Source organism: Streptomyces sp. NPDC026673 (assembly GCF_040638135.1).
Taxonomy (GTDB): domain Bacteria; phylum Actinomycetota; class Actinomycetes; order Streptomycetales; family Streptomycetaceae; genus Actinacidiphila.
Genome location: NZ_JBEZXR010000063.1, coordinates 1 through 53,796, shown reverse-complemented (window position 1 = coordinate 53,796; position 53,796 = coordinate 1). Strand labels below are relative to the sequence as shown.

Here is a 53,796-nt window from a genome sequence, read left to right as displayed (position 1 = left end):
CCAAACCACGCCGTTTACCACCAACCCGCCCCCGCCGCCGGTGGGGGGGCCCTCACCCGCCCCCCCCGCCCCCGCGGGGGCCGCCCCCCGCCCCGGGGCGGCCGGCCTCCGCCGTTGCGCCCCCGGCGGCACTCTCCGCCGCGGGCCGGACGCACGCACCCGGCACGCCGGGACGCCCGGCGCCTTCCTCCCCCGCCGCCGCCGGGGAGGGCCGCCACACGCCGCCACACGCCGCCATACGCCGCCATACGCCGGCGCACACGGCCGCACGCGAAAGTCCGGCCCCGCCGCAAGGAGAGGTACCGCTCACGGGGCCGGACGACCGGGGAGCCCCGGACGGGGCTCACGGGCCGGAGCCCGGCTCCGCCGGGGGCGGGGAGCCGGGCTCCGGACGTCGGGTTCAGCGGCGGTTGCAGTCCCGTCCTCCGCTGTGCCAGACCCTGACCCAGTGGCCCGGCGTACGGACCCATTTGACGCGCCCGTGGCTGCTCACCCGCACGAGGCGTCCGGGACGGTACTCCAGCTTCCAGGAGCCCAGGCCGATGGAGCAGTGGCCTCGCCGGTCGTCCCGGCGGTCGTCGCCGCGGCGGTCGTCGCCACGACGGTCATCACCACGGTTGTCGTCCCGACGGTCGTCACCACGGCGGTCATCACCACGGCGGTCGTCACCACGGTTGTCGTCCCGGCGGTCGTCCCCGCGCCGGTCGCTGGGCTGATGGTCCGCGGTGACGGCCGAGACCGGGCCGGCCGCGGCGAGCACGCCCCCTCCGGCGAGCAGGACCGATGCGGCCGCGGCGGCCAGGCTCTGTGCTATGCGCGTGCTCATTGACTGCACCCTTCTTTTGATCACGGATCCCCGAGCAGTGATCAAAAGTATGAGCACAGCGCCTCAAATCCCGCATTTCGGGCGCGAGCTGACTACGGGGCAGGCCCATCTGACATCGATGTCAACCGACATCGATGTCAAGAAGGACGGGATCCGCCCCACCGGCCTCCGCCCTCCCGGGCCTGCCGGAACCCGCGCCCGCCGCGCCGGAGTTCACCTTCCCGCCCGGCGTCCCGCGGCGCGTCGGACCGGGGCAACGGCTCCCGGTCCCGGGCGAGTTCGCCCGGCAGGCCGGCGGACGCCCGGTCAGCCCAGGCGGGCGTCGAGGGCGTCGAGGTCGGCGACGAACCACGTCCCGTCGCCCCGGTCGGACTCCCGGACCAGATCCCGAAAGGCCTTACTGGCAGCGACGTACGCCGAGATGTCGCCCACGACGGCCAGCCGGATGCGGTAGTTGACGAACTTCTGCAGGATCTCCCCCGCCAGGCCGGAGCGCAGCTCGAAGAACCGCTCGTCCAGCCGGGCGACCGGGACGGCCACGACCTCCGCACGGGAGAAGGCGGAACCGATCACATCGAGCGCGTCCTGGACGCCGGCGATCCTCACGCCCTCCTCGCCGCAGACGAGGACGGGCACGCCCCGGCGCTCGGTCACCACGTCAGCCACGGCCGGCCTCCCGACCGTGGTTCTCCTCCACCGCGAACATGCCGTTCTCCCCTTCCAGGACGCTGTCGATGGTGCGCAGGACGTCCGCCGTCGCCGCGGCACCGCCGAGCACCACGACCTTGAGCCGCGAGCGTTCGTCGTCGTACGCCGTCCGGACCCGGGCCAACTCGTGGGGGTCCCGCGCCATCTGGGCGCCGGCCACCAGCAGGGTGCCCAGGCGGTCGGCCGCGGCCGCCCCGATGCCGTCGACCTCGACGATGGCCGAGACCTCCACCCGGTGCCGGGCGACGGCCGCGGGAAGGCCGGTGAAGGCGTCCAGGTCGGCTCGGGCGACGCGGTACTGCTTCCCGATGCGCACGGCCTTCAGCCGGCCGTCGCGGATGTAGCCGCGGACCGTGCGCACATGCAGGCCGAGCCGCTCGGCGACCTGCTCCACGGACAGCCAATCCTTCTCCATGACTCCGCATCCTACCCTTTGAACATTCGGATAGGGATGTATACGTAAGGAGAGGAGGACGGTAAAAAGCCGCGCCGGCCCGTCTGCACGGGCCGGCGCGGCGAGTGGGATGCCGGAAGGTCAGGAGCGCGGTGCCACCTTCGACAGGCCGTTGATGACGCGGTCCATCGCGTCGCCGCCCGACGGGTCGGTGAGGTTGGCCAGCAGCTTCAGCGTGAAGCGCATCAGCATCGGGTGGGTGAGGCCGCGCTGCGTCGCCAGCTTCATGATCTTCGGGTTGCCGATCAGCTTCACGAAGGCCCGGCCGAGCGTGTAGTAGCCGCCGTAGGTGTCCTTCAGGATCCGCGGGTACGACTGGAGCGCCAGCTCACGCTGGGCGGCGGTGCCGCGCGCGTGGGCCTGCACGATGACGTCGGCGGCGATCTGACCGGACTCCATCGCGTAGGCGATGCCCTCGCCGTTGAACGGGTTGACCAGGCCGCCCGCGTCGCCGACCAGCAGCAGGCCCTTGGTGTAGTGCGGCTGGCGGTTGAAGGCCATCGGGAGCGCCGCGCCGCGGATGGGGCCGGTCATGTTCTCCTCGGTGTAGCCCCACTCCTCGGGCATCGAGGCGCACCAGGCCTTCAGCACCTCGCGCCAGTCCAGCTCCTTGAAGGAGGCGGAGGTGTTGAGGACGCCGAGGCCGACGTTGGACGTGCCGTCGCCCATGCCGAAGATCCAGCCGTAGCCGGGCAGCAGCCGCGGGTCGCCCGGGACCCGCCGGTCCCACAGCTCCAGCCAGGACTCCAGGTAGTCGTCGTCGTGCCGGGGCGAGGTGAAGTACGTGCGGACGGCCACGCCCATGGGGCGGTCCTCACGGCGGTGCAGTCCCATCTGGAGGGAGAGCCGGGTGGAGTTGCCGTCGGCGGCGACCACCAGCGGCGCGTGGAAGGTGACCGGGGTCTTCTCCTCGCCCAGTTTGGCCTCGACGCCCGTGATCCGGCCGGTGCGCTCGTCCCGGATCGGGGCGCCCACGTTGCAGCGCTCGTACAGCCGGGCCCCGGCCTTCTGCGCCTGGCGGGCGAGGAGTTCGTCGAAGTCCTCGCGCTTGCGCACGAGCCCGTAGTCGGGGAACGAGGCCAGGTCGGGCCAGTCCAGCTGCAGCCGGACACCGCCGCCGATGATGCGGAGGCCCTTGTTGCGCAGCCAGCCGGCCTCCTCGGAGATGTCGATGCCCATCGCGACCAACTGCTTGGTCGCACGGGGCGTCAGACCGTCACCGCACACCTTCTCGCGCGGAAAGGCGGTCTTCTCCAGCAGCAGGACGTCGAGTCCCGCCTTCGCCAGGTAGTAGGCCGTCGTCGAACCGGCGGGCCCGGCACCCACGACGATCACATCGGCGCTGCGCTCCGAAGCGGCGGTCTCGGTCACGGTGCTCCTCGCTGCTCTGGGCCGATGCGGCCTGTCTGCGACCGGCCGGCGGCGGCCGGACCGGACCCGTGCAGTCTATGTGCCGCTTTCACGCGCGGACCGGGCGCCCCGGCTTGGAGGCCGCGCGGATGGGGTGGGGTGGAGGTGGAGCAGGGAGCGGGGCGCAAGCCATCGGCACGCGACGCCGTCCCGCCCGTCCGCGCGGATCCTCAGCGAACCGCGCGGTGCAACGCCACGATGCCGCCCGACAGGTTGCGCCACGCGACCTTCGACCAGCCGGCCTTCTGCAGGCGCGCGGCGAGGGCGGGCTGGTCGGGCCAGGCGCGGATCGACTCGGCGAGGTAGACGTAGGCGTCGGGGTTGCTGCTGACCGTGCGGGCGACCGGCGGCAGCGCCCGCATGAGGTACTCGGTGTAGACCGTGCGGAACGGCGCCCAGGTGGGGTGGCTGAACTCGCAGATGACGACCCGGCCGCCGGGGCGGGTGACCCGCAGCATCTCGCGCAGCGCGGCGTCGGTGTCGTGGACGTTGCGCAGCGCGAAGGAGATCGTCACGGCGTCGAAGACCCCGTCGGCGAACGGCAGCCGTGTCGCGTCGCCCGCGGTGAGCGGCAGGAAGGGGTGGCGGCGCTTGCCCTCGCGCAGCATGCCGAGGGAGAAGTCGCAGGGCACCACGCGGGCACCCGCCTCGGCGAAGGGCAGGGAGGAGGTGCCCGTGCCGGCGCCCAGGTCCAGCACGCGCTCGCCGGGACGGACGGCGAGGGCCTGGGCGACGGTCTTGCGCCAGCGCCGGTCCTGGCCGAGCGACAGCACGTCGTTGGTGAGGTCGTAGTTGGCCGCGACGTCGTCGAACATCGCGGCGACTTCGTGCGGCTGCTTGTCCAGGGAGGCTCGGGTCACGCCCCCATTGTTCACCCGGCCGCCCCGCGGCCCGCGCAGGGGCCCCGGGTGCGTCCGCGGAACGCCGGGCGGCGTCCCGTGGTGCCCGCGGGTGGCGCGGGTCCGGCGCGGCTCACGTCGCGGGCCCTTCGGCGACCGTCCGGTCCCGTCCCCGGATCCGCCCCCGATCACCGGCTTCGGCGTCGCCGCCCGACGCATGACCGGCGGAGGCGCGGTTGTCACCGCGGGCTCGCCCGCGCGCCGCCGGTGGCGGCCGTGGGAGGGCCGCGCCGGCGGGCGCCGCGAGGCACCCGGACCGGGGACCGCCATGCGGCGCGGGAGCACGTACGACATCTGTGGCCGGCGAGGCGGCGGTCGGCCCGGTCAGGCCCGGCGATGCAGGAGCCGGCCGCCGATCACGGTGGCCACACAGGCGCCGTCCTCGTCGAAGACGGCGAAGTCGGCCCGGGCGCCCGGCTCCAGGGAGGGGGCCGGGCGTGCCGGGAGCAGCCCGCTGCGGTCCAGGGCGGAGCGCAGCGCGGGATCGGCCGGGGCGGTCGCGACGGCGGTGACGCCGCGCAGCAGCAGGGCGTGCACACGCTCCCGCGGGGTGGGGGCCTGCGGGAGCTCTCCCTCGTGGGTCAGCCCCGGACGCACCGCGCCGGGCCAGGAGCGGACGCGGGCACCCGGGTGGGCCGCGCGCACCGCGTCGAGCGGGCCGGCGGCCGCGATGCGGCCGCCGTCCACCAGCAGGGCCCTGCCGTCCGTACCGGAGTGGATCGTCAGCATCGGCGGATCCGTACCGGCGCCGTCAGGAGGTGCTGAGCAGCTTCAGCTCCGGGTGCGCCGTGCCGCCCTCGATGGCGGTCGACGACAGGTGGGAGACGACGTGGTCGTCGACCGGGTCGTTCGCCGGGTCGTCGTGGATGACGAGGTGCTCGTAGGTCGTGGCGCGCTGGGCGGGGACCCGTCCGGCGGCGCGGATCAGGTGGATCAGCTCCATGCGGTTGGAGCGGTGCTTGGCGCCGGCGGAGGAGACCACGTTCTCCTCCAGCATCACCGAGCCGAGGTCGTCGGCTCCGTAGTGCAGCGACAGCTGGCCGGCCTCCTTGCCCGTGGTGAGCCAGGAGCCCTGGATGTGGGCGACGTTGTCCAGGAAGATCCGCGCGATGGCGATCATCCGCAGGTACTCGAAGAGCGTCGCCTGGGTGCGGCCCTTCAGGTGGTTGTTCTCGGGCTGGTAGGTGTACGGGATGAAGGCGCGGAAGCCGCCCGTGCGGTCCTGGACGTCGCGGATCATGCGCAGGTGCTCGATGCGTTCGGCGTTGGTCTCGCCGGTGCCCATGAGCATCGTGGAGGTCGACTCCACGCCCAGGTTGTGCGCGGTCTCCATGATCTCCAGCCAGCGCTCGCCGCTCTCCTTCAGCGGGGCGATCGCCTTCCGCGGCCGCTCCGGCAGCAGCTCCGCGCCGGCGCCGGCGAAGGAGTCCAGGCCCGCGGCGTGGATGCGCGTGATGGCCTCCTCCACCGACACCTTGGAGATGCGGGCCATGTGCTCGACCTCGGAGGCGCCGAGGGAGTGGATGACCAGCTGCGGGAACGCCTGCTTGATGGCGCTGAAGTGCTTCTCGTAGTACTCGACGCCGTAGTCGGGGTGGTGGCCGCCCTGGAACATGATCTGGGTGCCGCCGAGTTCGACGGTCTCCGCGCAGCGGCGCAGGATGTCGTCCAGGTCGCGGGTCCAGCCCTTGGCGGTGTCCTTGGGCGCGGCGTAGAAGGCGCAGAACTTGCACGCCGTCACGCAGACGTTGGTGTAGTTGATGTTGCGCTCGATGATGTACGTCGCGATGTGCTCGACACCCGCGTAGCGGCGGCGGCGTACGGCGTCGGCGGCGGAGCCGAGCGCGTGGAGGGGCGCGGAGCGGTAGAGGTCGAGCGCCTCCTCGGGGGTGATGCGACCGCCGTCGGCGGCGCGGTCGAGGACGGACTGGAGGTCGGCGTTCTCGCTCACCGGGCATCCTTCCGAGGGGTGTGACGGACCCGCTCAGCCTACGCCAGGGGGTCAGCCGCCCTGCTTCCTGAGGTCCCCTTCCGGCTGTCCGGCCAGGGAGTCGCCCGACCGGTAGTGCAGCGAGCCGTCGTCCTCGAGCGTGAACCGCTCGTTCGTCGAGCCGTCCGAGCAGACTCCGGGGTGCGGGTTGGTGCCGCCGCTGGTGTCGAGGACGATGCTCTTCGCCGTGGCCTCGGCGAGCTTCCAGTCCCCGCTGCAGTCGTAGGTCTGGCCGAGCAGGTCCAGGACGCTCTTGTCCCGTCCGACGACCGCGCCGACCTTGCCCTCGCGGAGGGTGATCTCCAGCGTGCCCGGCACACCGTGGGCGGTGACGGTGTCGCCCTTCCACGTGCCGACGAAGGCCTTGGGGAGTTCGGGCACCTTCGGTTCCGGGGCCGACGGCGAGGAAGAGGCCGGAGACGCGGACGTGGAGGAGGAAGTCGAGGTCGAGGGCGCGGTGCTCGCGCCGCGCGAGGGGGTGCGCTCACCCCCCTTGGCCTCGTCCGAGCCGTCGCCGAGGCCCGGCAGCACGATCGCCAGCGTCACCGCGGCCGCGACGAGCAGGATCCCCGTCGCGACCGCCGCGGCCACCCGCGAGCGCCCGCGGCGGGGCCCCGGGGCGGGGGTGGGCGTGGCGGCGAACGGCGGCGCGTCCTGCGGCTCGGTGAGGGACGGCGGCGGGCCGAACGTCCCGTACGAGGGGTGCGAACCGTAGGTGCCGTGGCTGCCGTTGGTCGCGCCGGGGGTGCCGGTGGCCGAGCCGGGCGTGCCGGGGGGCGGGGTGGGTTCGAGGTCGAGCAGCTCGACGGCCTGCCGCCCCAGCCGCTCCGTCAGCGGGGCGGGCAGCCAGCCGGCCCGCACCATCGAGGCCGCCTCGCTGCCGGGTGCCAGCAGCTCGGCGACCTGACGCGGCGTCGGGCGTACGGAGGGGTCCTTGGCGAGGCAGGACTCGGCGATCCGGCGCAGCTCGTCCGGCATGCCGTCGAGTTCGGGTTCCTCGTGGGCGACCTTGTAGAGCAGGACGGCCGCGCTGTCCCCGCTGAACGGGCCCCGGCCGGTCGCCGCGAAGGCCAGCACGGCGCCGAGGGCGAAGATGTCGGCGGCGGGGCCGGCGGGTCTGCCCGTGACCTGTTCCGGCGCCATGTAGCCGGGCGAGCCGACGACCGCGCCCTTGCCGGTCAGGGCCGCCGTGGCGTCCATGGCACGGGCGATGCCGAAGTCGATCAGTACGGGGCCGTCGAGCGAGAGCAGCACATTGGACGGCTTGATGTCGCGGTGCACCAGCCCCCGTCCGTGCACGGCCTCGAGCGCCTCGGCCAGCCCCGCGCCCAGCGCCCGTACCCCCTCCGCGGGCAGCGGCCCGAAGGTGGTGACGGCCTCGGAGAGGGCGGGCCCGGCGACGTAGCGGGTGGCCACCCACGGCACCGGCGAGTCCGTGTCGGCGTCCAGCACCGGCGCGCTCCACGCGCCGCCGACCCGGCGGGCCGCGTCGACCTCGCGCTGGAACCGGGTCCGGAACTCCAGGTCGTCCGCGAGTTCCGAGCGCACCACCTTGACGGCGACCGTCCGGCCGCCCGGGCTGCGCCCCAGGTAGACCCGGCCCATCCCGCCCGACCCGAGCCGGCCGAGGAGGCGGTACGGGCCTATCGCCGGGGGGTCGTTCGCTTGCAGGGGCTGCATCTGCGCGCCTCTCGCCGGTGCGGAAGGTCTCAGGAGTTGTACCCGTGGCCGCCGTGGTCACCCCAGCCGTCGTGGCCCCGCCGGGGCGGGTCCGGCGGCCGGTGTCGCCACCGGTGTCCGCGGCCGATCGTAGTGGGCCCGCGGAGGCCGCCGCCGGGGTGGCGCGCCGGGGCCCGCGGGGGCCTGGCCGGCGGCGGCCTCCGCCGCCGGCCGGACGCGATCAGCCCTCGGGGCGCAGCAGTTCGACGCGCGCCTGCTCCGGGAAGCCCACCCTGCGGGCGAACTCCGCGATGCCGGTCAGCTGCTCGGGGCCGAGCGAGAAGTCCAGCGTGGTGAAGTAGCGCTGGAGGGTGCGGGCGTCGAAGGCCTCCCAGCGGGCCGCCTGCTCGGCGACCTTCTCCACCTCCTCCATGCTCAGGTCGCGGGAGGACAGGAAGGCCCGGTGCACCTCGTGCACCACGTCGGGGCGGGCGGCCAGGTAGTCGCGGCGGGCGGCCCACACGGCGAAGACGAAGGGCAGCCCCGTCCACTCCTTCCACATCAGCCCGAGGTCGTGGACCTCCAGGCCGAGCCGCGGCGCGTCGTGCAGCGAGGCGCGCAGCGCCGCGTCGCCGATCAGGACGGCGGCCTGGGCCTCCTGCATCATCAGCGAGAGGTCCGGCGGGCAGGTGTAGTACTCGGGCTCGACCCGGTACTGGTCGGCGAGCAGCAGCTGGGCGAGGCGGACCGAGGTGCGGCTGGTGGAGCCGAGGGCGACCCGGGCCCCGTCCAGGGCGCTCAGCGGCACCTGGCTCACGATCACGCAGGACATCACCGGGCCGTCGCAGCCGACGGCGATGTCCGGGAGCGCGATCAGCTCGTCGGCGTGCCGGAGGTACTCCATCAGGGTGATCGGACCGACGTCCAGATCCCCGGCGACGAGCCGGGCGCTGAGCTTCTCCGGCGTGTCCTTGGTCAGTTCCAGGTCCAGCAGGGCACCCGTTCGGGCGAGTCCCCAGTAAAGAGGCACGCAGTTCAGGAACTGGATGTGCCCGACGCGGGGCCGGGCCCGGCGCACATCACCGGCGAATGGGAGCGGCGCAGATTTGTCCACATCAGGAGGCTAGACCCCCGCCCCGGGGATCTTTCGGCGGGGCCGGGCGGGCGGCGCGCGGCGGCACGGCAACCGCCCTCCCCCGGCACCCTGGGCGGCGCGGGTGAATTCCGATCTTGTCGCTCTTCCCCGGCGCAGATGCTCCGTGCTACTGTCGTCGCAAGTTGCAGTTTGGTTTCCCTTGCAGTACAGAGCCTGCGGAGCATGTGACCGCGGGCTTTTGTAGTTTTCAGACTTCTTGCAGTGAGCAGGGCAGGTTCTGGAGCAGGGCAACCCTTTGGCCCAAGGAGGGCTTATGGCTACCGGAACCGTCAAGTGGTTCAACGCCGAGAAGGGCTTCGGCTTCATCGCCCAGGACGGCGGCGGCCCCGATGTCTTCGTCCACTACTCCGCGATCAACGCCTCCGGCTTCCGTTCGCTGGAGGAGAACCAGGCGGTGACCTTCGACGTCACGCAGGGTCCGAAGGGCCCGCAGGCCGAGAACGTCAGCCCCGCCTGATCGCGGACTGACCCGTAGTACCCAACGAGCAGTACCCAAGGAGCCCCGCACTGCCGTGCGGGGCTCCTGCCTTTCCGGACCCGCGGGTCGGGGCGCCGCCCACAGCGCGCGGCGAAGTCGAGGCGATCGACCGCCCGGCGCGGTTTCACCGACGGGTGGGATGACCCGAAGGCTCCGCGAATTCCGCGGGAAGCACGGCGAAACGGCATACGGACTCCGCCGGGGAAACGGTGGAATTCACCCCGCCCGCGCTCCACCCCTCCCCGGAGTACCGGCGGCCGGCCGCCGCGCAGAGCCCTCCCCCAGAGGCGTTACCGGCGGTAACCTTACTCGGGGTGAATTTGCCGCCGAACCAGGAGAGGCCCCGGGGGCACCGCCCACCCACGATCCCCACCCGACCGTCGACCGACCCCGCGGGAAATCACGATGCCGCTGCTCCTCACCCTCGCCAAAGGCGTTCTGACCGGCGTCGGCAAGCGCCCCGACGCGGATGCGCCCTTGCCCGCCGACCGCCCCGGCGCGCCCGCCGTCCGGGTGGACCCCGACCGGCTCGCGGCCTACGCCGCGGTGTGCGGCTTCCGCCGCTCCGACCGGCTCCCGCTGACCTATCCCCACATCCTCGGCTTTCCGCTCGCCGCCCGGCTGATGGCGGACCGGCGGTTCCCGCTGCCGTTGCTCGGGCTGGTGCACACCTCGATCGAGATCGTCCAGCGGCGCCCGATCCCGCCAGGCGAACGCCCCGGCATCACCGTCCGGGCCGAGGGGTTGCGGCCCCACCGGCGCGGCGTGGAGGCCGTCATCGTCACGGAGGCACTGATCGACGGGGAGGTCGTCTGGGCGGACCGCAGCGGCTATCTCGCACGGACCCGCGGGAACGGCACGCGAGAGGGCGGTACGAGCCGCAGGGCCACGGACCGCGAGGCCACGGGCAGCGGCAGCCCCGCGCTCGGCAGCGAGGCGGTGCTGCCCACCGTGGCCGAATGGCGGCTGCCCGCGGACCTCGGCCGCCGCCACGCCTCCGTGTCCGGCGACTGGAACCCCATCCACGTCCATCCGCTGACCGCGCGCCCGTTCGGCTTCCCCCGGGCCATCGCGCACGGGATGTGGACCGTGGCGCGCTGCGCCGCCGAGGCCGTACCGGAGGACGCCGAAGAGGTCACCCTGCGGGCCGAGTTCAAGGCCCCCGTCCTGCTGCCCGCCACCGTCTCGTACGCCGCCGCGAGCGGTGCCTTCGCCGTCCGCTCCGGGGATCGGCTCCATCTCTCCGGGACGGTGGAGCTCCCGCCGCGTACGGGCTGACAGCCTCGGGCCGGGGCCGGCCCGCGTGGTCATGCGGCCGGCCGTCGAGAACGGTGTGGCGTGGGGGCGGTGGGGATTCGGCTCTCTCGCCGTCCCGCTCCCTTCGGTCGCACAGCGGCGGGCTGCGGATGGGAGGGTGGGAGCCTGAGGCCGGTTGGCAGTGTGCGGGCCGGTGGTCGGCGGGGGTTCAGGCTCCGGAGCGGGGCCGGTTGTTCGCGGGGTGCCGGTCTCGTTGCCGTCCGCGGGTAGAGATGGCTGGTTGCCATGCCCACCCTCCGTGGATGGCGCGCCCGCCGTAACCGGCGTCTGCGGGTGATTCCCCGGCAGGAAGCGGGCTCGGCGGCTGGTCTACCGAGATCGGGCTCTGTTTCGCCGACTATGTCGGCGAAAGCGGGCCCGATCTTCCCTGGCTCAAAGATCGGGCTCTGTTCCGCCGAACATATCGGCGAAAGCGAGCCCGATGTCCCACAGGCCGCTCAACAGCACCCCGAATCAGCCGCAGTCGCCGGTCACGGCAGGCGCGCCCACCACCGGGAGTAGGCGTGGAAGCAGCCATCTGTACCCGCGGACGGCAACGAGAGCCGCGCCACTGGAAAGCCCATCCGCTCCGGCGCCTGAACGCCCGCCACGCACCCACCCGCACACTGCTGAAGAGGGCCGCCCCACCCTCCCATCCGCAGCCCGCATCTCTGCGACCGAAGGGAGCGAGACGGCGGGCCAGCCGGACCATCAGGGCGCCGCGACCGCGTCGCGCCGACGTCGCACCCCGGCCCCAAGCGCGGGCGAGCAGGGTCTCCAGGCCGGGGCAGGCAAAGTTCACCAGGGGCGCGGCAGCTGTCAGCTGCTCTGCGCCGCCGCGCGCGAGGCGTCGTCCACCTCGTCCTCCTGCGCGGCGTTGGCCGCGAGGTTCGCCTTCGTGCGCTCCACGCGCGAGGCGACCTGCACCGAGGCCTGCTCCCGCACCCCGCGCAGCACGACGAAGCTGAGCGGCGCGCTGATCACGAGCGCGAGCAGCATGACCCACAGCAGGTTGGAGTCACCGAGACCGGCGGGCAGCACGCGGACGTACACCAGCCCCCAGATCACCAGGAAGCAAACGGCGAAGAGGCCAAGGCGCATCAGGGAGTAGCGCAGCATGGGGCTCGGCTTCCAGCTCACGGTCGATGCACTTCCTTCGTTTCCCTCGTTCCGGCCCGCGGGACGTACCGGACGTACCCGCACCAGTGAAGCACGGGCCGGGAACCGTCAGGTCAGCGGGAGCCACATCGTGATGTCGTCGCGGTCGTCACCTGCGGCGACGCGTATCGCCGCGGGGACGCGGCCGACCTCCTTGTAGCCGGCGCGGGCGTAGAAGTGCTCCAGCCCCATGCCGCTGCGGCAGCTGAGCTTCAGCCCCTCGAGGCCGAGGTCGCGGCCGGCCCGCTCGGCGGCCTGCAGCAGCTCCGCGCCGTGCCCGCGGCCCTGGAGGGCGGGGTCGACCATGACGGTGTAGAGCCAGGCCCAGTGCTTCATCAGGCGGTGGGTGTTGAAGGTGAGGAAGGTCGAGGCCGCCAGCCGGTCGCCGTCGAAGCCGGCGACCATGTGCGCCCGGCCCTCGGACATCGCCGTGTAGTGGCGTTCCGCCTCGGGGGCGACATCCGCCCGGCCCACGGGCGGGACGAAGCCGACGGCACCGCCCGCGTTGGTGACGTCGGTCCACAAGGAGACGAGCTGTCCGCGCAGTACGGGGGTGAGCTGGGGGTCGAGGGTGAAGCGCAGTGCCATGGCGCAACCCTAGGCATCCGGGCTGACAGCGATTGACGGGGGCACTGCCGCCGGACGACATCCACGTTAAGGGGAGCCCCCGGTGGCTCCCCGCGCCCGGGACCACCCCGGCGCGGGGAGCCGATCGGTGTGTCAGAGCCGCATCGGCTGCGGCGACTCGCGGCGCGCCGCGTCGGGACCCGGGTACTCGCGGATGATCTCGTAGCGGGTGTTGCGCTCGACCGGGCGGAAGCCCGCGTCCTGGATGAGCTCCAGCAGGTCGTCGCGGGTGAGCTTGTTGGGCGTGCCGTAGTTGTCGGCGTCGTGCGTGATCTTGTACTCGACGACCGAGCCGTCCATGTCGTCCGCGCCGTGCTGCAGTGCGAGCTGGGCGGTCTGCACGCCGTGCATGACCCAGAACACCTTCACGTGCGGCACGTTGTCGAACAGCAGCCGCGAGACCGCGAAGGTCTTCAGCGCCTCGGCGCCGGTGGCCATCGTGGTGCGCGCCTGGAGGGTGTTGCGGACCTTGCCGTCCTTCATGTCGACGAAGTCGTGCTGGTAGCGCAGCGGGATGAAGACCTGGAAGCCGCCGGTCTCGTCCTGCAGCTCGCGCAGCCGCAGCACGTGGTCCACCCGGTGCCGGGGCTCCTCGATGTGCCCGTACAGCATGGTGCACGGGGTCTTGAGGCCCTTCTCGTGCGCCAGGCGGTGGATGCGCGACCAGTCCTCCCAGTGGGTGCGGTGGTCGACGATGTGCTGCCGCACCTCCCAGTCGAAGATCTCGGCGCCGCCGCCGGTCAGCGACTCCAGGCCGGCCTCGATCAGCTCGTCCAGGATCTCGCTCGCGCTCATCCCGGAGATCGTCTCGAAGTGGTGGATCTCGGTGGCGGTGAAGGCCTTCAGGGAGACGTTCGGAAGCGCCTCCTTGAGCGCCTTCAGCGACCGCGGGTAGTAGCGCCACGGCAGCGTCGGGTGGAGACCGTTGACGATGTGGAGCTCGGTGAGGTTCTCGCCCTCCATCGCCTTGGCGAGCCGGACGGCCTCCTCGATGCGCATCGTGTAGGCGTCCTTCTCCCCCGGCTTGCGCTGGAAGGAGCAGTAGGCGCAGGAGGCGGTGCAGACGTTCGTCATGTTGAGGTGACGGTTGACGTTGAAGTGGACGACGTCGCCGTTCTTCCGCGTCCGCACGTGGTGGGCGAGGCCGCCCAGCCAGGCCAGGTCGTCCGACTCGTACAGGGCGATACCGTCCTCGCGGGTCAGCCGCTCACCCGCGTAGACCTTCTCCTCCAGCTCGCGCTTGAGCCCCGAGTCCATCGCCCGCCTCGCCTTCACCATCAGAAATCGACCGTTCGACCTTACGCCTAGATGTTCTCGGGCAGTTCTCCGACCCGGTTCTCCCACTTCGTGGAGAGCACGATGGTGGTGCGGGTCCGGGAGACGCCCTTGGTGCCGGACAGCCGGCGGATGGTGTGCTCCAGGCCGTCGACGTCCGGCACGCGCACCTTGAGCATGTACGAGTCGTCGCCGGCGATGAACCAGCAGTCCTCGATCTCGTCCAGGTCGCGCAGCCGGGTGGCCACGTCCTCGTGGTCGGCGGCGTCGCTGAGCTGCAGGCCCACCAGGGCGGTCACCCCGAGGCCGAGGGCCGCGGGGCGGATGGTGGCCCGGTAGCCGGTGATCACTCCGGCCTGTTCCAGACGGTTGATCCGGTCGGTGACGCTCGGTCCGGACAGGCCCACCAGCCGGCCCAGCTCGGCGTACGAGGCCCGGCCGTTCTCACGGAGGGCCTGGATGAGCTGCCTGTCCACCGCGTCCATCAGACTGGACCCCTTCATTCGTGCCGCGACTGCGCTGTCAGGACAAGAATCTAAGGCATGGGCGGGGATGTGCCCTGCGCATCAATCCACGGCTGCCCCGTCGGCTGCGGCTCCGGCTCCGCCCAGCTCGCCCTCCCAGCGGCGGTACAGCTTGTGCGGCACCCCCACGGCGTCCAGCGCCCGCCCGGCGACGAAGTCGACCAGGTCCTGGATGTGGGTGGCCCCCGCGTAGAAGGCCGGCGAGGCCGGCAGCACGACGGCGCCCGCCTCGTCCAGTGCGACCAGGTGCTTCAGGGTCTGGCCGCCGAGCGGGGTCTCGCGGACGGCGACGACCAGCGGCCGGCCCTCCTTCAGGGTGACGCTCGCCGCCCGCTGCAGCAGGTCCTTGGAGAGCCCGAGGGCGACCCCCGCCACGCAGGCCGTGCTCGCCGGCACGATCAGCATGCCCTTGACCGGGTACGAACCCGAGCTCGGACCGGCCGCGAGGTCCCCGGCGGACCAGTACCGCACCCGGCTCCGGTCGGTCTCGAACCGGTCCGGGGTGCCGTCCGCGCCGCGCGCGAGCCAGCGTGCCAGGTCCTCGCGCCAGTGCGCGTCGCGGAAGGGCGCGCCGGTCTCGTCCAGGACGGTGAGCCGAGCGGCACGGCTGACCACCAGGTCCACCGCCTCGCCCGCGTGCAGCAGCGCACGCAGCACCGCCGCGGCGTACGGCGTCCCGGAGGCTCCGGAGACCCCGACCACCCAGGGTGTCCCGCGCTCGCTGTCGTCCATACTGCGAGCCTATCCGGGCGCTCGTACAACCTTCCGCCCACCTCACGGGTCCTTCATGCGTTCCTGTACCGATCGAGGAGAACACCATCAACACCATGCGCAAGGGCATCGCCGCCGTCGGATGCGCCGCCTTCATCGCCTCCACCGCCGCCGCGTGCGGCACCGCCGAGAACCTGAGCGCCGGTGCCAAGGTCCAGCGGGCGCTGGACCGGCTCGGCGAGCAGAAGGCCGTCACGGTGTCCGTGGGCTTCGACGGCAGTGAGCAGCAGATATGGTCCGCGCTGAAGGGCTCGGACGGCTTCACCCGGAAGAACGCCCAGATGCTCGCCGGTTTCGACGTCTCGCTGTCCATGAGCGCGGACAAGCCGCTGAAGGACGTCAAGGAGGGCGGCACCTCCCTGGCGCTGCGGATCTCACTCGGCCAGGGCAAGGACCTGATGGAGGTCCGCGGTGTGGCGGGCGGGAAGGCCTACCTGCGGATGGACCTGCGGCGGTTCATGTCGCTCGCCGGCGAGCTCGACACCGGGAAGAGCAAGGGCGACATGTCGGGGATGGAGCAGTTCCTGGACGCCGCGGACGACCTGCCCTCCTCGTACAAGTCGGTCAAGGACGCGCTCGGCGGCAAGTGGGTCTCCGTCGACCCCAAGGCCTTCACGGAGTTCGCCGAGAGCATGGCCGAGAACGGCCCCGCCGGCTCGCCGCTCCCGAACGCCTCGGCGCTGGACGCCAAGACGCAGAAGCGGATCACCAAGGCGCTGCGCAAGGCCATCGAGCACAACGCGAAGTTCGCCGACGCCGGCAGCAAGGACGGCGTCGACCACGTCAAGGTCACCGTGTCCGCGGGGAAGACGGCCGACGCGCTGGCCGAGGCCCTGGAGCCCTTGGCGGGCCAGCTGCCGGACGGGGCCGCGCTCTCCGACCTGAAGGACGTGCCCGACAAGAACGTCATCCTGGACGTCGCCGTCAAGGACGGCACGCTGTCGGGGATCAGCCTGGACTTCGACCAGTTCGACACGACCGACGAGATCCACGGCGCGCTGCCGCTGACCGTCGGCTTCGCCTCCGACGCGGCACCCGTCGCCGCCCCGGCCGGGGCCACTCCGCTGAACCCCCAGGACATCATGGGCGCCATGATGCAGTTCATGATGGGCGGAATGGACGAGTAGGACGCGGAACCGCCGCGGATGCCCGTGTCGTTGTCTACCGTGAGGGAAGCCTGGTCGGCCAGGCGGACGGTGGACAACCACTTGGGGGCACCTGTGGCGTACGAACCCGTCGCCGGCCATGACGCCGATGACGCCCGGCGAGGCGCCCGCAGCGGCGCCGCGCCGGGCCCGGGGGCCCGGGCGTGGACGGCCGGAGCGCTCATGCTCACCTGGGTGGGGCTGCTGTGGATGATCGAGTCCGTCGACGTGATGACCGGTCACGCGCTCGACACCTTCGGCATCGTGCCGCGGCAGCTCGGCGAGCTGCGCGACATCATCCCCGCCGCCTTCATCCACTTCGGCTTCCACCACGTCGCCGCCAACAGCCTTCCGCTGCTGGTGCTGGGCTTCCTCGCGGCGCTGCGGGGCACCACCCGCTTCCTGAGCGTGGTCTTCGTCATCGTCATGGCCAGCGGCGGTGGGGTCTGGCTGGTGGCCCCGTCCGGCACCAACACCGCGGGTGCCTCGGGGGTCGTCTTCGGTCTCTTCGGCTATCTGCTGGTGCGCGGGTTCGTCGACCGGCGCCTCATCGACATCGCCGTCGGCCTGATCGTCGCCGTGGCCTACGGCTCCATCCTGTGGGGTGTGCTGCCCACCGCCGCGGGGGTCTCCTGGCAGGGCCATCTCTTCGGCCTCGTCGGCGGCGTCTGCGGTGCCTTCCTCTTCCGGGACCGCCCCGCCGACGGGCTGATCAGATGAGGCCGTAGGATCCCGGAAACGAATCGACGGGGGGCGGTTGTTCGATGACCGATTTCGGCAAGCACGACGACGTACCACCACAGGACGCGGCTCCTCCTGTGCCACCGCAGGGCCAGGCCCCGCCGGAGCCCGGCTGCGGCCCGGCGGTGGACGCGCTGCGGCAGCCCCCGCCGGGGCCCCACGACATACCGTCGCCGCCGCCCCCGTACCAGCAGCCCGCCCCGCCGGCGCCTCCGTACGGCTACGGATACGGCTACGGCCAGGGCCCCCTGCCGTACCCGCCGCCGCCCCTCAAGCCGCCCACCACGACGGCGATGTGGGCTCACCTGGGGGCACTGCTCACCCTGGTGGCGGGCAGCAGCGTGTGCTGCCTCGGCTGGGCGCTCGCGTGGATCGCCCCGCTGGTCATCCGCACCAACGAGCGGAACAGGCACGACCCCTTCATCCGGCACCACGCCGCCCAGGGGATCAACTACGGGATCACCTCGGCCATCGTGGGCGTGCTCGGCATCGCGGGCTACGGAGCGGGCATCGCCGGCGTGGCCATGCTGGAGCACGACGGCCCGGCCTGGTTGCCCATCGCGGCCTTCGTCCTGCTGGCCCTGGCCGTACTGCACACCCTCATCGGGCTGATCTTCAGCATCATCGGCTGCACCAAGGCCAGTGGCGGCCACTGGTGGAGCTACCCCAGGATCTTCGCGCTGCCGTTCGTCAAGAGCTGACGGCACCGGGGCCCGGGCGTCAGACGCCCAGGCCCCGCACCGCGAGGTCCAGCAGGGCGCAGACGAACAGCGCCATGCCGATGAAGCCGTTGACGGTGAAGAAGGCCCGGTTGAGCCGGCTGAGGTCGCCGGGCTTCACGATGCTGTGCTCGTAGACGAAGGCGCCGCCCACGATCAGCATGCCGACCCACCAGAAGGCACCGGCGCCGACCGCCAGCCCGTACCAGACGAGCAGCACGGTGGTCACCACGTGGCTGACCCGGGCGCCGTACAGCGCGCCGTCGACGCCGAAGCGGGCCGGGACCGAGCGCACCCCGTGGGCACGGTCGGCGGCGACGTCCTGGCACGCGAAGATCAGGTCGAAGCCGCCGATCCACACGCCCACCGCGAGGCCGAGGACGACGGCGTCCCAGGACCACGTGCCGGAGACCGCGAGCCAGGCGCCGACCGGGCCCATGGCCTGGGCGAGGCCCAGGATGGCGTGCGGATAGTCGGTGAAGCGCTTGCCGTACGGGTAGACCACCATCGGCACCACCGCGATCGGCGCGAGCGCCAGGCACAGCGGGTTGAGCAGGGCGGCGGCGCCCAGGAAGAAGACCACGGCGATGATCGCGCCGGTCCACGCCGAGCGCACCGAGACGGCACCGGTGACCAGTTCACGCCCCGCGGTGCGCGGATTGCGGGCGTCGATCTCGCGGTCGATGATCCGGTTGCAGGCCATCGCGAAGGTGCGCAGTCCGACCATGGCGACGGTGATCAGGAAGAGCTGCCACCAGTGCACGGTCCGGTCCTGCGCGAACATCGCGCTCAGCGCGGCGATGTAGGCGAAGGGCAGGGCGAAGACCGAGTGCTCGATCATCACCAGCCGCAGGAACGCCCGGACCTTGCCGTCCGGGCGGGGCGAGGGTCCGAAGAGATCCGGTGTCGCGGACTCGGCGCTCACAGGCCGTACTCCTTCCAGCGGCGGTCGACCTTCGCGGCGGTCTCCGGGTCGGAGAGCACCATCTCGGGCCAGCCGCCGTCGCGGGTGTAGCCCTCCTCGGGCAGCTTCCGGGTCGCGTCGATACCCGCCTTGCCGCCCCAGAACTGCTGGTAGGAGGCGTGGTCGAGGTGGTCCACGGGACCTTCGACCACCGACAGGTCGCGGGCGTAGTCGGTGTTGCCCAGGGCCCGCCAGGCGACCTCGTGCAGATCGTGCACGTCGCAGTCGGCGTCGACCACGACGATCAGCTTGGTCAGCGACATCATGTGCGCGCCCCAGATGGCGTGCATGACCTTCTGGGCGTGCTTGGGGTACTTCTTGTCGATGGAGACGATGGCGCAGTTGTGGAAGCCGCCCGCCTCCGGCAGGTGGTAGTCCACGATGTCCGGCACGATGATCTTCAGCAGCGGGAGGAAGAACCGCTCGGTGGCCCGGCCCAGCGGGCCGTCCTCGGTGGGCGGCCGGCCCACCACGATGGACTGCAGCAGCGGCCGCTTCCGCATCGTCACGCAGTCGATGGTCAGCGCGGGGAAGGGCTCCTGCGGGGTGTAGAAGCCGGTGTGGTCCCCGAACGGCCCCTCGGGCAGCATCTTCCCGGGCTCCAGCCAGCCCTCCAGCACCACCTCGGCCTGGGCGGGCACCTGGAGCGGGACCGTCTTGCAGTCGACCATCTCGATCCGCCTGCCCCCGACGAAGCCCGCGAAGAGGTACTCGTCGATGTCGCCGGGCAGCGGTGCGGTCGAGGCGTAGGTCACGGCGGGCGGGCAGCCGAACGCGATGGCCACCGGGAGCCGTTCCCCGCGCCGCTGGGCGACCTGGTAGTGGTTGCGGCTGTCCTTGTGGATCTGCCAGTGCATCCCGATGGTGCGGCGGTCGTGCCGCTGCAGCCGGTACAGGCCCAGGTTGCGGATGCCGGTCTCGGGGTCCTTGGTGTGGGTCAGGCCGAGGTTGAAGAAGGAGCCGCCGTCCTCGGGCCAGGTGAAGAGCGCGGGCAGCGCGTCCAGGTCGACGTCGTCGCCGGTGAGGACGACCTCCTGGACGGGCGCGTCCTTCACCTTCTTCGGCGGGACGTGCGTCATCCCGGCGAGCTTCCCGAAGGCCTCGCGCACCCCGACGAAGCCGTGCGGCAGCTCCGGCTTGAGCAGCCCGCCGATGCGGTCGCTGATGTCGGCGTAGGACGCCAGGCCGAGCGCCTTCAGCAGCCGGCGGTCGGTGCCGTACACGTTCATCGCCAGGGGCATCGAGGAGCCCTTGACGTTCTCGAACAGCAGCGCCGGGCCGCCCGCCTTGTTGACGCGGTCGACGATCTCCCCGACCTCCAGATACGGGTCGACCTCGGCCTTGACGCGCTTGAGGTCCCCCTCCTTCTCGAGGGCCCTCAGCAGCGAGCGAAGATCGTCGTAAGCCATGCGGTCCAGTATCCGGCACGCACTACCCTGGACCCGTCACCGGGGCCCTGCCGCGCCCCGCCGCCGCTGCCTGGGGGGCACTCCCGCGATGATCCGGCTCATCCCCGTCCTGCTGGTGCTGGCGTTGTGGATCTACGCCTTCATCGACTGCCTCAACACGCCCGAGGAGCAGGTCCGCGGCCTGCCCAAGGTGGTGTGGGTCATCATCATCCTGCTCTTCGGCGAGGTGCTGGTCGGCCCCATCGCCTGGCTGGTCGCCGGCAAGCACCGCACGGGCCCCGAAGGCGGCAGCACGCCCTCGGAGTGGCACCGCAACCACCGCACGCAGTGGGTCGCCCCGGACGACAACCCGGAGTTCCTCTCCTCGCTGCGCGAGGAGAACAAGAAGGACGAGCGGCTCCTCAAGAGCTGGGAGGACGACCTGCGGCGCCGCGAGGAGGAGCTGCGGCGGCGCGAGGGCGGCTCCGGCGACGCGCAGGAGAACCCGCCCCGCGGCTGATCCCTGCGGCACACTGCCGTCATGGACGACGCGCAGACGATGCTCGCGACGGCCGTCGCCGAGGCCCGGGCCGGGCTCGCGGAGGGCGGCATCCCCATCGGCGCGGCCCTGTACGGCCCCGACGGCCGCACGGTGCTGGGCCGCGGCCGCAACCGCCGGGTGCAGGACGGCGATCCCTCGATGCACGGCGAGACGGCGGCCTTCCGCGCGGCCGGGCGGCAGCGGAGCTACCGCGGCACGACCATGGTGACCACACTGTCGCCGTGCTGGTACTGCAGCGGCCTGGTCCGGCAGTTCGGCATCTCCCGGGTCGTCATCGGCGAGGCCCGGACCTTCCACGGCGGCCACGACTGGCTGGCCGAGCACGGCGTGGAGATCGTCCTGCTGGACGACCCGGAGTGCGTCGCCCTGATGACGGAGTTCATCGCGGCCCGCCCCGACCTGTGGAACGAGGACATCGGCGCATGATCCCCACCATCGACCTCGGCCCCTGGCTCTCCGGCGGCGCCGCCGACCGCGCCCGGCTCTCCGCGACCGTCGACGAGGCCCTGTGCACGGCCGGGTTTCTGCTGGTCACCGGGCACGGCGTCGACCCGGGGCTGCGCGCGGCGATCCGGGAGGCCGCCCGCGGCTTCTTCCTGCTGCCGGCCGCCGTCAAGGAGCCGTACGCGGTGCGGGTGGGCGGGCGCGGCTGGCTGGGCCCCGGCGCGGAGGCCAACGGCTATGCGGAGGGCACGGCGACCCCGCCGGATCTGAAGGAGTCCTGGTCGTTCGCCGCCGAGGAGCCCACCGGCGATCCGGCGGTGGACGTCGAGTGGTTCCTGCCGAACGTCTGGCCCGCGGAGGCACCGGAGCTGCGGCCTCTGGTGACGGAGTACGCGGCGCGCATGCGCGGGCTCTGCGACCGGCTGCTGGAGCTGCTGGCCACGGCCCTCGGCGGGCCCGGGGACCTCTTCACCCGGCACGCCCGCCACCCCACCTGGGGCTTCAACATCAACTGGTACCCGGGCACCGACGTGCTCGGGCCGCCCGAACCGGGCCAGTTCAGGATCGGCCCGCACACCGACTTCGGCACGGTCACCGTGCTCGACCGCCAGCGGGGCAAGGGCGGCCTCCAGGTGCACACCGACGAAGCCGGCTGGCAGGACGCGCCCTGGGAGCCGGACGCCCTCACGGTCAACATCGGCGACCTGATGGCCCGCTGGACCGGCGACCGCTGGCGCTCCGGACGGCACCGGGTGCTGCCCCCGCCGGCCGACGCCCCGGCGGAGGAGCTGATGTCCCTGGTGTGGTTCCACGAGTGCGACCCGGGCACCCGTGTCGCGTCACTGCCCGCGCCCGTCGGCAGGCACGCGTACGAGCCGGTGGACTCGCACGCGTACCTGCGGGCCAAGCTGGACGCGATCGGCCTGGGCTGAGCCCCGGGCCGGGCCGGACGGGGGCTCAGACGCCCGCGTAGGAGTGCTTGCCGGTGATGAAGATGTTCACGCCGTAGTAGTTGAACAGGAAGCACGCGAAGGCGAGCAGCGCCAGGTAGGCGGCCTTGCGGCCCTTCCAGCCGGCGGTGGCGCGGGCGTGCAGGTAGGCCGCGTAGACCACCCAGGTGATGAAGGACCAGGTCTCCTTGGGGTCCCAGCCCCAGTAGCGGCCCCAGGCGGCCTCGGCCCAGATCGCGCCCGCGATGATCGTGAACGTCCACAGCGGGAAGACCATGGCGTTCACGCGGTACGCGAACTTGTCGAGGGTCGCCGCGGCGGGCAGCCGGTACATGATGTGCGCCCAGACGCCCTCGTTCTTGCCCCCGGCCATCACCACGGTCTCGTAGCGGTCCCGGAAGAGGTAGAGCAGCGTCGCGACCGCGCCCAGGTAGAACACCGCGCCGGAGATGATGGCGCAGGAGACGTGGATCCACAGCCAGTAGGAGTGCAGGGCCGGGACCAGCTGGTCGCTGTCGGTGTAGAGGACCGAGACGGCGAGACCGAGGTCGAGCAGGACGGTCGTGGTGAGGAAGAGCCCGATCCAGCGGACCTTCTTGCCGAGCGCGAGGAGCACGACGTACGCGGTGACGGCGGAGGCGCCGAAGGTCGTCGAGAACTCGTACATGTTGCCCCAGGGGGCGCGCTGCACCGAGATCGCGCGGGCCACGACGGCGCCCACGTGCAGCGCCCAGGCCAGCACGGTGAGGGAGATCGCGATGCGGCCGTAGAGGTCGCCCTGCTCGGTGCCGCCGGCCGCGCCGGGTCCGTCGGCGAAGCCGCGCTCGCTGCTGGTGGCGCGCGTGACGACCTTGGGACGGGCCAGGGTGGCGGTGCCGCCGCCCTGCTTCACGGTGACCGCGACCGCGGACGCGGCAGGGGCGGAGTCCGGGGCGGCGAGCGCGGCGGAGGTCCTGGCGACCTTGCTGCGGCTGCCGAAGACCCACTCCGCGATGTGCGCGAGGAAGGCGAGCGTGTAGACCGCCATCGCCGAGTAGATCAGGTAGTTGCTGATGTTGGCGACGTTCTCGTTGACCGCGGCAGCGATGGTCACGCGCGCGCTCCTTCGTCATCGGGCAGGGGTTCTGCTGAAACTTCCGGGTCCGCTTCCGGCAGCGGGGGTGCCGTGGCCGTGAGGTCGGCCGCGAGGTCGCCGAGTTCGTCGGCGATCCGCGCCGACTCGCTGCGGCCGAGGCCCGCCAGCTCGACGACGGTGGCACCGTCGCCACCGCGCACCGCGCGCACCCAGATCCGGCGGCGCTGGATGAACAACGACCCGGCCAGGCCCGCGATCGCGGCCACGGCGCTGATCAACGCCCAGCCGTTGCCGACCTGGTGGGAGACCTGGAAGGTCGCCCAGGTCTTGACGCCGTCGAAGGTCAGCGAGCCATCGCCGTCGGGCAGCGTGAGGGTGTCGCCCGGCCGCAGCATGTCGTTGAGGATCTCGCCGTCGGCGTCCTTGTACTGCTTCATCTTCTTGGTGTTGAGCTGGTACACGTTCTGCGGCAGGCCCGCGTCCACGCCCAGGTCGCCGTGGTAGGCGGTCAGGGCCAGCACCGGGTAGTCCAGGGCCGGGAAGGTCGAGTGCGGCCCCTGCTGCGCGTCCAGCGCGAAGGTCGGGGTGAAGATCCCCTGGAAGGCGTACTGGGTCTTCCTGTCGGCGTGGTCGCGGACGTCCATCGCCTTGATCACGCCGGGCGAGGTCTGGTTGCCGTCACGCGGCAGGAAGGGGACCGGGCCCTGGAAGACGACGTTGCCCTGGCCGTCCTTGACGGTGACGACGGGCGCATAGCCGTGGCCGATCAGGTAGACCTTGGAGCTTCCGACCTCCAGCGGCTCGTTGACCTCGATCGCGGACTTCGTCTGCTTGCCGCCCGGGCTCGTCCAGTAGTGGATGTTGGCGCGGAAGGTGCGCGGGGTGCCCTTCTGCGGGCCGCTGCGCGCGTACGAGGCGTCGAAGCCGTCCAGCGTGAAACCGAAGGTCTCCAGGTCGTCCGCGTTGTAGAAGGTTCCCGGCTTGAAGTCGTCGTACTGGGTGAGCGTGTTGTTGAAGCCGTCGCCCTCGACGATCAGCTTGCCGCCCTCGGCCTTGAACAGCCCGCCGAGCGCGAAGGAGATCAGCATGCCGAACAGGGCGACGTGGAAGACCAGGTTGCCGGCCTCGCGCAGGAAGCCCTTCTCGGAGGCGACCGCCGCTCCGGAGGTCTGGGTGCGGAACCGGCGGCCGCGCAGCGCGCGCTGCGCGGCGGCGAGCACGGCGTCCGGTTCGGCCTCGGTGCGCCAGGTCGCGTACGCCGGGAGCCGGGTGAGGTTGCGCGGGGCGGCCGGGGGCTTCGCGCGGAGCTGGCCGACGAACTGCCAGCTGCGCGGGACGATGCAGCCCGCCAGCGAGACGAACAGCAGGATGTAGATCGCCGAGAACCACACCGAGCTGTAGACGCTGAAGAGCCCGAGCTTCTCGTAGATCGGCGTCACCGTGGTGTGGGCGTCCTTGAACGCCTGCGCCTTGAGCTCGTCGACCGCCGTCTGCGGCACCAGGGAACCGGGGACGGCGGCCAGCGACAGCAGGAAGAGCAGGATCAGCGCCACCCGCATCGAGGTGAGCTGGCGCCAGGTCCAGCGCGCCCAGCCCCAGACCTCACGGCCGGTCCAGGCCAGCCCGCCGGCCAGGCCCGGCCTGCGGACGCCGCCGAAGGAGCCGGGTACGGCCTGGCCGAGGTCCTCGACGGGCGCGGTGGACAGCTGTGCGCCGGCCGCGCCGAGGTCGGCACCGGGCTCCGCGGTGGGCTCGGCAGCGGGCTCTGCGGTGGGGCCGGGGGCCTCCGCCGCGGTCTCTTTGGAGCTCATGGATCAGATCCCTGGGGTGAAGCCGGACGACCAGATCTGCATCTGGTAGACGATGTGGTCCCACACGCCGGTGACGAGCAGGACGCCGACGGCGACGAGCATGCCACCGCCGAGGCGCATCACCCACACATAGTGGCGCTTGACCCAGCCGAAGGCGCCGAGCGCGCGGCGGAAGGCGAGGGCGGCCAGTATGAACGGCAGGCCGAGTCCGAGGCAGTAGACGGCGGTCAGCAGCGCGCCCCGGCCGGCGCTGGCCTCGTTGAAGGCGAGTGCCTGGACGGCGGCGAGCGTCGGGCCGATGCACGGGGTCCAGCCGATGCCGAAGAGCAGGCCGAGCAGCGGCGCCCCCACCAGGCCCATCGTGGGCCTGCGGTGGAAGCGGAACTCGCGCTGGGTGATGCCCCCGACCAGGCCCATGAAGGCGAGCCCCATGACGATGGTGAGGGCGCCGAGCACCCTGGTGATGACCGCCTTGTGCTCCTGCAGCGTCCAGCCGAAGTTGCCGAACAGCGCGCCGCCGGAGACGAAGACGGCGGTGAAGCCGAGGACGAACAGCGACGCGCCCGCGAGCATCCGGCCGCGGCGGGCCTCGGCCAGGTCGGTGCCGGTGACGCCGGTCACGTACGACAGGTAGCCCGGGACGAGCGGCAGCACGCAGGGGGAGAAGAAGGAGACGAGGCCGCCCAGCAGTGCGATCGGCACGGCGGCGAGCAGCGCGCCGCTGAACACGGTCTGGTTGACGTCGCCGGCCGCGGCGAGTGCGCTCACGTCACTTCTCCGCGATCACCGGGTCGAGCACCTCGTGCAGCTCCCCGGCGCTCAGCTCCTTCAGGGCGCGCACCGCGATCTTCCCCTCGCGGTCGATGATCAACGTGGAGGGGATGGCCTGCGGGTTGACGCTGCCCTTGGGGAAGCGCAGCACCAGGTTGCCCGACGGGTCGTAGAAGCTCGGGAAGGGGATGCCGAATTCCTTCTCGAAGGCCTTGGCCTGCGCGGTCTGCAGATCACGGGTGTTGATGCCGACGAACTGCACGCCCTTCGACTCGGTCTCCTTCGCCACCTTGGCCAGGTGTGGCGCCTCGGCCCGGCAGGGCGGGCACCACGAGCCCCAGATGTTGAGGACGACGACCTTGCCCTTGTAGTCGGCGAGGCTGAGCGGGGCGCCTTCGACGGACTTCCCGCTCAGCTCCGGCGCGGCCACCCGGTGGCCGCGTTCGACCGTGGAGATCTGACCGGTGCCGCCGACGTAGTTCGTCCCGGAACCGGTGCCGTTGCCGGAGGTCGTCGAGGTCGAGCAGGCCGTGACGGCCAGCGCGAACGCGGCCGCCCCCGCGAGTGCCGCGGCACCACGGAGCGGACGGCGTCGGAGGGCGCGCGTAGGACTCATGTGAAAAGTTTCGCATGGGGTCCGCGGCGATCTTGCGCACCCCCGACACCTTTGCCGAAAGCGGCGAATGCCCCAAGTAAGCGGCGGTTAATCCCCGCTCTCGGCCTGGTGCGCGAACGCGTCCGCCGGGGCGTCCCGGTCGATGTGCGTGCCGCAGGCCGTCCGGGATCCGGCCTGCCCGCCACTACCGGGATGAAAGGGACGGATCGGGGGAAGTGCTGCCGGAAGGCGAGGTGGAGGAACGTTCCTGCGCGAGGAATCGGCGCCAGCCGCCCGCCGGACTCCGTCCCGGCCCGAGCGTGCGCAGCTTCGCCAGCACCGCCGGATCCTGGGCGTCCATCCAGTCGACGAACTGGCGGAACGACACCAGCCGGACGTCGTCGTGATCGGCGATCCGGCGGAGCGCCTCCTCGACGGCGTCCATGTAGATCCCGCCGTTCCACTGTTCGAAGTGGTTGCCGATGAACAGCGGCGCGCGGTTCGTCTCGTACGCCCGCCGGAAACCGGACAGATAGGCGTCGCGCGCCTGCCGCTGCCAGGCCGGGTAACGGGCGGGGTTGCCGCGCGTGGAGTTCACGGACTGATTGGCCAGCATGTTGTAGTCCATCGACAGCACCTCGAAGGAGCGGCCGGGGAAGGGCACCGCCTGCAGCGGCAGATCCCACAGCCCGTGGCTCTTGCCCGGCCACACCTGCAGGCCGCCCGGCCCGCTGGCGTCGTAGCGCCAGCCCAGGCGCGCGGCGGTCGGCAGCAGCGAACGCTGGCCCTGCAGACAGGGCGTACGGCCGCCGATCAGCTCCTTGCGGTAGTCGAAGGGCAGAGCGGGCAGATCGGTGAAACCGGTGTGGGTACGCCAGTTCTCGACGAAGGAGACGGCCTGTTCGATCTCGCTGCGCCAGTCGGCCGGGCTCCAGCGGCCGACCGCGCCCGAGCCGGCGCAGAAGTGGCCGTTGAAGTGCGTGCCGATCTCATGGCCCTCGAGCCAGGCCAGCCGCAACTGCCGCAGGGTGGCCCGGACGTGGGCGTCGGTGAGGTAGCCGATGTCGGAGGCGCCGACGGGATTCCGCGGCGGCTTGTAGAGCTCCTTCTTCGACTCGGGGAGCACGTAGATCCCGGAGAGGAAGAAGGTCATCTTCGCCCCGTGATCGTCCGCCACTTTCCGGAACCGCTCGAAGAGCCCGTTGTCCAGCTCGCCCGCCCCGTCCCAGGAGAAGATCACGAACTGCGGCGGCGTCTGCCCCGGTTCCAGCCGCTCCGCGGCGGGCTGGTGGGGCTGGGGGCCGGTGTCCGTCGTGGAGCCGTCACCGATCACCCGTACCGAGGGGGAGGGCGACGCCTGGGGCCGGTCCGACGCACGCGGTGTCCGCGACACCGGTGGCCCTCCGCTCCCGTGCCGCACGCCGGGTCCGTCCCCGGCGCAGCCCGCCAGTCCGGCGGCGGCCGCTCCGGCCGCCAGACCCAGTACTCCTCGTCGGCTGATGTCCCGCATTCCGCGCCCCAATCCCCGTGCGTCGCCTCGGCCTCACGGCGCTAGATGCCATGTGCGGCCGGGGGGTTCCAGCCCGGGGTCCCCCAATTCACCGGGAAGGGGCACCGAAACGGGCCACGCGGCGGCGGCCGTCACGGCACGTGCCGAAGGGGGTCGTCCTGCGTGACCGGCGCCCCTTCTCGAGAGGCCTCACAGACCCGGGCGGGGAGGCGGGCCGCGGGGAGGCGGGCGCCGTCGTCGGCGTGAGGAGGAGGGCCCCGAGCGGGTCCACATGATCGATCATCGACCGTAGCAGGTGGCCCCGGAGGGGAGGCGCCGGGGACCGCCGGCCGCGGGTTCGGCAACCGGGCGTCCAGGGAGGGGTCCTGCCGGATACGAAGGTCACCGGCGCGCCGCGAGTGCGCACCGCCGTCCGGGGCGCCGGGCGCCGGCCCGCGAAGGGTGGGCGCGGCCACGCGAACGGGGCCGCCCTCTTCGAGAGGACGACCCTCGCGTACCCGGCGTGCGCACCGCCTCGGAGGTCCGGACGACGGGCTCTCGGCGTGCTCTAGGCGTGCTCTAGGCGCCGAAGCCCTTGCTGCCGCCCTTGACCGGCTTCGCGCCGGCGAGCAGATGCGCCGGGACCAGGTCGCGGGCGGGCTCGGTGTAGCCGACGGAGACGATCCGGTCGCCCTCGAAGGTGAAGGACGTGAGGCTCGCCAGGGTGCACTGCCGCTTGCGCGGGTCGTGCCACAGGCGCCGGTGCTCGACGGCGCTGCGCACGATCCAGATCGGCAGCTGGTGGCTGACGCACACCGCCTCGTGGCCGCGGGCCGCGTCCCGGGCGGCCTCCAGCGCGGCCGTCATGCGGACGACCTGGTCCGCGTACGGCTCGCCCCAGCTCGGCCGGAGCGGGTTGACCAGGTGCTTCCAGTTGGCGGGGTGCTTGAGCGCGCCGTCGCCGACGCCGAAGGTCTTGCCCTGGAAGACGTTGTCGGCCTCGATCAGCCGTTCGTCACGCGCGACGTCCAGGCCGAGGGCCGCGCCGATCGGCGCGGCGGTCTCCTGCGCGCGCTCCAGCGGCGAGGCGACGACGTACGTGATGTCGCGGCCCGTGAGGTGCTCGGCGACGCGGTCCGCCATCTTCCGGCCGAGATCGGACAGGTGGTAGCCGGGGAGGCGCCCGTAGAGCACCCCGGTGGGGTTCTCCACCTCGCCGTGCCGCATCAGGTGGACGACCGTGATCTCGCTCATGCGGTGGCCTCCGCTGCGGCGCGGGCGGCGGCCGGCAGGGCGGCGGCGATCCGCTCGATGGCGGCGCCGTCGTGCGCCGACGACACGAACCAGGACTCGAAGGCGGAGGGCGGCAGGTAGACGCCCTGGGCCAGCATCGCGTGGAAGAAGGCCGTGAAGCGGAACGCCTCCTGCTGCCTGGCCTCGTCGTAGTCGGTCACCCGGTCCCCGGTGAAGAACACCGAGAACATGTTCCCCGCGGTCTGCAGGCTGTGCGCCACGCCCTCCTTGGAGAGCGCGGCCGAGACCAGGCCCGACACCTCGGCGGCGACGGAGTCCACCGTCCGGTACACCGCGTCGTCCAGCAGCCGCAGCTGGGCCAGGCCCGCGGCGGTGGCCACCGGGTTACCGGAGAGCGTGCCCGCCTGGTAGACCGGGCCGGCGGGGGCCAGGTGCGCCATCACGTCGGCACGGCCGCCGAAGGCCGCGGCGGGGAAGCCGCCGCCCATCACCTTGCCGAAGGTCATCAGGTCGGGGCGGACGCCGTCGATGCCGTACCAGCCGGCCTTCGAGACGCGGAAGCCGGTCATGACCTCGTCGGAGATGTACAGCGCGCCGTTCTCGCGGCAGACGTCCGCCAGGCCCTGGTTGAAGCCCTCGGCCGGAGGCACGACGCCCATGTTGCCGGGCGACGCCTCGGTGATCACGCAGGCGATCTCACCGGGGTGGGCGGCGAACGCGGTCCGTACGGCCTCGAGGTCGTTGTAGGGCAGCACGATCGTGTCGCCGGCCTGCGCGCCCGTCACCCCGGGGGTGTCCGGCAACCCGAAAGTGGCAACCCCGGAACCCGCGGCGGCCAGCAGCGCGTCCACATGACCGTGGTAACACCCCGCGAACTTGATCACCTTGGCCCGGCCGGTGAATCCGCGCGCCAGCCGGATCGCCGACATGGTGGCCTCGGTCCCGGAGGACACCAGTCGCACCTGCTCGACGGGCGTGACGCGCGCCACGATCTCCTCGGCCAGTTCCACCTCGCCCTCACCGGGCGTGCCGAAGGACGTACCTCGCGCGACCGCCGCCTGCACGGCGGCGATCACCTCGGGGTGCGCGTGGCCGAGGATCATCGGCCCCCACGAGCAGACGAGGTCGACGTATTCGCGACCATCCGCGTCCTTCAGGTACGGACCCGCTCCGGACACCATGAACCGGGGCGTACCGCCCACGGCACGAAAGGCGCGTACCGGGCTGTTCACCCCACCAGGGGTCACGGCGGCTGCTCGATCGAACAAGGTCTGAGAAACTGGCGCTTCGTAGGCGTACGGATAGCTCACAAGCACATGTTCTCAAATGCCGGGCGTTGCGCGACGAGGTATCGACCGTGCATCTGAGACGATGATCGGGTTGCGCGGTTGGGTCTGCGGATGGTCGGGTAGTGGAATGCAGCGCGGTGGCGAACGCGGTGACGTGGGCGGCGGGGCGGACGACCCCGATCCCGAGCACGCCCGCCCCACCGGCCGGCGACGCCGGCCTTCGACAGAGCGCGATACGTCCGTTGAGAAAAGCGGGAGCAGGGGTGGCCGAGTGGGGGTGACCTACAAGTACTTCGGCGCACCCGACGGCGCCACCGCCGCGCGGGTCCCCATTTCCATGCGACCCGAGGAGCTCGGCGGCGACGAGCTGGGCCAGGGCATGTACACCAAGGTCAAGCCGGAGACGATGGCCGCCATGGTGCTCACCGGAATCGAGGGCATACCCCCGGCCAAAGTGCCGCCCCTGGAACTGGTCGTGCTCCACCCCGACTACGCCGTCGTCAAACTGCCCCACTCCGTCGTCGAGCCGCTCCGCAAGGCCGACGAGGAGGCCCTCGGCGCCGCCGCCTTCATCTGGTCGACCGTCCCCGACCGCCGCGGGCCGCGGGACGCGTTCATGATCTACAAGATGCTCCACGAGTGGCAGGACTTCGCCCAGCGCTGCCACGAGAGCGGACACCAGCTCTACTGCCTGGTGTGGCCGTGAGGGGCGCCGGGCGAGTGCGTGCTCACTGACGGCCGCTACAGGACCACGACGACGATGCCGTTGTCGTAGCCGTAGTTGTAGCCGCCATAACCGCCGTAACCGCCGTAGTAGCCGTAGCCGTAGTCACAGTCGTCGTCGAAGTGATGGTTGTAGCGCCATCCGTAGCCCCAGTCTCCGTAGCCGCAGCCGCCATGGGTGGCCGCGGACTGCTGCGAGGCGGGGACGGCCTGTTGCGGTGCCGCGCCGGCGGCGCCGGCTCCGACGAGGGCGAGGATCGGTGCCGCGAGTGCCGCCGCGGCGACACGACGAATGGTCATGCTCTTGACGCGCATTGTCGTTCCCCTTCGAGGTGCGGAACGTCGACGCAGGTCTCTCGACCGTGCGCGCGTCGCACCGGCCGGTGCGCCCGGCACGGATGCGACGGGGGTGCGCCCGGACCTCGGGTGCGGACGCACCATCACAGACGTGAAGTGCCGGACGGGACGCGGCTCATAAGAGCCGTCGAACACATCCTCTGACATGAACCCTAAGTTCCATTACTCCCCGCAGTCAATACATAGGGTGAAATCCCCTAATTTCGGACCCCATTCATGCGGTGGGGACTTCTCCGGTCACGGAATGTGACGGAATCGGTGACGGTGCGCCATCCTCCGGTCACTCAGCACGATGCCGTCGACCGGGATTGATCGGGGCGGATCGGGCATCACACCGGTACACGGGGCGGTTCGCCGCTCCGTCCCCTGTGCCCTCGCACGGACGGAGACGAGCATGAGCGAGATCCACGAGATGCGACTGGCGGAGACGAGGAGTTCGGGCGCCGAGGAGTGGTACTGCCCGGTCTGCCGCCGGCGGATCCTGCTGCAGTGGCCGCCCCGCTACGAACTGCTGGTGCTCGAACGCGGCGACGAGAGCGTCGTGCACGCGGGCGGCAAGGGCGGTGCGTCGATAGCCGGGACCGAACTGCCCGTGGACCCGCGGCTGTTGGCCGATCCGGCCGGTCCGGCCGGTCAGGCAGGCCCTCCGGGTCCGGAGGACCGGCGCTGGCTGCGGGAGATCGGCGTCGCGTGGGACGGGGACGCCGACTCTGCCGCGTGAAACGGCACGTCACACGGTGAGCACGAGCCCGTCCACGGCGGCCGCCGGCCCACTGGGGCGGCGTCCGCCGGGCTCGCGCAGGCTCGCCGCGATCCCCAGGCGGTGCGTGCCGGACGGCAGGCCGGGCAGCGGCAGCCGGATGCCCGGATGCGGGTCCCGCGGGCCGCGGCCGCCTCCACCGTGACACCAGGGGCGGCCGGTGCCCGTCGGGGCGCCCCGCGCCGGTCGGCGCACGCCCCGCCGCGCGCCTCCCTCGTACGACGGACGGACCGAGCCCCGGACCCGCCGCCTGCGGTACGCGCGCCCCGCGGAACTGCGATCGCCGAGCCGCCGCACCGCGGACATACTGGACTACCGGCACCACAAGGGGCATGACCGATCCGGAGGCACCGCGATGCCCGTGTACGAGATGCGCGCCGAGTACGACACCGAGGACGGCGGACCGGCCGGCGGCAGCCCGCTGAAGGCCTGGCACATGGTCGAGGACGACGCCGCCACGGCGCTGTGCGGCCGGGAGCTCTCCGCCGCCGCGGCCGTGCAGCCGGAGGACGCGTGGGGGACACCGGCGGCGCAGCCGTTCTGCCACAGTTGCGGCGCCCTGTATCTGCGTCATACCGCTTGAGGCGGCGGAGCATAGCCGCTCGAACGCTTGTCCCGCATGTGGATCCCGAAATTCCGGGGCGGGTGGAATCATGTGCGGATGTTGCTCACCGAGATCGACGCCGTCAATTGGAATGCCATTCCCACGCCGCGGCCGCGCCCTCGGACCGCCGGCGGCCACGACGGGGCGAGGACCGGGCGGCCCGATCCCGCGGCCGGGCTGAGGGCGCTGGCCGCGGCGCGCGACCTCACCGCCGCCGCCTCCGCGGTGTCGACCCTGACCAGCGGCTCCCTGCGCCGCGGCCGCACCGGCGAGGTGCTCCCCGCCGCGGTGGTCGCGGCACCTTTCCTGCTGGACATCGTCGAGCGCGGCCATCCGCACGCACGGGAGTCGGCGGTCGTACTCCTCGACGGCGCGATGCGGTCCGCGCCGCTCGCCGATTTCAGCCGCTTTCGCACAACGGCCGGACATGACGCCCCATTGTGCTGCGCGATAGCCGAACTGGTCCGCGCCCGAAGGGAATCCCTGTCGAAATGCGGAAGGTCCGGGGAATACCTCCTCGCGACGAGCGACGCCCATTGGCGCTTCGACATCCGTGAGGCCGCCGGGGCGTCGGGGGACGTCCTCGCCCTCGGCACCCTGCAGGGCGCGCTGCCCGCCCCGTCCTTCGGCGGCGAGTTGCACCACGGCGGCTCGGCGACCGCGGTCGGCACCGTGACCGTCGAGTGCCCCCCGGTGCGCGGCGCCGCCGAGGCGTGTCTGCGGCTGGCCGGTCTCGCGGCCGCTCCCACGGCGGGCGACAGCCTGGCCGGCGCCGTGCTCTACCCCGGGACGTGCGGCGACCGTGAGCACTGAGCCGGCGGCGGCCTCCGCGTGGGACCCGGGCGCCGAGGGCGTCCTGCGGCTGCCGTCGGGGCGCCTGGTGCGCGGGCGAGGGCTGCGGCGGCCCCTGCCGTCCGGCCCCGAACCGGCGTTCGGGGTGTATCTGCTGGGGTACGAGCCTCCGGCGGTGGCCTGGGAGAGCCGCTGGGTGCGCTGGCCGGACTTCCGGCTTCCCTCGGACCGCGCGGACGCCACCGAGGCGCTGCGCGAGGCATGGGCGCGGTCGGCGGACGAGCGCGTGGAGGTCGCCTGCGGCGGCGGACTCGGCCGTACGGGCACGGCGCTGGCGTGCCTGGCCGTGCTCGACGGGGTGCCGCCCGGGGAGGCCGTCGGCTATGTACGGGAGCGCTACGCCCGGCGGGCGGTGGAGACTCCCTGGCAGCGCCGCTATGTGTCGCGCTTCGGCTGAGGGCGCGGCCGGAGGTGCGGCCGGAGGTGCGGCGCGTACGTCCTGACCGCGTTCTTCAGCTTCCGTAGCGAGGGGTTGACCATGGGCCGCCCCGCCACGGTCACGGTCGGCACGGTCTCGTTGCCGCCCGCCACGGAGCGCACGAAGGCGGCGGCGCCGGGGTCCCGCCAGATGTTGACCTTGGTGTGGGGCAGCCTGGTGAACAGCAGTTGCGCCCGCAGTTTCATGCAGAAGGGGCAGCCCGGCCGCCAGTAGACGACGACTCCGTGCCCGTCGGTCCGCGCGTCGCTCATGATCCCCCGATCGGCAGGCGTGGCAGCCGCGTCCCGTGCAGCCACGGGTGGAAGACCAGTGCCTCCAGCGGCTGGTCGGTGTGCTCGTGCGCCAGGGCGACGAACCGCTCGGTGGTCACCGTGCCATGCCGGTGGGTCGCGGTCCAGGCCCGCAGCAGCCGGAAGAAGTCCGGATCGCCCATGACCGTGCGCAGCGCGTGCAGGGTGAGGGCGCCGCGCTTGTACACCCGGTCGTCGAACATGCGCCGGACGCCGGGGTCGGCGAGCCGCAGGTCCTGGGGCTGGGCGGCGAGCTTGGCGTGGGCGCGGGCGGCGTTGCGGGCGGCGGTCATCTCGCCGCAGGACTCGGCCCACAGCCATTCGGCGTACGCGGCGAAGCCCTCGTTGAGCCAGATGTGCCGCCAGTCGGCGAGGGCGAGGCTGTTGCCGAACCACTGGTGGGCCAGTTCGTGGGCGACGAGACGCTCGGAGCCGCGGCGGCCGTCGACGTGGTTGCTGCCGAAGACGGACACGCCGTGTGCCTCGACGGGGACCTCCAGCTCCTCGTCGGCCACGACGACCGCGTACTCCCCGAAGGGGTAGGGCCCGAAGAACTCGGTGAAGGCGGCCATCATCCGCGGCTGGCGGCCGAAGTCGTGGGTGAAGTCGGCGGTAAGGCGCGGTGGTACGGCCGCCGGCTGGGGTATCGGGCCGCCGAGGTGGTCGATCAGCTCGTACTGCCCGATCTGCACCGTCGCCAGGTACGGCGGCATCGGCTCCGGCTGCTCGTACACCCAGGTCGTCGTGGACGCGCCGACCTTGTACGACTCCAGGCTGCCGTTGGCGACGACCGTGTAGGGCGAGGGCGCGGTCACCGTGATCCGGTAGCCCGCGCGGTCGCCGAGATGGTCGTTGCAGGGGAACCAGGAGGGCGCGCCGATCGGCTGGCTGGCGACGAGCGCGCCGTCCTCCAGCTGCTCCCAGCCGAGGTCCCCCCAGTCACGGGAGCGGACGGGCCTCGGGTTGCCGACGTAGCGGACCTCGACCGTGAACGGGCCCTCGGGGAGCGCCTTCGCCGGCTTCACCCGGAGCTTCCCCGCGCGGTGGGTGTAGCGGACGGGGCGGCCGTCGACGAGGACCCGGTCGAGGCGGAAGGCGCCCAGGTCGAGGCTGAACGCGGAGAGGGCCCGGTCCGCCACCGCGGAGATCCGGGCCCGGCCCGACAGGCGGTTGGCCGCCGGGCGGTACTCCAGTTCCAGGTCGTAGTGGGTGACCCGGTAGCCGCCGTTGCCGTGCTCGGGGAAGTAGGAGTCCGCGGACACCTCCGCCCCGGGCGTGGCGGGGACGACGGCCCCGCCACGCACGCGCTTGCCGTTGCTCACCCTGTGCGGGCCCCCTCTGTGTGCCAGGCGGAGATCGGGTTGCCGAGCCAGCGGGTGCCCTCGGGCACGCTCTCGCCGCGCATGACGAGCGAGGCGGGGCCGATCGCGCTCCGCGCGCCGACCGCCGCGCCGGGCAGCACGATGCCGTGCGGGCCGAGGGTGGCGCCCTCCCCGAGTACGACCTCGTCCATGCGCATGATCCGATCGTGGAACAGATGTGTCTGTACCACGCAGCCGCGGCCGACGGTCGCGCCGTCCCCGACCCGGACCAGGTCCGCCTCCGGTAGCCAGTACGTCTCGCACCATACGCCGCGCCCGATCCGGGCCCCCAGGCACCTCAGCCACAGGTTCATCAGCGGGGTGCCGCCGACCGCGCCGACCAGCCACGGCACGGCCAGCACCTCGACGAAGGTGTCGGCCAGTTCGTTGCGCCACACGAACGGGCTCCACAGCGGGCGTTCGCTCACCCGCACCCGCCCGACCAGCAGCCACTTCATCGCGACGGCCACCGCGCAGGCGGCCGCGCCCGCACCCGCGAGCAGTACCCCGCCGGCGGCGAGCGCCACCGGCACCCCGTACCGGGCCGCCACCGCCGCGTAACCGGCGAGCACGAGGACGATCAGCGCGACCGCGCACATCACGGGGACGACCCGGCACAGCTCGACGGCCGCGCGGGCCAGCACGAGCCGCCGGGGCGGTGCGAAGGTGCGGCTGCGGTCACCCGCCTCCGGGACCCGGGGCAGTTTCATCGGCGGCATGCCCAGCCAGGAACTGCCCGCCTTGGCGCCCTTGGGCGTCGCCGAGAGCACGCCGACCAGGCCGTTCTTCGGCACCGAGCGGCCGGGGGCGGTCATGCCGGAGTTGCCGAGGAAGGCCTTCTTGCCGATCCGGGCCTCGGCGATGCGCATCCGCCCGCCGCCGAGTTCGTAGGAGCCGACCATCGTGTCGTCGGCGAGGAAGGCCCCGTCGCCGACGGAGGTCATGGTGGGCAGCGCCAGCACGGTGGACGCCTCCACGCGGCGGCCGACCTTCATGCCGAGCGCCCGCAGCCACACCGGTGTCAGCAGGCTGGCGTAGAACGGGAAGAGGTGCGCGCGGGCCCGGTCCATCAGCCGGGCCGTCGTCCAGGCCTGCCAGGCCACCCGGCCGTGCACGGGGTGGTGCCCCTCGCGCAGCCCGACGCCCAGCAGCCGCACCCCGGCCACCACCAGCAGCGCGTACGTCAGCAGCCAGGCGAGCGCCGCCGGGGGGACGGCGGCGAGCGCGGCGGGCAGCGGCGCGCCGCCGGCACCGCGCAGGAACCGGGCGAGCAGCAGCAGGCCGGGCAGCGCGGCGGCCGCGGGCAGCAGGTCGAGAACGAAGGCGGTCGCCTCGTACGCCGCCGACCAGCGCAGCCGGCGCGGCGGCCGCGAGTCGGGACCGCGCTGCGGGACCTTGCCGGTACGGACGGCCGGGACCCCGCCCCAGCGCTGCCCGGCCCGTACGGCGCCCGTGACCGCGGAGCCCGGGGCGATCTCGGCGCGCTTGCCGATCCGTGCGCCGGGCAGGAGCGTGCTGCGCGAGCCGACGCTGGCGCCCGCCCCGACGCGGATCTTGCCGAGGTGCAGCAGGTCGCCCTCGAGCCAGTGCCCGGACAGGTCGACCTCGGGCTCCACGGCGCTGCCCTTGCCGAGCTTGAGCATCCCGGTGACCGGCGGCAGGGAGTGCAGGTCGGCGCCGTCGCCCACCTTGGCGCCCAGCGCGCGGGCGTAGTGGGTCAGCCAGGCACCGGTGAGCTGGCCGGCGCCGCTGACCTGCGCGAGGCGTTCGGCGGCCCACAGGCGCAGGTGCACCGCGCCGCCACGCGGATATGTGCCCGGACGGACCCCGCGCAGCAGCAGACGGGCGCCGCCCGCGGAGACGGCGACGCGGCCGGCGGGGCTGATGAACAGCGCCCAGCCGAGCAGCACCCACCACCAGGAGACGGCCGGGATCCACGGGAACGGGCCGAGCAGGCGCAGCGCGTTGCCGACGGCGGCCGCGACGACGCCCCAGCGCAGCCCGGCCAGGGCGAACAGCGGGAGCATCAGGACGAGCTGCGCCGCGGCGCTCCGGCGCGGCACCGGCCGTACCGGACGCGCCGCGGTGCGCCGCGCGTCGGCCTCCTCCAGCCGGGCGGCGAGCGCCCCGAGGGTGGGGTGCTGGTAGATGTCGCCGACCGCGGCCGCGGGGTAGCGGGTGCGCAGCCGCGAGACGAGGCGGGCGGCCGCCAGGCTGCCACCGCCGAGCGCGAAGAAGTCGGCGTCGGGCCCGGTCACGGGCGCGCCGAGGAGCTCGCCCCACAGCTCGGCGAGCCGGCCCTCGGCGCCGGTGAGCTCCGCGGCCGGTGTGCCGAGCCCGGGCAGCGGCCAGGGCAGCGCGTCCCGGTCGACCTTGCCGGAGGTGCGGGTCGGCAGGGTGTCGACGACGGCGATCAGCGGGACGAGGGCGGCAGGCAGCGCCTCGCGCAGCCGGCCGAGTGCGTCGGCCTGGTCGAAGTCCCCGGTCACGGCGACGTAGCCGACCAGGACCTGGTCGCCGCCCTTGGTGGTCCGTACGGCGGCCGCCGCGCCGGCGACGGCGGGCAGCGCCTGGAGGGCGGCGTCGATCTCGCCCAGTTCGATGCGCCGGCCGCCGAGCTTGATCTGCTCGTCGGCGCGGCCGACGAAGACCAGGCCCTCCGTCTCAGCGCGGACGAGGTCGCCGCTGCGGTAGGCGCGGTCCCAGCCGAGGGCGGGCAGCGGGGCGTACTTCTCGGCGTCCTTGGCGGGGTCCAGGTAGCGGGCGAGGCCGACCCCGCCGATGACCAGCTCGCCGGTCGCGCCCATCGGCAGCGGTTCCCCGTGGGCGTCCACCACGGCCAGCTCCCAGCCGTCCAGGGGCAGTCCGATGCGGACCGGGCCCTCGCCGGTGAGCTGGGCGGCGCAGGCGACGACGGTGGCCTCGGTCGGGCCGTAGGTGTTCCACACCTCACGGCCCTCGACGGCCGTTCGCTCGGCCAGTTCGGGCGGGCAGGCCTCGCCGCCGAAGATCAGCAGGCGGACGTCGTCCAGCGCCTCGACCGGCCACAGCGCGGCCAGGGTCGGGACGGTGGAGACGACCGTGATGCCCTGCTCGACCAGCCACGGGCCGAGGTCCAGGCCGGTGCGGACGAGGGAGCGGGGCGCAGGCACCAGGCAGGCGCCGTGCCGCCACGCCAGCCACATCTCCTCGCAGGAGGCGTCGAAGGCCACCGACAGCCCGGCCAGCACCCGGTCGCCGGGTCCCAGCGGCTCGTCGGCGAGGAAGAGCCGGGCCTCGGCGTCGACGAACGCGGCGGCGGAGCGGTGGGTGACGGCGACGCCCTTGGGCCTGCCGGTGGAGCCGGAGGTGAAGATGATCCACGCGTCGTCGTCCGGCCCGGGGCGGCGGCCGACGGTGCCGTGCGGCGCGGCGCACGGGGTGATCGTGAGGTGCTCGCCGACGACGGCGCAGACCTCCGCCTCGGAGAAGACCAGCTCGGCGCGTTCGTCGGGGTCCTCCGCGTCGACGGGCACATACGCGGCGCCCGCGGCCAGCACGGCGAGGATCGCCACGTACAGGTCGGCGGTGCCCGAGGGCACCCGTATGCCGACCCGGTCACCGGCGCCGATGCCGGCGTCCGCGAGGCGGCGGCGCAGGCGCTCGGTCGCGGCGGCCAGGGCGCGGTAGCCGAGCGTCGTGGTGCCGTCGTCGACGGCGGGTGCGGTGGGGTGCGCCCGGGCGGTGGCGGCCAGGATGCCGAGCAGGGTGCGTTCGGGGGCGGCCTGCGCGGCCCGGAAGAGCGCCGGGCGGGGCGGGGCGAGGACCGGGGCGGGGCCGATGCCCGCGGCCGGATCCGCCGGCAGGGTGAGCGGCGGCTCGAGGAGCGTCATGCGCCGCTCCCCCGCCCGGGCGACCCGGCCGCCGGTGGTGCGGCGGTCGACGCGGAGCGCACCGTGTACCGGTCGTTCTCGGCCGAGGACGTACGCATGTCGAACCCTCCACAGACTTGGGACTGCTGCGATGCCGGTCAACCTCGTCCGGCCGGCCGGGAGCCGCGGTGCCCCGGCGCGCGGGGCGCGGGCCCGTGCGGCGTCCACGCCCGGTGCGGCCCCTGTCCGTGGTCGTCCCGAACCGGACGACGGCCGGCCTCGCACCTGACGTCACATATGGCGAACAGGGAGTTTACCGGTCGTTAATCGGACGTGCCTGCCGAAAAGGAGCGCCGTGGCGGGTCTCACAGCGCGCGACCGTCCTGACGCGGCCTCAAGCCTCCTCGTACGCACGTGCGAAGAGGCCGCCGGGCGGCCGCCGGAGCGGCGTACGGCCGGGCACTCCCGACCGGTGCGGTGATCGGCCATCCGTCACATCACGTTGACGGACGAGCGCTTCCGGGCAGCTCCGGCGTGACCGCGGTCGGTCCCGGCGCCGACCCGTGCAGACTCGGTCCCGCCTGGCGGCGCCGCGACGCGCGCTCCTACCCTCGGCACCCCGGAGACCAGGGGGTGAGGATCGGTGCCTGCCGCGGATGTGCGGGTCGTCCCGGTACAGCGGATGCGACCCGGCGACCACGCGTTCGTCAGTTACGACAGCGACGACATGCGCTGGGACGTCCTGTCGGCGTTCGCCCGGCTCGGGCTCGCCGCCGGCGAGCGCGTCATGGTGTTCGCCGCCCCCGGGGTGCCCGACCGCGAGGTGCTGGCGCACCTGGCGCCGGCCGACGACGCCGGGGACCCGGAGGCGTGGGTGGAGTCGGCGCGGCAGCGCGGCCAGTTGGTGCTGAGCAGCATGCGGGCGCTGATCCGTCCGGACCGGGAGTTCACTGCGGCGCGCCAGCAGGGCCGGATCGCGGAGGAGACCGACCGCGCGGTCCGGGACGGGTACGCGGGCCTGCGGGCGTACATCGACATGCACTGGGTGCGAGACATGGGCGCGCCCATCGACGTGATGATGCACCGCGAGACCCACGCGGACCACCTCTTCGCCGAACGGCCGTACGCGGAGATCTGCGCCTACGACCGCAGGTGGTTCACCGGGGATGTGCTCGACGCGATGGCGCAGGCGCATCCGCGCAATCTGCTGACCCGGCTCGGCACGCTGTACGCGACGCACGCCGACGGCCTGCTGCGGCTGCTGGGCGAGGCCGACCTCGGCACGCGGGAGCGCTTCCGCACGGTCGTGGGCCGGGCGCTGGAGCGGACCCCGGAGGGCGGCCGGCTCGTACTGGCCCTGCGCGACCTGCACTTCCTCTGCGCGGGATGCGCGACCGACCTGCTGACGCTGGCGGCCGCCGCCGGCGGCCGGGAGGTCCGGGTGGAGGTCCGCTGCTCGGCCTTCCACATGACGCTGCTGCGCAGACTCGGGGCGGCCACCGTGCCCGGGCTGACGCTGATCGAGGTGAGCGGCTGATGCTGGAGGAACTGCGCGAACCGTCCCCCGGCGATCCGTCTCCCGGCGATCCGTCCGCCGACGGCTGCTGGCTGGAACGCGACTTCACCGAGGGCGACCTGCCCAGACTGCGGGTGCTGGCCGAGGAGTTCGCGACATGGGCGGGGCTCCCGGTCGCGCGCCGCGGCGAGTTCGTCCTCGCCGTGAACGAGGTGGTGTCCAACGCCATCACCCACGGGGGCGGCCGGGGGCGGCTGATGCTGCGGCGGACCGACGGGGAGGTGCAGTGCCGGGTCACCGACGCGGGGCCCGGCTTCAGCGTCGCCGTCATCCCCGAACTGCTGCCGGGCCTCGACTCGCACTGCGGCCGGGGACTGTGGTTGGCCCGCCTGGTCACCGACCGCCTCACGGTCGGCGCGGGCGTGGTCGGCGCGGTCGTCACCCTGGCGATCCGGCTGGGCTGAGGGGCGGCGCCCGGGACGCGTACCCGGGGGGCGGGGGCGGGGCGCGGGGCCGAACACGCCGTTGCGTCAGGGAAGTACGGAAGGGCCGCCCGGCCGGGGCAGGCGGATCCCGCCCTCGACGAAGGACTGCCCGTGCGGCGGCGAACGCTTCCGCCGCCGGCTGTCGGGGACCTGGCCCCGGCGCCTCTGGGGGACGCGGCCGGTTGCACGCGGGGCGAGGCGGGAGGGGCGGGGGCACGGCACGGACGGCGGGGGCTTCCCCGGAGTTCCCCGTGGGCGAGGACGCCGTTACGGCGGTGGCGGCGCGACCGCGGCCGGGTCGCTCCCGAGGGCGCGCACGCTCCCCTCCGCCCCGCCGTGCGCGAGGGCGCCACGCGGGCGCGGCTGAACGTTCCCGTACCGGCGTGCGTATCCCCTCCCGTACCGCACAGCAGCCAATGGTGAGGACCGGCCGATGAACAGTCAGAGCAACGTCCCCTTCCAGGGCCTTCACGCACTCCCCGACGGCGAGGCGGAGTTGCCGCTCGTCGTGCATCTGCGCTGGGAGGATCTCGCGGCGCTCGGCCGTGAGGCGAGCCGGCTGGCGGTACGGCTGCAGCGGCCGGTGAGCCTCGACGAAGCGGCGGGGCACCACCTGCGAACCCGCTTCGGGCTGAGCCACGCGCCGGACAAGGACGAACACGGGAAGACCGAGGCGACCCGCACCGTCACCGCGGCGGTGCCCTCCGCCGCCGCCCCGATGGCGATCGCCCCGGGCGGCGCGCAGCAGTCCGGCGGCGCCCACGCGGCGCCGGCCCACACCGGCGCCCACACCGGCGCCCACGGCACCACCCACGCGGCACCCTCGCACAGCGGCGCCCACACCGCCGCGCACACACCCGCACCGGCGGCCGGCAGCACCGCGGCGCAGGGCGGTCCGCAGCCGGACCACCCCGGCAAGGTGGCACCGCTCGGCGGCCGGAACATGGTGGAGCAACCGACGACCGCCGCCGGATGACCCCCGGCGGGAGCCGGGGGTCATCCGGGGATCCCGTGAAGGTCCGGGCCCCTCGTCGCCGTTGCCTACGGCCGGAGCCGGGCGCCGGCCTCGCGCTCCTGCTTCCCCGACGCCCTCAGCTCGGCGACCCATCGGCCGAGGGTGCCGCGGACGCGGTCGGCGTGGTCCGCGGGGTAGCCTCGCGGACCGCACTCGACGACCAGGATCAGGCCGAGGTAGACGCGGTAGAGCGCCAGCCGGTGCAGCGTGGACGGCCCGAAGTCCAGGTCGCCGCCCGCCTCGCGGTAGCCGGCGACGAGGTCGCTGTCCGGGCCGGTGTCACCGCCGAAGGCGAGGGAGACCAGTTCTGCCACCGGGTCGCCCCAGAAGGCCCGTTCGTGGTCGATGATCCCGGTGACGGCGGTGCCGTCCTCGGCGACGAAGACGTTGCCGGGCCACAGGTCGAAGTGGACGAGCCGCGGTTCGGTCACCTCCGCCAGTGCGTCCGCGCCCCGCGCGACGAGTTCACGGATCTCGCCGGACGCGACGCCGAGCGGTGTGCGCCAGCGTGCGGCCTCCTCCAGCATCGCCTCCACCATGGCGCCGAACGCGGTAGGCCAGTCGGCGGCCGACAGCTCCGCCTCGGGTGCGGGGTAGCCGTACCGTCCGTCGTCGGAGGTGAGCGTGTGCAGGCGCGCGACGATCCGGCCGAGTTCCCGGCGCAGCGCCGCCTGCCGGTCCGCGGGCAGCCGGTCGGCGGCCTTGTCCCAGGGCGTGCCGGACAGCACCGAAAGCGCCGTGAACTCCGGCGCCGCGTGGAGGAGTTCGGGCAGCGGCACGCCGTCCAGGGTTGCCATGCGGCGGTGCGCCATGACCTCGGTGGCCATGATGCCGCGCTCGTAGCGCAGCACCGCGGCGTCCGGCGGCGGGGCGATCTTCACCACCGCCGGACGCCCGTCGTCGAGCCGCACCCGGTACGCGGCGTTGAACCAGCCGTCCGTCAGCTCGGCCTCCACGGTGCAGCCCACGCCCGCCGAATCCCGGAGCAGGTCGGCCAGTTGGGCACCGGTGAGGGAGCGTTTCGTCAGGCTCTTCATGCCCCCGCATGCTATGAGAGCGCTCCCACGCTGTCATCGGCCATACCGGACGAAGCCGCGGTCGGCGTCGGCCGGACGCCGCCCCCACGCGCTCGTATCACCGGCCGGCCGCCGGGCCCCGCGCCTCCGGCGAGGTCACTGCCGGGCGCGCCGGCGACGCCCCTCCACCGCCCTCGCTCCGGCGGCGGAGCCCCGTGGCGCAGCCGGATTCCCCGGACGCCCGGGTACACCCGTCACTTCCGGTACCGCAACCCCTACGCGCCTGGTCTGTTCCCGGGCCACTTTCATATGGCAATCTCATCTTCGCGTCGTACGCTCAGGCACCACATCCCCCACGTCCACCTCCTCAGCCCCCACGTTCCTCAGGATCGACGAAGAGAAGACCGCCGTGGCGTCCCTGCCCCTCACCCTGGCGGCTCGTCTGCTGCCCACCGCGATACTGGCCATCGTCGGCTGGACGATGGCCTCCTCATCCCACGAGGACGCCGGCCGTACGTCGGCGAGCGGATCCCAGTCCGGATCGGCCGCGCCCTCCGGATCGGCCCCCGGCTCGAAGTCCGGCTCCGACTCGGACTCGGAATCCGGCTCCGGCTCCGACTCCGGTAAGGACGGCTCCAAAGACGAGCCCGCCACGTACGCGAAACCGCCTGCGCCGTGCACCGCGATCAAACCCGCGACGATCAAGAAGCTGGTGCCCGAGGCCAAGACGGCGGGCAAACAGCTGTCCCTCACCGACCCGTCCCACCGCACGGGCTGCTCGTGGAACGCCCTCAAGGGCTTCGACTACCGATGGCTCGACGTGACCTTCGAGGTCTCCACGAACAGTGGCGGCCAGGACGGCGAAGCGGCGGCGAAGGCCTCCTACAAGCGGCTGAAGAAGGCGACCGAGGCGACCGGCATCGGCGACGAGGCCTCCGTGTCCGTGGAGCTGACGACCGAGGACAAGCAGCAGACCCGCGAGGCGGTCGTGGTCTTCCGCAAGGGCAACGCCGTTGTCACCGTGACCTACAACGGCAGCGACTTCGAGACCAAGAAGGCGCCCGACGACTCCAAGGTCCGCGACGCCGCCCTGACCGTCGCCAAGGACGCGCTGGCCGGGCTGGGCCCGGGCACCAACGTCGAGGGCGACCAGAGCGCCTGAGCAGCCCCTCCCGCGCCGCGCCGCCGGGCGACCGGCGACGCGGCGCCCTGCTCAGTGGTGGCCCGAGCGCGTCCCCGGCGCGGCGTGACGACGCGGCCGGTGGGAGCGATGGGGCCGGCACCCTTGGCTGGCACCGGAGTTGAGCGGCCGTGAGACGGGACGGACCACACCGCCGGCGAGCAGGACGCGGGACGTCTGCCGCGCGCCGGAACCGCGGCGTCGGCCCCCGGTCGGGCGGGACCGGATCCCCCTGCGCGTGCTGCGCCGCGCCCCGCGCGACTCGGGCCGGGTGACGCGCCGCCGCCCGGCGACGTCTGCCGCGATGCCGTACGCCCAGCGCCCTGCGAACGTCCGGCGCCCGGGCCGTCCGCGCGGCGGGATGCGGACACCGAGCGGGGCGTCCGCGGCACCGGCTCAGGGCTCCGGCGCGCCGACGACGTCCCGCGGTCGTCCGCCGTCCAGGAAGTCCGTGACGTTCCGCACGGCCGCCAGCCCGATCCGGGCCACGGTCTCCCTGGTCGCGCCGCCCGCGTGCGGGGAGAGCACGACATTGGGCGCGCGCAGCAGGCGCAGCCCGGCCGGCGGCGGCTCGGGGTCGAAGACGTCGATCCCGGCGCCGGCCAGGCGTCCGGACTCCAGCGCGTCGGCGAGCGCGTCCTGGTCGACGACCCCGCCCCGCGCGGTGTTGAGCAGGAAGGCGGTGGGCTTGAGCAGCGCCAGCCGCCCGGCGTCGAGCAGATGCCGCGTCCCGTCGGTCAGCGGAACGTGGACGGACACGTAGTCGGCGGCGGCCAGCAGTTCCTCCAGCGGGACGCGGCGGGCCGCGAGCCGCTGCTCGGTCTCGGCGGCGGCGGGCCGCGGCGAGGCGTAGAGGACGGTCATCCCGAAGGCGGCGGCGCGCCGGGCCACGGCCTGCCCGATCGCGCCGAGGCCGATGACGCCGAGGGTCCTGCCGTTCAGCTCGGTGAGGGAGTGCCGCAGCAGGGACAGCGGCCATTCGCCGCGGGACAGCGCGGTGTGCGCGGGCACGATCCGCTTGGCGAGGGCGAGCATGAGCGCGAAGGTCTGTTCGGCGACGCTCTCCGTCTCCGCCCCGCTGGAGCCGATGGTGCAGACGACGGCCCCGCGGGCGCGGGCCGCGGCGACGTCCACGTGCTCGTGGCCGTGGCTCGCGCACTGGATCAGTTCCAGGGCGGACGCTCGGGCGATGTGCTCGCCGGTCACGGGCCCGAGCCCGGTCATGATGACGTGGGCCGCGGCCAGGGCCTCCGGGTCCTCGTCGGCGGACTCGGCGACGGTGACGCGGGCCCTGCCGTCGAGGAGCCCGGCCAGCGCGGCCCCCACGGAACGGCCTCCGACGTGCGGCGCGATCACCACGAGGATGTTCTTCGGCTCCATGCGTCGTCACTCCCTTGCGCGCGGCAGGTGACTCTGCCGAGCATGCCACCGCGGCCGCCCCGCCGCGTCACGGTGCCGCGGCCGTCAGATACCGCTGGACGGTGGGCCCCAGCCAGGCCACGACCTCCTCGCGCGGCATCGCCACCGCGGGCGGGAAGCACAGGACGTACCGGCTGACGGCCATGCCGAGGATCTGCGAGGCCACGAGCACGGCGCGGTCCGTCGCCCGGCCGGGCTCCGGATCGGGGCACAGGGCGGCGGCGATCGGGGCCAGCTGCCGCTTGAAGATCGTCTGCATCCGCTCCGAGCCGGCCGGGTTGGTGACGCCGACGCGCAGCAGCGCGGTCAGGGTCTCGTCCTCCTCCCAGCGGTCGAGAAAGTGCGCGACGAGTACGGCCCCGATGTCCCCGGGAGGGATCGCGGCCACATCGGGCAGCCGCAGGTCGAACTCGGACGCGGCGGCGAAGAGGCCCTCCTTGTTGCCGTAGTAGCGCATGACCATCGAGGGATCGATGCCGGCGTCCTTGGCGATCGCGCGGATGGTCGCGCGCTCGTAGCCGTCGGCGGCGAACCGGTCGCGGGCGGCGGCCAGGATCGCGGCGCGGGTCGCGTCGGAGCGGCGGGGGGCGGGTGACGTCATAGCCATGCCCACAATTGTAGGCCAACACCTGTTGACATCACCGGAGAGGCAGAGTTACGTTTGCCAACAAGCGTTGACCAACACTTGTTGGCAAACAAGTGTTGACACCCCGAGGAGGCCGCCATGACGACCGAGCACCGCACCGACACCCCCCGCCCCGGCACCGGAGACGGCACCGGGGACGCGGCCGGAGTCCTGGTCGTCGGCGCGGGCCCCACGGGCCTGCTGCTCGCCGGGGACCTCGCCGCCGCCGGCGTCCCCGTCACCGTCCTCGAGCGCCGCGCACCGGGTCACGGCAACCTGAGCCGGGCCTTCGGCGTCCACGCCCGCACCCTCGAACTCCTCGACGCCCGCGGCCTCGCCGACGAACTCGTCGCCACCGGCCACCGGCTGCGCGGCCTGCGGCTCTTCCGCCGGCTCTCGCTGGACCTGGCGGAACTGCCCTCGCGCTTCCCGTACCTCCTGATCACCCCGCAGTACGAGGTCGAGCGGCTGCTGGAGCGCCGCGCCCGCGCCGCCGGCGTGCGCTTCGAGCACGGCGCCGAGGTCCTCGCGGTACGCCAGGACGGCGACGGCGTCGCCCTCGACGTCCGCGACGCCGACGGCACCGTCACCACCCGCCGTGCCGCCTACGCCGTCGGCACGGACGGCCACCGCAGCGCCGTCCGGACCGCACTGGGCCTGCCCTTCCCGGGCCGTTCCGTGATCCGGTCGATCGTCCTCGCCGACGTCCGGCTGGCCGAGCCGCCCGAGGGCCTGCTCACCGTCAACGGCACGGGGGACGCCTTCGCCTTCATCGCGCCGTTCGGCGACGGCTGGTACCGCGTGATGTGCTGGGACCGCGCCGGCGAGCGGGCGGACGGCGAACCGGTCGGCCTCGACGAGGTCCGCGACATCACCCGCCGCGCCCTCGGCACCGACCACGGCATGGCCGAGGCCCGCTGGCTCTCCCGCTTCCACAGCGACGAGCGCCAGGTGCCCGTCTACCGCACCGGCCGCGTGTTCCTGGCCGGCGACGCCGCTCACGTCCACTCCCCCGCCGGCGGCCAGGGGATGAACACGGGCCTCCAGGACGCCGCCAACCTCGGCTGGAAGCTCGCCGCCGTGGCCCGGGGCCGGGCGGCCGACGCCCTGCTCGACACCTACCAGGCCGAACGCCACCCGGTGGGCGGCATGGTGCTGCGCAGCAGCGGCGGCATCATCCGGCTCGCCATGGCCCACAACCCCGCCCAGCGGGCCTTCCGGGACCTGGTCTCCCTGGCCGTCGGCCACCTGCCGCCGCTCCGCCGCCGGGCCATGGGCGCGATCACCGGCATCGGCATCGCCTACCCCGCCCCGCGCGGCGCCCACCCCCTGACGGGCGAACGCGCCCCCGACCTGCCGCTGCGGGAGGGCCGGCTGTACGAGGCCCTGCGCGCGGGCCGCTTCGTGCTGGTCAGCCCCGCGGGCGAGGAGGACGGTCCCGGCGACCCGCGTGCCGTCCCCGCCACCCGTGCCGACGGCGGCCGCACCACCCTGCTCGTCCGCCCCGACGGCTACATCGCCTGGGCCGCCGACGGAGCGGGGCCCGGCCCTCGCGACGCGGCCCTCACCGAGTGGGTCGGGGCGGCCTGACCGACTCCCGGCCGCCCGCGGACCGCCGCGTCCGACGACCGGCGGCGCCGCCGGCCCCGCCCAGCCCAGCTGACCGCGGACCGCGGACCGCGGACCGCGCCGAGAGCGCTCCGCGCCACCGCGCCTATGCTGCAGACGTAGGCGGGCACTTGCCCCTCCCGACCTCCCGACCGGCGAAAGGCAGCACGACCATGAGCCCCCGTACCGCAGTCGTGACCGGCGCGAGCAGCGGCATCGGTGCCGCCACCGCCCGCAGGCTCGCCGAAGCCGGCTATCACGTCGTGCTCACCGCCCGCCGGGCCGACCGCCTCGAGGCCCTCGCCAAGGAGATCACCGCCGCGGGCCACTCCGCGGCCGCCGTCGCCCTGGACGTCACCGACCGCGCCGCCGTCGACGCGCTCGCCGCCTCGCTGGACCGGGTGGACGTCCTGTTCGCCAACGCCGGCGGCGCCCTCGGCGTGGACCCGGTCGCCACGGCGGACCCCGAGGACTGGCGCACGATGTACGAGGTCAACGTCCTCGGAGTGCTCCACACCGTCCAGGCGTTCCTCCCCGGGCTGATCGCCTCCGGCGACGGCACCGTGGTCGTGCTGTCCTCGACGGCCGCCTTCACCCCGTACGAGGGCGGCGGCGGATATGTCGCGGCCAAGCACGGCACCCACGCCCTCGCCGGCACGCTCCGCCTCGAACTGCTCGGCGAGCCGGTCCGGGTCGTGGAGATCGCGCCCGGCATGGTGAAGTCCGAGGGCTTCGCCCTCACCCGCTTCCACGGCGACGAGGAGAAGGCCGCCGCCGTCTACGCGGGCGTGGCCGAGCCCCTCACCTCCGAGGACATCGCCGACACCGTCACCTGGGCGGTCACCCGCCCGGCCCACGTCAACGTCGACCTGCTGGTCGTCCGCCCCCGCGCCCAGGCCGCCCAGCACCGGGTGCACCGCGAGCCGTAGGCCCCAGGGGCCCCGGCGGCCTCAGAGGCCCAGCGCGAGCAGGGTGCCCCGGGTGGCCACGACGACTTCGTCGGGGTGGCCGTCCGGGCCCGCCGGCCACAGCCCGCAGACGCGCCGGCTCACGGCCCTGCGCGCCACCACCCGTCCGGCGAGGTCGAGGCGCAGCACGGTGCCCTGGTCGCCGCCGACCAGGAACCCCGACCCCGTGGGAACCACGCCTTCGGCCGGTCGCTGCCGGAACTCGACCCGGCGGCGGAGCGACCCGTCGGACGGGTCGACGACGGCGTACCCCCCGGGTTCGCGCAGCCAGAGCAGTCCGCCCGCGTACTCGACGGGGGCGGCCATGAGGGCGGTGTCGTGGCGCCGGAGGGTGCGCACGGTCCCGCGCTCCATCCGCACCTCCACGACGGTGCCCGGTCCGCAGCGGACCAGGACGCGGTCGTCCGCCCCCCGGCAGAAGGCCGCCCCGGCGTCCACCGGGGTCAGCGGTTCCGGCAGCTCCCACCGGGCCCGCTCCGCTCCGTCCCGCATCCCCACCAGGCGCAGACGGGTCCCGCTGTCCGCGCCGACGAGGGCGCAGTCCCCGACGGCCAACGGCAGGACGGTGTCGTGGCGTTGACCGGTGCTCCACAGCCGGTGGCCGGTGCGCAGGTCGAAGGCGCACAAGGGCGAGTATCCGCGCCAGCCGCCGACGAGCACCGTGCCCGCGCCGACCGTGATGTGCCCGGTGAAGGGCCGCAGGGCCGCCTCCCAGAGCGCGGCCCCGGTCGCGAGGTCCCGGCAGCGCAGGACGTCGCTGTCCTGGGCGATGCCCAGCACACGGTCACCCGCCACCACGACCGAGCGCGGCCAGAGACCGAACGGCACGTCCCACCGGACGGTCCCGTCCCAGCGGTCCAGGCATACCAGCCGGCTCCACCGCTCGTGCACGACGAGCCGGTCCCCGGCCACCGCCAGTGTTCGCGGGCTGACGCGCTGGTGCAGCGTCCGCTCCCACAGCGTCCCCTCGCGCATCACCGCTCCGCTCACCGCCACCACCGGGTCGGCGGGTCCGGGGCGGCTCACGGCCCCGGACCCGCCGGCCGGGATCAACCCTTGACGCAGACGACCTGCTTGAGCTTCGCCACGACCTCCACGAGGTCCCGCTGCTGCTCCATCACCTTCTCGATCGGCTTGTAGGCACCCGGGATCTCGTCCACGACGCCCGAGTCCTTGCGGCACTCGACGCCCTTGGTCTGCTCCTCCAGGTCCCGCGTGGAGAACCGCTTCTTCGCCGCGTTGCGGCTCATCTTGCGGCCCGCGCCGTGCGAGGCGGAGTTGAAGGCGTCGGGGTTGCCCAGGCCGCGGACGATGTAGGAACCGGTGCCCATGGAGCCCGGGATGATCCCGTAGTCGCCGCTGCCCGCCCTGATCGCGCCCTTGCGGGTCACGAGCAGGTCCATGCCCTCGTAACGCTCCTCCGCCACGTAGTTGTGGTGGCAGGAGATGACCTGGTCGAAGCTGACCTTCGCCTTGCGGAACTCGCGCCGCAGCACCTCCTGGAACAGGGCCATCATGATCGCGCGGTTGCGCTTCGCGTAGTCCTGCGCCCAGAACAGGTCGCGCCGGTAGGCCGCCATCTGCGGGGTGTCCGCGATGAAGACGGCCAGGTCGCGGTCGATCAGGCCCTGGTTGTGCGGCAGCTTCTGGGCCTCGCCGATGTGGTACTCGGCGAGTTCCTTGCCGATGTTGCGGGAACCGGAGTGCAGCATCAGCCAGACCGCGCCCTCCTCGTCGAGGCAGACCTCGATGAAGTGGTTGCCGGAGCCGAGCGTGCCCATCTGCTTCGTCGCGCGCTCGTGCCGGAACCTGACGGGCTCGGCGATGTCGTCGAAACCGTCCCAGAAACCGTCCCAGCCGGCCGCCGAAAGGCCGTACAGCCGGGCCGGGTCGACGGCCTCGCCGTGCATCCCGCGGCCGACCGGGATGGCCTGCTCGATCTTGGAGCGGAGCCGCGAGAGGTCACCGGGCAGGTCGTTCGCGGTCAGCGAGGTCCGGACCGCGCTCATGCCGCAGCCGATGTCCACGCCGACCGCGGCCGGGCAGACCGCGCCCCGCATCGCGATCACCGAGCCGACGGTGGCGCCCTTGCCGAAGTGGACGTCGGGCATGACGGCCAGCCCCTTGATCCACGGCAGGGAGGAGACGTTGCGCAGCTGCTGCATGGCGACGCCCTCGACCGCGGCGGGGTCGGTCCACATGCGGATCGGCACCCGCACTCCGGGCACTTGTGTGTACGACATCTCGATCCCCCAGGGTCGAACGGTGAAATCCATCAAGGAACGACAGGCAAAACGACAAACAACACGTCTCAATGGAAAGCGAAATAAAGGGCGAAGTCAGCCATACAGCCCCATGATCCGGCGACGGCCGCAGCGCGTGCGGTAGACATTGTGTCTACCCGTCGCCTACCCCCGCCAAGGGATTTACGCGGGCGCCGGACCACCGCCGGAGGAAGGGGCCAGCTCAGTGCAGCCATCGGGAGACCGTGTCCACCGGGTGCGGGGACTGCTGGCCGGGGCCTGCTCGGCCGCGCTCGCCATCGCCGCGCTGGCCGGGTGCTCCGGGTCCGGCGGCTCCGGGGACGGGGCGCGGAACGGCGACGCCTCGGGCGACCGGCAGACGGCCCCGGCGGCCCCGCCCGGCCGGTACCGCGTGCTGCCCGAGCCATGCGGCTCGATCTCCCCGGAAACGCTGCGGAAGCTCGTCCCGGACGCCGAGGACTCCGCGGGCGAGGCGACCGTGACGTTCGACACGGACCGCAAGGCCGGCTGCAAGTGGACCGGCCGCACCGAGCTCGGCAACCGCTTCCTCCACATCGACCTCGAGCGCGTGGTGTCGTACGACACATCCGTCAGCGACGAGAGCCAGGCCAAGGCCGACTACGACACCCGCGCCGTCGAGGCCCACATCCCCACCGCCACGACGCCGACCGAAGCCGCCGGCTCCCCGTCGGGCATCCCGTCCGGCTCCCCGTCGGGCACCCCGGATACGCCCAGGTCGGAGGGGCCGAGCCCGACGGCGTCGGGCGCCTCCTCGCCGTCCGCGACGGCCACCGGCGACATCTCCCCGCGCACGCTCGACGACCTCGGCGACGGGGCCTTCCTCAACGACGTCCTCAAGGACCAGGACTCCGGGATCCACCGCGACATCACCGTCGTCTTCCGCATGGCCAACGTCCTGGTCACCGTCGAACTCTCCCAGTGGTCGACGGACAAATCGGTCGAACCGCCCAGCGAGGAGCTGCAGCTGGGAGCCCGCCGGGTGGCGGCGGAGCTGGCAGATCAACTCGACGAATGAGGCGAACCGCGTAGTCTGGCCGTTTGTGCCATGACATGACACGCAACGAAATGAGCGAAGGATCCATGCACCGATCAGCCCCGCACCTCGCCCGCCTGCTCGCGGTCGCGGCCGTGCCGGTGATGCTCGTCGCCGGCTGCTCCTCCGGCTCGGACTCGTCGAAGGACGACGCGCAGAAGGCGGCCGCCGCCTCGGCCCCCGCGTCGAAGTCCGCGTCACCGTCACCCAGCGTCGCCCCCGCCAAGTACGCCCAACTCCCCGACCCCTGCCGGGTCATCGGGGAGAAGACCGTCAAGTCCCTCGTCCCGAAGGCGAAGAAGGCGGCGGGCACCCCCGCGCACTCCGCCGAGCGCGACGAGCGCGGCGGCTGCTCCTGGAACGGCCTCGACGGCTACCAGTACCGCTGGCTCGACATCTCGCTCCAGCGCTACGAGACGGTCGCCGGCCTCGGCTCGGCCGAGGAGCAGGCGAAGGAGCGCTACGCCGAGCAGGTCGCCGAGGCCGGCCGGGTCAAGGGCGCCAAGAGCGAGCCGGTGACGGTGAACGGTGTGTGGGACGCGGGCACCGCGGTGACCTCGTCGGCCAAGAAGGACAAGGAGGAGTACCGGGACGTCACGGTCGTCGCCCGCACCGGGAACGCCGTGCTGGTGCTCACCTACAACGGCGCGGGCCTCGAGGACGCCAAGACCCCGGCCGCGTCCGGTCTGCGCGCGGACGCGCTCAAGGCCGCCAAGGAGGCGGCCGCCTCCGTCGCGGCGGCGAACGCGTAACAACTGCCTGATCCGCTGTACCGATTCACCACGTTTGGGCAACCTGCCCGTTGACCCGTGTGGCACGCTTGGCTGGCCAGTTTCCGAGCCTGGGAGGGTCGCGGGTGTCCGCGATACGCATGAACCGGACGCACCGGATCCTGATCGGTGTGGTCGTCACCGGCGCGGTGGTCATCGCCGCGATCGGCTTCGCGGGCTCGTACGCGGCCGTGCGCGAGCTGGCGCTGCG

General features: G+C 73.1%; 53 protein-coding genes and 1 pseudogene. 21 read left to right on the top strand and 33 right to left on the bottom strand.

The genetic code is table 11. The features are described 5' to 3' along the window. Positions 1 to 400 precede the first annotated feature (400 nt). The 9 genes from AB0F62_RS32185 to AB0F62_RS32145 all read right to left on the bottom strand — a co-directional run bounded on the left by AB0F62_RS32185 (position 401) and on the right by AB0F62_RS32145 (position 9,024). Positions 401 to 826 carry a hypothetical protein gene (locus AB0F62_RS32185; protein ID WP_361807332.1) on the bottom strand — a complete coding sequence of 142 codons (426 nt, stop codon included), beginning with the start codon at positions 824 to 826 and terminating at the stop codon, positions 401 to 403. 306 nt (positions 827 to 1,132) lie between these two features. Next, positions 1,133 to 1,492, bottom strand: a complete 360-nt coding sequence (locus AB0F62_RS32180; protein WP_361807329.1) for a DUF4180 domain-containing protein — start codon at positions 1,490 to 1,492, stop codon at positions 1,133 to 1,135. Next, positions 1,485 to 1,949, bottom strand: a complete 465-nt coding sequence (locus AB0F62_RS32175) for a helix-turn-helix domain-containing protein (RefSeq protein WP_361807326.1) — start codon at positions 1,947 to 1,949, stop codon at positions 1,485 to 1,487. The genes AB0F62_RS32180 and AB0F62_RS32175 overlap by 8 nt, the downstream gene beginning before the upstream one ends. Positions 1,950 to 2,069: 120 nt before the next feature. Continuing rightward, on the bottom strand, positions 2,070 to 3,359 hold the full coding sequence (locus AB0F62_RS32170; RefSeq protein ID WP_361807323.1) for a geranylgeranyl reductase family protein: 1,290 nt from the start codon (positions 3,357 to 3,359) through the stop codon (positions 2,070 to 2,072). Positions 3,360 to 3,568: 209 nt separating this feature from the next. Further along, on the bottom strand, positions 3,569 to 4,258 hold the full coding sequence (locus AB0F62_RS32165) for a demethylmenaquinone methyltransferase (protein ID WP_361807320.1): 690 nt from the start codon (positions 4,256 to 4,258) through the stop codon (positions 3,569 to 3,571). A gap of 363 nt (positions 4,259 to 4,621) precedes the next feature. After that, complete coding sequence (locus AB0F62_RS32160) at positions 4,622 to 5,026, bottom strand: hypothetical protein (RefSeq protein ID WP_361807317.1); 405 nt, start codon at positions 5,024 to 5,026, stop codon at positions 4,622 to 4,624. A gap of 22 nt (positions 5,027 to 5,048) precedes the next feature. Further along, positions 5,049 to 6,248 (bottom strand): cyclic dehypoxanthinyl futalosine synthase, encoded by a 1,200-nt coding sequence (mqnC, locus tag AB0F62_RS32155; RefSeq protein ID WP_361807314.1) that lies wholly within the window; start codon positions 6,246 to 6,248, stop codon positions 5,049 to 5,051. 51 nt (positions 6,249 to 6,299) lie between these two features. Continuing rightward, on the bottom strand, positions 6,300 to 7,967 hold the full coding sequence (locus AB0F62_RS32150) for a serine/threonine-protein kinase (RefSeq protein ID WP_361807311.1): 1,668 nt from the start codon (positions 7,965 to 7,967) through the stop codon (positions 6,300 to 6,302). Between the two features lie 220 nt (positions 7,968 to 8,187). After that, positions 8,188 to 9,024, bottom strand: a complete 837-nt coding sequence (locus AB0F62_RS32145; protein ID WP_361807347.1) for a menaquinone biosynthesis protein — start codon at positions 9,022 to 9,024, stop codon at positions 8,188 to 8,190. Positions 9,025 to 9,355: 331 nt separating this feature from the next. Here AB0F62_RS32145 and AB0F62_RS32140 point away from each other — a divergent pair, with 331 nt between their 5' ends. After that, positions 9,356 to 9,559 carry a cold-shock protein gene (locus AB0F62_RS32140; RefSeq protein WP_354796699.1) on the top strand — a complete coding sequence of 68 codons (204 nt, stop codon included), beginning with the start codon at positions 9,356 to 9,358 and terminating at the stop codon, positions 9,557 to 9,559. A 426-nt stretch (positions 9,560 to 9,985) separates the two neighbouring features. After that, positions 9,986 to 10,858: a MaoC/PaaZ C-terminal domain-containing protein gene (locus AB0F62_RS32135; protein ID WP_361807307.1), complete on the top strand. Its 873-nt coding sequence runs from the start codon at positions 9,986 to 9,988 to the stop codon at positions 10,856 to 10,858. An 837-nt stretch (positions 10,859 to 11,695) separates the two neighbouring features. On the opposite strand, the gene AB0F62_RS32130 is transcribed toward AB0F62_RS32135, so the two are convergent. The 5 genes from AB0F62_RS32130 to AB0F62_RS32110 all read right to left on the bottom strand — a co-directional run bounded on the left by AB0F62_RS32130 (position 11,696) and on the right by AB0F62_RS32110 (position 15,192). Further along, positions 11,696 to 11,995, bottom strand: coding sequence for a DUF4229 domain-containing protein (locus tag AB0F62_RS32130; RefSeq protein ID WP_361807344.1), 300 nt, complete (start codon positions 11,993 to 11,995; stop codon positions 11,696 to 11,698). A 108-nt stretch (positions 11,996 to 12,103) separates the two neighbouring features. Then, the gene (locus AB0F62_RS32125; protein ID WP_361807304.1) at positions 12,104 to 12,622 is read right to left on the bottom strand and encodes a GNAT family N-acetyltransferase; all 519 of its coding nucleotides are present in this window, start codon (positions 12,620 to 12,622) and stop codon (positions 12,104 to 12,106) included. Between the two features lie 132 nt (positions 12,623 to 12,754). After that, on the bottom strand, positions 12,755 to 13,918 hold the full coding sequence (gene mqnE, locus AB0F62_RS32120) for an aminofutalosine synthase MqnE (protein ID WP_361807341.1): 1,164 nt from the start codon (positions 13,916 to 13,918) through the stop codon (positions 12,755 to 12,757). A gap of 47 nt (positions 13,919 to 13,965) precedes the next feature. After that, positions 13,966 to 14,421, bottom strand: a complete 456-nt coding sequence (locus AB0F62_RS32115) for an Lrp/AsnC family transcriptional regulator (protein ID WP_361807301.1) — start codon at positions 14,419 to 14,421, stop codon at positions 13,966 to 13,968. 81 nt (positions 14,422 to 14,502) lie between these two features. Then, the gene (locus AB0F62_RS32110) at positions 14,503 to 15,192 is read right to left on the bottom strand and encodes a UbiX family flavin prenyltransferase (protein ID WP_361807298.1); all 690 of its coding nucleotides are present in this window, start codon (positions 15,190 to 15,192) and stop codon (positions 14,503 to 14,505) included. A 95-nt stretch (positions 15,193 to 15,287) separates the two neighbouring features. On the opposite strand from AB0F62_RS32110, the gene AB0F62_RS32105 reads away from it, so the two are divergent. The 3 genes from AB0F62_RS32105 to AB0F62_RS32095 all read left to right on the top strand — a co-directional run bounded on the left by AB0F62_RS32105 (position 15,288) and on the right by AB0F62_RS32095 (position 17,818). Further along, complete coding sequence (locus tag AB0F62_RS32105; protein WP_361807295.1) at positions 15,288 to 16,358, top strand: hypothetical protein; 1,071 nt, start codon at positions 15,288 to 15,290, stop codon at positions 16,356 to 16,358. A 201-nt stretch (positions 16,359 to 16,559) separates the two neighbouring features. After that, complete coding sequence (locus tag AB0F62_RS32100) at positions 16,560 to 17,096, top strand: rhomboid family intramembrane serine protease (RefSeq protein WP_361807338.1); 537 nt, start codon at positions 16,560 to 16,562, stop codon at positions 17,094 to 17,096. Positions 17,097 to 17,140: 44 nt separating this feature from the next. Then, the gene (locus AB0F62_RS32095) at positions 17,141 to 17,818 is read left to right on the top strand and encodes a DUF4870 domain-containing protein (protein ID WP_361807292.1); all 678 of its coding nucleotides are present in this window, start codon (positions 17,141 to 17,143) and stop codon (positions 17,816 to 17,818) included. A gap of 19 nt (positions 17,819 to 17,837) precedes the next feature. Here AB0F62_RS32095 and mqnP read toward each other — a convergent pair whose 3' ends face one another. Both mqnP and AB0F62_RS32085 read right to left on the bottom strand, forming a co-directional pair. Beyond that, positions 17,838 to 18,761 carry a menaquinone biosynthesis prenyltransferase MqnP gene (gene mqnP / locus AB0F62_RS32090; protein ID WP_361807289.1) on the bottom strand — a complete coding sequence of 308 codons (924 nt, stop codon included), beginning with the start codon at positions 18,759 to 18,761 and terminating at the stop codon, positions 17,838 to 17,840. Beyond that, complete coding sequence (locus tag AB0F62_RS32085; RefSeq protein WP_361807286.1) at positions 18,758 to 20,209, bottom strand: menaquinone biosynthesis decarboxylase; 1,452 nt, start codon at positions 20,207 to 20,209, stop codon at positions 18,758 to 18,760. The genes mqnP and AB0F62_RS32085 overlap by 4 nt, the downstream gene beginning before the upstream one ends. An 88-nt stretch (positions 20,210 to 20,297) precedes the next feature. Here AB0F62_RS32085 and AB0F62_RS32080 point away from each other — a divergent pair, with 88 nt between their 5' ends. From AB0F62_RS32080 to AB0F62_RS32070, 3 genes are read left to right on the top strand one after another with little or no spacing between them, the layout of a single operon-like run. Next, positions 20,298 to 20,708 (top strand): PLD nuclease N-terminal domain-containing protein, encoded by a 411-nt coding sequence (locus AB0F62_RS32080; RefSeq protein ID WP_361807283.1) that lies wholly within the window; start codon positions 20,298 to 20,300, stop codon positions 20,706 to 20,708. A gap of 21 nt (positions 20,709 to 20,729) precedes the next feature. Further along, positions 20,730 to 21,176, top strand: a complete 447-nt coding sequence (locus AB0F62_RS32075; protein WP_361807280.1) for a nucleoside deaminase — start codon at positions 20,730 to 20,732, stop codon at positions 21,174 to 21,176. Continuing rightward, positions 21,173 to 22,126: a 2-oxoglutarate and iron-dependent oxygenase domain-containing protein gene (locus AB0F62_RS32070; RefSeq protein ID WP_361807276.1), complete on the top strand. Its 954-nt coding sequence runs from the start codon at positions 21,173 to 21,175 to the stop codon at positions 22,124 to 22,126. The genes AB0F62_RS32075 and AB0F62_RS32070 overlap by 4 nt, the downstream gene beginning before the upstream one ends. Before the next feature lie 25 nt (positions 22,127 to 22,151). Here AB0F62_RS32070 and ccsB read toward each other — a convergent pair whose 3' ends face one another. The 7 genes from ccsB to hemL all read right to left on the bottom strand — a co-directional run bounded on the left by ccsB (position 22,152) and on the right by hemL (position 30,449). Further along, complete coding sequence (ccsB, locus tag AB0F62_RS32065) at positions 22,152 to 23,237, bottom strand: c-type cytochrome biogenesis protein CcsB (protein WP_361807273.1); 1,086 nt, start codon at positions 23,235 to 23,237, stop codon at positions 22,152 to 22,154. Next, entirely contained in the window at positions 23,234 to 25,030 is a 1,797-nt protein-coding gene (locus AB0F62_RS32060; RefSeq protein WP_361807270.1) for a cytochrome c biogenesis protein ResB, read from the bottom strand. Before AB0F62_RS32060 ends, ccsB begins: the two co-directional genes overlap by 4 nt. Positions 25,031 to 25,033: 3 nt before the next feature. Then, entirely contained in the window at positions 25,034 to 25,798 is a 765-nt protein-coding gene (locus tag AB0F62_RS32055; protein WP_361807267.1) for a cytochrome c biogenesis protein CcdA, read from the bottom strand. Position 25,799: 1 nt separating this feature from the next. Next, a complete protein-coding gene (locus AB0F62_RS32050) occupies positions 25,800 to 26,417 on the bottom strand; it encodes a TlpA disulfide reductase family protein (protein WP_361807264.1) in 618 nt (205 codons plus the stop codon). Positions 26,418 to 26,601: 184 nt separating this feature from the next. Further along, entirely contained in the window at positions 26,602 to 27,906 is a 1,305-nt protein-coding gene (locus AB0F62_RS32045; protein WP_361807261.1) for a hypothetical protein, read from the bottom strand. 558 nt (positions 27,907 to 28,464) lie between these two features. Further along, the gene (locus tag AB0F62_RS32040) at positions 28,465 to 29,139 is read right to left on the bottom strand and encodes a histidine phosphatase family protein (RefSeq protein ID WP_361807258.1); all 675 of its coding nucleotides are present in this window, start codon (positions 29,137 to 29,139) and stop codon (positions 28,465 to 28,467) included. Then, on the bottom strand, positions 29,136 to 30,449 hold the full coding sequence (gene hemL, locus AB0F62_RS32035) for a glutamate-1-semialdehyde 2,1-aminomutase (protein ID WP_361807255.1): 1,314 nt from the start codon (positions 30,447 to 30,449) through the stop codon (positions 29,136 to 29,138). The genes AB0F62_RS32040 and hemL overlap by 4 nt, the downstream gene beginning before the upstream one ends. 106 nt (positions 30,450 to 30,555) lie before the next feature. On the opposite strand from hemL, the gene AB0F62_RS32030 reads away from it, so the two are divergent. Further along, positions 30,556 to 31,134, top strand: a complete 579-nt coding sequence (locus tag AB0F62_RS32030) for a hypothetical protein (protein ID WP_361807252.1) — start codon at positions 30,556 to 30,558, stop codon at positions 31,132 to 31,134. A 35-nt stretch (positions 31,135 to 31,169) separates the two neighbouring features. Here AB0F62_RS32030 and AB0F62_RS32025 read toward each other — a convergent pair whose 3' ends face one another. Beyond that, positions 31,170 to 31,451, bottom strand: a complete 282-nt coding sequence (locus AB0F62_RS32025) for a hypothetical protein (protein WP_361807249.1) — start codon at positions 31,449 to 31,451, stop codon at positions 31,170 to 31,172. Positions 31,452 to 31,902: 451 nt separating this feature from the next. Here AB0F62_RS32025 and AB0F62_RS32020 point away from each other — a divergent pair, with 451 nt between their 5' ends. Beyond that, positions 31,903 to 32,229: a hypothetical protein gene (locus AB0F62_RS32020; RefSeq protein ID WP_361807246.1), complete on the top strand. Its 327-nt coding sequence runs from the start codon at positions 31,903 to 31,905 to the stop codon at positions 32,227 to 32,229. A 9-nt stretch (positions 32,230 to 32,238) separates the two neighbouring features. Here AB0F62_RS32020 and AB0F62_RS32015 read toward each other — a convergent pair whose 3' ends face one another. Then, on the bottom strand, positions 32,239 to 32,463 hold the full coding sequence (locus AB0F62_RS32015; protein WP_361807243.1) for a hypothetical protein: 225 nt from the start codon (positions 32,461 to 32,463) through the stop codon (positions 32,239 to 32,241). A 160-nt stretch (positions 32,464 to 32,623) separates the two neighbouring features. On the opposite strand from AB0F62_RS32015, the gene AB0F62_RS32010 reads away from it, so the two are divergent. The 3 genes from AB0F62_RS32010 (at position 32,624) to AB0F62_RS32000 (ending at position 34,121) form a co-directional block, all read left to right on the top strand. Then, a complete protein-coding gene (locus AB0F62_RS32010) occupies positions 32,624 to 32,851 on the top strand; it encodes a hypothetical protein (protein WP_361807240.1) in 228 nt (75 codons plus the stop codon). Between the two features lie 78 nt (positions 32,852 to 32,929). Then, complete coding sequence (locus AB0F62_RS32005) at positions 32,930 to 33,685, top strand: hypothetical protein (RefSeq protein ID WP_361807237.1); 756 nt, start codon at positions 32,930 to 32,932, stop codon at positions 33,683 to 33,685. Then, entirely contained in the window at positions 33,675 to 34,121 is a 447-nt protein-coding gene (locus AB0F62_RS32000) for a protein-tyrosine phosphatase family protein (protein ID WP_361807234.1), read from the top strand. Before AB0F62_RS32005 ends, AB0F62_RS32000 begins: the two co-directional genes overlap by 11 nt. Here the strand turns inward: AB0F62_RS32000 and AB0F62_RS31995 are convergent. The 3 genes from AB0F62_RS31995 to AB0F62_RS31985 are packed head-to-tail and all read right to left on the bottom strand — an operon-like array spanning position 34,100 to position 39,686. After that, on the bottom strand, positions 34,100 to 34,414 hold the full coding sequence (locus AB0F62_RS31995) for a glutaredoxin domain-containing protein (RefSeq protein WP_361807231.1): 315 nt from the start codon (positions 34,412 to 34,414) through the stop codon (positions 34,100 to 34,102). The two genes, AB0F62_RS32000 and AB0F62_RS31995, sit on opposite strands and share 22 nt — an antisense overlap. Beyond that, positions 34,411 to 35,775: a M1 family metallopeptidase gene (locus AB0F62_RS31990; RefSeq protein WP_361807228.1), complete on the bottom strand. Its 1,365-nt coding sequence runs from the start codon at positions 35,773 to 35,775 to the stop codon at positions 34,411 to 34,413. Before AB0F62_RS31990 ends, AB0F62_RS31995 begins: the two co-directional genes overlap by 4 nt. After that, on the bottom strand, positions 35,772 to 39,686 hold the full coding sequence (locus AB0F62_RS31985) for a Pls/PosA family non-ribosomal peptide synthetase (RefSeq protein WP_361807224.1): 3,915 nt from the start codon (positions 39,684 to 39,686) through the stop codon (positions 35,772 to 35,774). Before AB0F62_RS31985 ends, AB0F62_RS31990 begins: the two co-directional genes overlap by 4 nt. 622 nt (positions 39,687 to 40,308) lie before the next feature. Here AB0F62_RS31985 and AB0F62_RS31980 point away from each other — a divergent pair. The 3 genes and pseudogenes from AB0F62_RS31980 to AB0F62_RS31970 all read left to right on the top strand — a co-directional run. After that, positions 40,309 to 41,202 carry an MEDS domain-containing protein gene (locus AB0F62_RS31980; RefSeq protein WP_361807221.1) on the top strand — a complete coding sequence of 298 codons (894 nt, stop codon included), beginning with the start codon at positions 40,309 to 40,311 and terminating at the stop codon, positions 41,200 to 41,202. Beyond that, positions 41,202 to 41,645 (top strand): ATP-binding protein, encoded by a 444-nt coding sequence (locus tag AB0F62_RS31975; protein ID WP_361807218.1) that lies wholly within the window; start codon positions 41,202 to 41,204, stop codon positions 41,643 to 41,645. Before AB0F62_RS31980 ends, AB0F62_RS31975 begins: the two co-directional genes overlap by 1 nt. 454 nt (positions 41,646 to 42,099) lie before the next feature. After that, positions 42,100 to 42,288, top strand: a pseudogene (locus AB0F62_RS31970) (hypothetical protein); the annotation flags it as partial. Between the two features lie 419 nt (positions 42,289 to 42,707). On the opposite strand, the gene AB0F62_RS31965 reads toward AB0F62_RS31970, so the two are convergent. Then, complete coding sequence (locus AB0F62_RS31965; RefSeq protein WP_361807215.1) at positions 42,708 to 43,718, bottom strand: aminoglycoside phosphotransferase family protein; 1,011 nt, start codon at positions 43,716 to 43,718, stop codon at positions 42,708 to 42,710. A 388-nt stretch (positions 43,719 to 44,106) separates the two neighbouring features. Here AB0F62_RS31965 and AB0F62_RS31960 point away from each other — a divergent pair, with 388 nt between their 5' ends. Beyond that, the gene (locus tag AB0F62_RS31960) at positions 44,107 to 44,859 is read left to right on the top strand and encodes a hypothetical protein (protein ID WP_361807212.1); all 753 of its coding nucleotides are present in this window, start codon (positions 44,107 to 44,109) and stop codon (positions 44,857 to 44,859) included. A gap of 414 nt (positions 44,860 to 45,273) precedes the next feature. Here the strand turns inward: AB0F62_RS31960 and AB0F62_RS31955 are convergent, their stop codons facing one another. After that, positions 45,274 to 46,257, bottom strand: coding sequence for an NAD(P)-dependent oxidoreductase (locus AB0F62_RS31955; RefSeq protein ID WP_361807209.1), 984 nt, complete (start codon positions 46,255 to 46,257; stop codon positions 45,274 to 45,276). Positions 46,258 to 46,324: 67 nt separating this feature from the next. Continuing rightward, entirely contained in the window at positions 46,325 to 46,903 is a 579-nt protein-coding gene (locus tag AB0F62_RS31950) for a TetR family transcriptional regulator (protein ID WP_361807206.1), read from the bottom strand. Positions 46,904 to 47,020: 117 nt separating this feature from the next. Between AB0F62_RS31950 and AB0F62_RS31945 the strand changes: the two genes are divergently transcribed. Further along, positions 47,021 to 48,511 carry an FAD-dependent oxidoreductase gene (locus AB0F62_RS31945; protein WP_361807203.1) on the top strand — a complete coding sequence of 497 codons (1,491 nt, stop codon included), beginning with the start codon at positions 47,021 to 47,023 and terminating at the stop codon, positions 48,509 to 48,511. Between the two features lie 191 nt (positions 48,512 to 48,702). Continuing rightward, positions 48,703 to 49,458 carry an SDR family oxidoreductase gene (locus AB0F62_RS31940; protein ID WP_361807200.1) on the top strand — a complete coding sequence of 252 codons (756 nt, stop codon included), beginning with the start codon at positions 48,703 to 48,705 and terminating at the stop codon, positions 49,456 to 49,458. Positions 49,459 to 49,479: 21 nt separating this feature from the next. Here the strand turns inward: AB0F62_RS31940 and AB0F62_RS31935 are convergent, their stop codons facing one another. Both AB0F62_RS31935 and AB0F62_RS31930 read right to left on the bottom strand, forming a co-directional pair. Continuing rightward, a complete protein-coding gene (locus tag AB0F62_RS31935; RefSeq protein WP_361807197.1) occupies positions 49,480 to 50,523 on the bottom strand; it encodes a PQQ-binding-like beta-propeller repeat protein in 1,044 nt (347 codons plus the stop codon). A 23-nt stretch (positions 50,524 to 50,546) separates the two neighbouring features. After that, positions 50,547 to 51,740: an RtcB family protein gene (locus AB0F62_RS31930; RefSeq protein WP_361807335.1), complete on the bottom strand. Its 1,194-nt coding sequence runs from the start codon at positions 51,738 to 51,740 to the stop codon at positions 50,547 to 50,549. A 226-nt stretch (positions 51,741 to 51,966) separates the two neighbouring features. Between AB0F62_RS31930 and AB0F62_RS31925 the strand changes: the two genes are divergently transcribed. Together AB0F62_RS31925 and AB0F62_RS31920 are read left to right on the top strand one after the other, a co-directional pair. Then, positions 51,967 to 52,797, top strand: a complete 831-nt coding sequence (locus tag AB0F62_RS31925) for a hypothetical protein (protein WP_361807194.1) — start codon at positions 51,967 to 51,969, stop codon at positions 52,795 to 52,797. Positions 52,798 to 52,862: 65 nt separating this feature from the next. Next, positions 52,863 to 53,567 carry a DUF3558 family protein gene (locus AB0F62_RS31920; RefSeq protein WP_361807191.1) on the top strand — a complete coding sequence of 235 codons (705 nt, stop codon included), beginning with the start codon at positions 52,863 to 52,865 and terminating at the stop codon, positions 53,565 to 53,567. Positions 53,568 to 53,796 lie beyond the last annotated feature (229 nt).

Excerpts from the sequence above, each read along its gene's own strand:
- AB0F62_RS32085 (WP_361807286.1), bottom strand. The coding sequence starts at position 20,209 with ATGGCTTACGACGATCTTCGCTCGCTGCTGAGGGCCCTCGAGAAGGAG.
- AB0F62_RS32010 (WP_361807240.1), top strand. The coding sequence starts at position 32,624 with ATGCCCGTGTACGAGATGCGCGCCGAGTACGACACCGAGGACGGCGGA.
- AB0F62_RS31995 (WP_361807231.1), bottom strand. The coding sequence starts at position 34,414 with ATGAGCGACGCGCGGACCGACGGGCACGGAGTCGTCGTCTACTGGCGG.
- AB0F62_RS32160 (WP_361807317.1), bottom strand. The coding sequence starts at position 5,026 with ATGCTGACGATCCACTCCGGTACGGACGGCAGGGCCCTGCTGGTGGAC.
- AB0F62_RS32140 (WP_354796699.1), top strand. The coding sequence starts at position 9,356 with ATGGCTACCGGAACCGTCAAGTGGTTCAACGCCGAGAAGGGCTTCGGC.
- AB0F62_RS31965 (WP_361807215.1), bottom strand. The coding sequence starts at position 43,718 with ATGAAGAGCCTGACGAAACGCTCCCTCACCGGTGCCCAACTGGCCGAC.
- AB0F62_RS32020 (WP_361807246.1), top strand. The coding sequence starts at position 31,903 with ATGAGCGAGATCCACGAGATGCGACTGGCGGAGACGAGGAGTTCGGGC.
- AB0F62_RS32060 (WP_361807270.1), bottom strand. The coding sequence starts at position 25,030 with ATGAGCTCCAAAGAGACCGCGGCGGAGGCCCCCGGCCCCACCGCAGAG.
- AB0F62_RS32005 (WP_361807237.1), top strand. The coding sequence starts at position 32,930 with ATGTTGCTCACCGAGATCGACGCCGTCAATTGGAATGCCATTCCCACG.
- AB0F62_RS32075 (WP_361807280.1), top strand. The coding sequence starts at position 20,730 with ATGGACGACGCGCAGACGATGCTCGCGACGGCCGTCGCCGAGGCCCGG.
- AB0F62_RS32105 (WP_361807295.1), top strand. The coding sequence starts at position 15,288 with ATGCGCAAGGGCATCGCCGCCGTCGGATGCGCCGCCTTCATCGCCTCC.
- AB0F62_RS32110 (WP_361807298.1), bottom strand. The coding sequence starts at position 15,192 with ATGGACGACAGCGAGCGCGGGACACCCTGGGTGGTCGGGGTCTCCGGA.
- AB0F62_RS32050 (WP_361807264.1), bottom strand. The coding sequence starts at position 26,417 with ATGAGTCCTACGCGCGCCCTCCGACGCCGTCCGCTCCGTGGTGCCGCG.
- AB0F62_RS31950 (WP_361807206.1), bottom strand. The coding sequence starts at position 46,903 with ATGGCTATGACGTCACCCGCCCCCCGCCGCTCCGACGCGACCCGCGCC.
- mqnE (WP_361807341.1), bottom strand. The coding sequence starts at position 13,918 with ATGGACTCGGGGCTCAAGCGCGAGCTGGAGGAGAAGGTCTACGCGGGT.
- AB0F62_RS32150 (WP_361807311.1), bottom strand. The coding sequence starts at position 7,967 with ATGCAGCCCCTGCAAGCGAACGACCCCCCGGCGATAGGCCCGTACCGC.
- AB0F62_RS32070 (WP_361807276.1), top strand. The coding sequence starts at position 21,173 with ATGATCCCCACCATCGACCTCGGCCCCTGGCTCTCCGGCGGCGCCGCC.
- AB0F62_RS31955 (WP_361807209.1), bottom strand. The coding sequence starts at position 46,257 with ATGGAGCCGAAGAACATCCTCGTGGTGATCGCGCCGCACGTCGGAGGC.
- AB0F62_RS32125 (WP_361807304.1), bottom strand. The coding sequence starts at position 12,622 with ATGGCACTGCGCTTCACCCTCGACCCCCAGCTCACCCCCGTACTGCGC.
- AB0F62_RS32040 (WP_361807258.1), bottom strand. The coding sequence starts at position 29,139 with ATGAGCGAGATCACGGTCGTCCACCTGATGCGGCACGGCGAGGTGGAG.
- AB0F62_RS32100 (WP_361807338.1), top strand. The coding sequence starts at position 16,560 with ATGCTCACCTGGGTGGGGCTGCTGTGGATGATCGAGTCCGTCGACGTG.
- AB0F62_RS32115 (WP_361807301.1), bottom strand. The coding sequence starts at position 14,421 with ATGGACGCGGTGGACAGGCAGCTCATCCAGGCCCTCCGTGAGAACGGC.
- AB0F62_RS32185 (WP_361807332.1), bottom strand. The coding sequence starts at position 826 with ATGAGCACGCGCATAGCACAGAGCCTGGCCGCCGCGGCCGCATCGGTC.
- AB0F62_RS31985 (WP_361807224.1), bottom strand. The coding sequence starts at position 39,686 with ATGACGCTCCTCGAGCCGCCGCTCACCCTGCCGGCGGATCCGGCCGCG.
- AB0F62_RS31945 (WP_361807203.1), top strand. The coding sequence starts at position 47,021 with ATGACGACCGAGCACCGCACCGACACCCCCCGCCCCGGCACCGGAGAC.
- AB0F62_RS32025 (WP_361807249.1), bottom strand. The coding sequence starts at position 31,451 with ATGACCATTCGTCGTGTCGCCGCGGCGGCACTCGCGGCACCGATCCTC.
- AB0F62_RS32095 (WP_361807292.1), top strand. The coding sequence starts at position 17,141 with ATGACCGATTTCGGCAAGCACGACGACGTACCACCACAGGACGCGGCT.
- AB0F62_RS32080 (WP_361807283.1), top strand. The coding sequence starts at position 20,298 with ATGATCCGGCTCATCCCCGTCCTGCTGGTGCTGGCGTTGTGGATCTAC.
- AB0F62_RS32045 (WP_361807261.1), bottom strand. The coding sequence starts at position 27,906 with ATGCGGGACATCAGCCGACGAGGAGTACTGGGTCTGGCGGCCGGAGCG.
- AB0F62_RS32175 (WP_361807326.1), bottom strand. The coding sequence starts at position 1,949 with ATGGAGAAGGATTGGCTGTCCGTGGAGCAGGTCGCCGAGCGGCTCGGC.
- AB0F62_RS31940 (WP_361807200.1), top strand. The coding sequence starts at position 48,703 with ATGAGCCCCCGTACCGCAGTCGTGACCGGCGCGAGCAGCGGCATCGGT.
- AB0F62_RS31975 (WP_361807218.1), top strand. The coding sequence starts at position 41,202 with ATGCTGGAGGAACTGCGCGAACCGTCCCCCGGCGATCCGTCTCCCGGC.
- AB0F62_RS31930 (WP_361807335.1), bottom strand. The coding sequence starts at position 51,740 with ATGTCGTACACACAAGTGCCCGGAGTGCGGGTGCCGATCCGCATGTGG.
- AB0F62_RS32030 (WP_361807252.1), top strand. The coding sequence starts at position 30,556 with ATGCAGCGCGGTGGCGAACGCGGTGACGTGGGCGGCGGGGCGGACGAC.
- AB0F62_RS31920 (WP_361807191.1), top strand. The coding sequence starts at position 52,863 with ATGCACCGATCAGCCCCGCACCTCGCCCGCCTGCTCGCGGTCGCGGCC.
- AB0F62_RS32135 (WP_361807307.1), top strand. The coding sequence starts at position 9,986 with ATGCCGCTGCTCCTCACCCTCGCCAAAGGCGTTCTGACCGGCGTCGGC.
- AB0F62_RS32130 (WP_361807344.1), bottom strand. The coding sequence starts at position 11,995 with ATGCTGCGCTACTCCCTGATGCGCCTTGGCCTCTTCGCCGTTTGCTTC.